Source organism: Trabulsiella odontotermitis (assembly GCF_001188485.1).
Classification (GTDB): Bacteria; Pseudomonadota; Gammaproteobacteria; order Enterobacterales; family Enterobacteriaceae; genus Trabulsiella; species Trabulsiella odontotermitis_A.
The window spans coordinates 1-57671 of record NZ_JNGH01000062.1; the positions used below are offsets into that span (position 1 = coordinate 1).

Consider the following 57671-nt stretch of genomic DNA (forward strand, 5'->3'; position numbering starts at 1 on the left):
CGGGTTGCCGTTCTAAATTTTGCTGGCAAAAACGGGTGCGCAGCGACAGCGCGCCGACGGCAACCGGATCCAGCGTCCAGGGTTTTCCTGCGTTGATGGCGCTGCTGATCGCCGCCTGCATCGCAACGGCGCGATCCGCCGTTAAGGTGCCGACGTTAATCAGCAACGCATCGGCGATAGCGGCAAATTCTGCCGCTTCTTCAGGGTCGATCACCATCGCCGGTGAGGCGCCGAGCGCCAGCAGGACGTTGGCGGTGAAGGTCTGCACGACGTCGTTGGTCATGCAATGCACGAGCGGGGAACGGGTGCGAAACTGGTGTAAGGCGTGCGCGATGTGCGCCGGACTAAGCAGGTCAGATGGCATGGTATGCTCCTGCCAGGTCGTGAAGAAGCGATGACCTGGCAGGTCTCTGACTTCCCTACGCTGGCATTATCCAGATCAGGTGGTACGGGTCTTTCTCAGCCTTCACTGTGTGAAGGGCACCCCGAGTCATAAAAATCCCTTTCAGGATAATGCCCGCAGACGGCCTTGTAAACGGCATAAGCGGGATTGCAGAAATGAGAAAAGGCCACCGTGGTGGCCTTTCCCTCGTTCAGTTCACTGACATTATTGCGGAAGCTTATACGCCTGACGCGCTAACAGCTTCCACGCACCGGCGCTGTCTTTCTTCATGACCAGCATCACCCCGATTTTCACTTCACCCGGCTTACCGCTGTCGTTGGTTTTGGCTTGCAGAATATGACGAACAATCGCGACGTCGCCATCAACCTGAACGGTCTGATCGTTCAGATTCAACGTCTTAAACTGTGATTTGCCGGTGACGATAGCGTCAACGAATTCAGCATTGTTTTGAATGACACCACTGGAATGACCATAGCTCAGAGAGGGCAAACCGACTTTTTCGAGACTGGATTTTTGCCCGCTGAGCATGGCAAGACGCATATTTTCCACAGCATCATTCACCGCTTTCACATCCGCGCTTTGTGCAAAACAGGTGCTGCTTACTAACAGTAATGCCGTACAGATTAATTTTTTCATCGTTATCTCCTGTGATTTTCTCGGGTACTTATTTTTCGTATGAATAGTCTTACTTGGCGGTATTTTTATGGAATATGTTTTTACTAAAAACGAAACGATGTTTTATTGATACGCATCACAAGCTGGAAACATAACTGATCGTTGGTATGATGAAACGAACGATTTGACAGGCGTGGAGAAATGTTCAGAGAAATCCGGTTATTGATGGCGCTTATGTGCAATCTGGTTACAATTTTTCCTGAACATATTATTCTCTGATTCACTTAAGATAATCTTTCCCCCCGCTCACACCAGACGTGCGGCGGGGCTGGTAGCAGACTGATTTTGTGGAGAAAAAATGGGTAAGTGTAGATTGCTGTTTCTCAGCGCACTGCTGACCGTGGCGGGCGCGACCTGGGCCGCACCGGCAACGGTGTCGACGTCAGGCATTCAAAAATATGAACTCGAGGGTTTCATCGCCGATTTCACCCATTTCAAAATCGGTGACACGGTGCCGGAACTGTATCGGACGGATGAATACAAGATTAAGCAGTGGCAGTTGCGTAATCTGCCAGCGCCGGATGCGGGAACGTACTGGACCTACATGGGTGAGAACTACGTGCAGGTTTCTGAAGCCGACGGCAAAATCCTTAAAGCCTACGACGGCGATATTTTCTACCACCGTTAATGGTCAGGTGCTACGCCGCTCGCGTAGCACCTTCTGACCTTACACCGCGCGGAACGAAATTTCGCTCGGGATCACTTCGCCCATCCAGTACAGCTGAGAGGCCACGCGGCCCGCGAGCTGACGATAGGAGGCGGTAAATTCACTCTCCGGACGGCTGATGACGGTCGGCGTACCGCGATCGAGATCTTCACGCAGGCTGATGTGCAGCGGCATCTGACCGAGCAACTGAGTGTGGTACTGCTCTGCCAGCTTTTCTGCCCCACCGGTGCCGAAAATCGGCTCATGGTGTCCGCAGTTACTGCAGATATGCATGCTCATGTTTTCAACGATACCCAGTACCGGCAGCTCGACTTTCTCGAACATCACGATGCCTTTTTTGGCGTCGATCAGCGCCACGTCCTGCGGCGTTGTAACCACTACCGCGCCGGTGACCGGGATATTCTGCGCCAGCGTCAGCTGAATGTCGCCGGTGCCTGGCGGCATATCGAGCACCAGATAATCGAGATCCGGCCACAGAGTTTCCTGCAACATTTGCAGCAGCGCTTTGCTGGCCATCGGGCCACGCCACACCATCGCGTTATCGTCGGTTACCAGATAACCGATAGAGTTGGTCGCCAGACCGTATTTCATGATCGGCGCCATGTGGGTGCCGTCCGGCGACGTCGGGCGCTGATCTTCCGCGCCTAACATCATCGGCACCGACGGGCCGTAAATATCAGCATCGAGAATACCGACCTTCGCCCCTTCTGCCGCCAGCGCCAGCGCCAGGTTCACCGCCGTGGAAGATTTGCCTACGCCGCCTTTACCGGAACTGACCGCGATGATGTTCTTCACCCCGTTCACGCCGGGCTGATTCTTGACGCGTTTCATGGTGGCGATGCTGTGCGACAGCTTCCAGTCGATGGCCTTCGCCCCGGTGATGCGCAGCAGCTCAGCGCTGCACTCCTCTTTCAGCGCTTCAAACGCGCTCTGCCAGACAAACGGCATCTGGATTTCGATGTGCACGACGTCGTCCAGTAACGCGACATGGTGCAACGCCTTCAGCGTCGTCAGGTTATGTTTCAGTGTTGGGTGCTGAAAATTGGCCAGCGTCCCGGCGACCATCGCGCGCAGGCGCTCCGGGGATGTGGCCTGGGATTGTGAACTCATCCCGACTCCTTTGTTCTTGTGAATAAACGCGTTGTTCAACAAGTTTACCTGAAAGGGTCAGGTTTGTGCTTACTTAATAATTACCCTTTTGGTAATATCGAAAGCCCTTTTCACAATCAAAGAAGTAAAATCCACTATGACTCATGTCGCGAAAAAAATTCTGGTAACGTGCGCGCTGCCGTACGCCAACGGCTCAATCCACCTCGGCCACATGCTGGAGCATATCCAGGCTGATGTCTGGGTCCGTTACCAGCGAATGCGCGGCCACGAGGTAAATTTCATCTGTGCGGACGACGCCCACGGTACGCCGATCATGCTGAAAGCGCAGCAGTTGGGGATCACCCCGGAGCAGATGATTACCGAAATGAGTCAGGAACATCAGACCGATTTTGCTGGCTTTGACATCAGCTACAACAACTATCACTCCACGCACAGCGACGAAAACCGCGAGTTGTCGGAGCTGATTTATACACGCCTGAAAGAGAACGGTTTTATTAAAAACCGCACCATCTCTCAGCTCTACGATCCGGAAAAAGGCATGTTCCTGCCGGACCGTTTTGTAAAAGGCACCTGTCCTAAATGTAAATCCCCGGACCAGTACGGCGATAACTGCGAAGTGTGTGGCGCGACCTACAGCCCGACCGAGCTTATCGATCCGAAATCCGTGGTGTCCGGTGCCACGCCAGTGATGCGCGAATCAGAGCACTTCTTTTTTGACCTGCCGTCGTTCAGCGAAATGTTGCAGGCGTGGACCCGCAGCGGTGCGCTGCAGGAGCAGGTGGCGAACAAAATGCAGGAGTGGTTTGAATCCGGCCTGCAGCAGTGGGATATCTCCCGCGATGCGCCGTACTTCGGTTTCGAAATTCCGAACGCGCCGGGCAAATATTTCTACGTCTGGCTGGACGCGCCGATCGGCTACATGGGCTCCTTCAAGAATCTGTGCGACAAACGTGGCGACACCACCAGCTTTGACGCCTACTGGAAGAAAGATTCTGACGCCGAGCTGTATCACTTCATCGGTAAAGACATTGTTTACTTCCACAGCCTGTTCTGGCCAGCGATGCTGGAAGGCAGCGGTTTCCGCAAGCCGACCAATTTGTTCGTTCACGGCTACGTGACGGTCAACGGCGCGAAGATGTCCAAATCGCGCGGCACCTTCATCAAAGCCAGCACCTGGCTGAACCATTTTGACGCGGACAGCCTGCGCTATTACTACACCGCGAAGCTCTCTTCCCGCATCGACGACATCGACCTCAACCTGGAAGATTTCGTGCAGCGCGTGAATGCCGACATCGTCAACAAAGTGGTCAACCTGGCGTCGCGTAACGCAGGCTTTATCGCCAAACGCTTCGATGGCGTGCTGGCCGCTGAACTGGCCGATCCGGCGCTGTACCAGACCTTCGTTGACGCGGCGGAAACCATCGGTGAAGCGTGGGAAAGCCGTGAATTCGGTAAAGCGATTCGTGAGATCATGGCGCTGGCCGACGTGGCTAACCGCTACGTTGACGAGCAGGCCCCGTGGGTGGTGGCGAAACAGGAAGGCCGCGACGCCGATCTGCAGGCCATCTGCACTATGGGTCTGAACATGTTCCGCGTGCTGATGACCTGGCTGAAACCGGTGCTGCCGTCACTGACCGAACGCACCGAAGCGTTCCTCAATACTGAACTGAACTGGGACGCCATCCGGCAGCCGCTGCTGTCGCACAAGGTGAACACCTTTAAGGCGCTGTATAACCGCATTGAAATGAAACAGGTGGACGCCCTCGTGGAAGCCTCGAAAGAAGAAGTGAAAGCGGCTGCCGCACCGGGCACCGGNTTTCGCCAAAGTCGATATGCGCATTGCGCTGATTGAAAACGCCGAATTCGTTGACGGCTCCGACAAGCTGCTGCGCCTGACACTGGATCTCGGCGGCGAGAAGCGCAACGTCTTCTCCGGCATTCGCTCCGCCTACCCGGAACCGCAGGCGCTGATTGGTCGTCTGACGGTGATGGTCGCCAACCTGGCGCCGCGTAAAATGCGCTTTGGCATCTCTGAAGGGATGGTGATGGCCGCCGGTCCTGGCGGGAAAGATATCTTCCTGTTAAGCCCGGACAGCGGTGCGCAGCCAGGCCAGCAGGTGAAATAACACGCCTCACTCACCGGGCAACGCGCTGTTGCCCGGTTTACTTCTCTTCCGCTCTCACCAACAGCGTCAACACTTCATAATGGGCGGTATGTGGAAACATATCGAACAGCTGCACACGCTCAACGCGATACCCCGAAAGATGGCGAAAATCAGCGGCCATCGTCTGCGCATTACAGCTCGAATAGATGATAAATCGCGGTGCCATGTCACTCAGGTAGTCGCACAGCGCGTTACCGATGCCGCGGCGCGGTGGGTTGACCAGCACCAGATCGGGAATATCGCCCTGCCCGGTGGCAAAACGGGTAGAATCGAGCGCCTGAAAATGCAGATGTTGCAATCCCAGTTCCGCCGCCGACTGTTTCGCGCAGGCAATGGCTTCCGCAGAAATTTCAATGCCGGTTAAGGTCATTTCCGGCGTTGCGCAGTGCAGACCAAAACCGCCGACGCCGCAGAACAGATCCCACATGTGCTGAACCGGAAGCTGGCGCACCCAGTCGCGGGCAGTGGCATACAGCTGGTTCGCCACCATCGGGTTGGTCTGGAAAAAACTTTGCGGACGGATCCACAGCGGCACGCCGTTAAACATCTCTGCCAGCGCCTGCTGTTCCGTGAAAAAGATTTCCTGCTCCCCTTCCATGATCGCCATATGCACCGGCTGAATATTCGCGGTGATCACCTTAAGCTGCGGCAGTTGTGCCTGCAGCCACGGCAGCGCCGCGCGTAATTGTTCCCGTTTGCTTTCTGAACGCAGCACAAAACGCAACATCATGCCGCCGTCGCGCTGGCTTTCGGTTAACAGCAGATATTTCAGTTCGCCGCGTTTACGGGCGACGTTATAGGGCGTCAGCCCCGCACGGGCGATAAAGGGTTTCAGCGCGGCAAAAACCGGGTAAAACGAAGCAGGATAGAGCGGACAGGCGGTGAGATCTTCCGGCGTGCCGTCGCGATGCAGCATGCCGAGCAGTGGTTTTTCCACGCTGCCGCTGACCACCATTTTGGCTTTATTGCGAAACCCCTGTTCCGGGCCACTGACGGGCGCGCACCACTCGGTCACCGGCCTGGACGCCAGCAACTGGCGAAGATCGTCCATTTTTGCCTGGAGCTGGTCGGCGATCGGCTGCGCTATCCACTGACAGGAGCGACAACGACCGGCATCATAGAGTGCGCACTGCATACAAAGGCCTTAACAAATTCAGGGGCGGGGATTGTATCACCGTTATTGTAAGCGGAAAAACCGACGACTCGCCGAGGGAATAAAAAGCAGAAACAGCACCAGCATATCGGGAAGCTTCTGCATCATCAGCGAGCGGAAAATTTCCCGTTTTGAGCCACCGGCGATGCTGAAAAGTTCCGGATAACCGTAACCGAGAGACGACGCCCAGAGATAGCCCGTCGCGACGATTTGCGTCAGCAGATACACCCATCGTGCCCAGTTGCGCCCTTTCACCAGCGAAAAGGCACAGAAAATTTCAATAAACACCAGCACCAGGCTACTGAGGAAAACCAGCGTCAGGCTCCACGTCTGTACGCTACGGTGAATAAATTCGCCGATACCACGGATACCGAGCAGGTTAAAAATCATCAGAAAATCCAGCGCCCGGATCATAATAATGGCGAGCGCCGCCACCTGCACAATGGCAGGGACGTTTATGCGAGCATGCGACTGACGTGTTTTGGTAAAAAATCCCACAGCTTACTTCCCTGAAAACCGTGCCGCGACGGGCGCGGCACTTTCGCGGAGGAAATAGTAAATCCTTCAGCCACGTNCCGAGGATAATCGACGCCAGGGCGTTGATTTCCGGGTTGACCCCCATCCGCACGCTGGAGAACACCAGCATCGGCAAGGTGGTCGCACCCGGGCCGGACACAAAGCTGGCGATCACCAGGTCGTCGAGTGACAGCGTGAACGCCAGCAGCCAGCCGGAAATCACCGCGGGCATAATCATCGGCAGCGTAATGATGAAAAAGACCTTCAGCGGCGTGGCGCCGAGATCCATCGCCGCCTCTTCGATGGAGCGGTCCAGCTCACGCAGCCGTGAAGAGATCACCACCGCCACATAGGCGGTACAGAACGTGACGTGCGCCAGCCAGATGGTCAGCATGCCGCGCTCCGATGGCCAGCCGATGGCATGACCGAGGGCGACAAACAGCAGCAGCAGCGACAGACCGGTGATCACGTCCGGCANGCCGCCATCGTCGCGGCCAGCGCGGCAATGGTCAGACTCAGGCCCACGGCGCTCATCATCGCATCGTCATGGAACAGCTCGCTGTACCAGCGCGTTGACCAGCCCGCCCACACCGTCACCAGTTTGGAACTGTTAAAGGAGTAGATGACCAGCATCAACATTGGCGCGTACAGGAAAGTAAACCCGACCACCAGAATAAAAATACGCCACGGGGAGCGCACTACCGGCAGATTGTTCATCCGTGTTCTCCCATCTGTTTTTGCTGGTGTTTGTGGAACCACATGATCGGCACAATCAACAGCAGCAGCATGATAATCGCCACCGCGGACGCCACTGGCCAGTCGCGGTTATTGAAGAATTCCTGCCACAGCACGCGGCCAATCATGATGCTGTCCGGCCCGCCGAGCAGTTCCGGGATCACGAATTCACCCACCGCCGGAATGAATACCAGCATCGAACCGGCAATAATGCCCCCCTTCGTGAGCGGCACAATCACGCTAAAGAAGGTTTTCAGCGGACGCGCGCCTAAATCAAGCGACGCTTCCACCAGGGAATAATCGATGCGGGTCAGCGCGGTGTAAATCGGCAGCACCATAAACGGCAGATAGGCGTAAACAATCCCGATGTATACCGCCAGGTTGGTGTGCAGAATCGTCAGCGGCTGGTCGATGATGCCCGCCCACATCAGGAAATTATTCAGCACGCCGTTGTTTTTCAGGATCCCCATCCAGGCATACACGCGAATCAAAAACGACGTCCACGACGGCAAAATCACCAACAACAGCAGAATATTGCGCGTGGAGGGTTTGCTGTGCGCCACCGCCCAGGCCAGCGGGTAGCCGAGAAACAGGCAGCAGAAGGTGGAGATCGCCGCCACCTGCAACGACTGCAGGTACGCTTCAAAATAGAGCGGATCGTCGGTCAGTTGCAGGAAATTGCCAATGTTCAGCGTCAACGAGAGCTGATCGTCCGCCCATTCGAGCAAATCGGTATACGGCGGAATGGCCCGCGCCATCTCGGCGAGGCTGATTTTGAACACAATCAGGAACGGCAGCAAAAACAGCAGGATCAGCCAGACATACGGCAGCGCGATCACCAGTTTGCGACCGTGCTGCATCTGCATGCGCGCCAGCCACGGCGCAAAGCCAGTCGCTTTAATGGCGCGGACCGGTGGTTCTAATGCACTCATCGCCCCTCCTTACACCGTCAGGACCACACAGCTGTCGGCATCCCAGCACAGGCGCACCTCATCGCCCCAGGTCGGCAGACCTTTGCGGTAACGATGGGCATTCTGTAGCTGGGCGCTGAGCATCTGGCCGCTCTTCAGGCGCACGTGGTAAATGGAGAGATCGCCAAGATAGGCGATATGCACCACTTCGCCGACGGCAAAGTTATAGCCATCCGCCGGGGGCTCTTCACAGAGCATGATTTTTTCCGGGCGCAGCGCGACATACACCGGCACGTTGTCGACCACCGAAGCATCCGGGTCGACCTTCAGCGGATGCACCAGTCCCGGAGCGTCAATCACCAGACCGTCGTCCTGACGCTCTTTCAGCAGCCCTTCAAACACATTCACCGAGCCGATGAATTCCGCGCTGTAGCGAGTGGTCGGGTGCTCGTAAATCTCTTCCGGCTCGCCAATCTGCACAAACTTACCGCGGTTCATAATGGCGATACGCCCGGCCATGGTCATCGCCTCTTCCTGATCGTGCGTCACCATGACGCAGGTCACACCGACGCGCTCAAGAATATCCACCACTTCAAGCTGCATGCGGTCGCGCAGTTTTTTATCCAGCGCGCCCATCGGTTCGTCAAGCAGCAGCAGTTTTGGCCGCTTCGCCAGGCTACGCGCCAGCGCCACACGCTGACGTTGCCCGCCTGACAGCTGGTGCGGTTTGCGTTTGGCAAACTCCTGCATATGCACCAGCGTGAGCATCTCCTGCACCCGACGGGTGATTTCCGCTTTCGGCAGCTTGTCCTGCTTCAGGCCAAAGGCGATGTTTTGCTCCACCGTCATGTGCGGAAACAGCGCGTAAGACTGAAACATCATGTTGATCGGTCGCTGATACGGCGGCACGTTGGAAAGATCTACGCCGTCGAGCACGATCTGCCCGGCCGTGGGTTGCTCAAACCCGGCCAGCATACGCAGCAGCGTGGATTTCCCGCAGCCGGATGCGCCAAGAAGGGCAAAAATTTCGCCTTTGTAGATAGTCAGGCTGACATCATCAACGGCATGTTGCCCGTCGAAGGATTTCGTCAGGTTGCGGATTTCCAGCAGCGGGGTCAGCGCTTTGCGGGTTTTCGCCTGTGGGCGGGGGTTCGCGTCATTCAATCGGGTGCTCTCCGGCAAAAAACAAATCAGTATGGACCGGTGCCATACAAAGTCTTTGTGGTGCAGGCGCACCGCAATGGTGCGCCTGCTGCCGGGCGCTGAAGCGACCCGGCGGGTAAAACAGTCGAATAGCGCGACTNTCCCGCTTTTGACTTTCGTCCATGCACGGGTACGTACGCGGTCAATCTTCGGATCCTGCACTTTCAGGGTGAACAGTTTGGCCTGTACATCCGCTGGCGGATAAATGCCCGGGTTAGTACGCACCTCTTCGCTCACCAGCGCCGTCGCCTCTTTATTGACGTTGGCATAGTAAACGTGGTCAGAAATATGGGCGATCACGTCCGGACGCAGCAGGTAGTTGAGGAACTGATACGCTTCGTCTTTGTTTTTCGCATCCGCCGGCATCGCAAACACGTCAAAGAAGGCCAGCGCCCCTTCTTTCGGGATGGAATAAGAAATATTCACCCCGTTTTTCGCTTCTTTCGCACGGTTTGCCGCCTGCCATACGTCACCCGCCCAGCCGACCGCGACGCAGATATCGCCGTTCGCCAGATCGTTGATGTACTGCGAAGAGTGGAAGTAACGAATGCTCGGACGCAGCTTCAGCAGCAGTTCCGTCGCCGGACCGGTGTAGTCATCCGCTTTGGTGCTGTTCGGATCTTTGCCAAGGTAGTTCAGCACGGTGGCAAATACCTCTTCCGGCGCGTCGAGGAAAGAGACGCCGCAGCTTTTCAGTTTTGCCAGATTTTCCGGCTTCAGGATCAGATCCCAGCTGTTTATCGGCGCATCGGTGCCCAGCGCCGCTTTGACTTTATCGACGTTGTAGCCAATACCGGTGGTTGCCCACATGTACGGCATCGCGTATTTGTTGTCCGGATCGTGACGGGCGATAAGCTTCAGCAATTCCGGATCGAGGTTTTTCCAGTTCGGCAGTTTGCTCTTGTCGAGCGGCTGGAACACGCCTGCCGCCAACTGGCGTTCCAGGAAGCTGGCCGACGGCACCACCAGGTCAAACCCCGTGCTGCCTGCCATCAGTTTACCTTCCAGGACTTCATTGGAATCAAACACGTCGTAAACGACTTTGATGCCGGTTTCTTTTTCGAAATTCGCCACCGTGTCCGGCGCGATATAATCAGACCAGTTATATACATGCAGGGTTTTCTGTTCAGCCGCGAGCGAACCAGCAGACACGGCCATCAGCGCACCCGTCACCAGACCGGTTAACCATTTCTTACTTAAAGCGGTCATATCTCTTTCCTTCTCAACGATTGTTAATAAACGAACCAAAATATTTGAGCCTGGAAGCATGCAAAAACCATGCATATTTTGTCATTCTGTGTAGAAAAGGAGAGACGGCGCTCCCCCGCGGCTATTGTTCGCTTTTGCGGCGTATTTCCACCGTTAGTAGTGGGATATCGCCGGGCATCGCAAGAATAACTGTAGCCCGGGTTGCAGGCTATAGCTCAGATTAAAAAACGCCTTTTATCAATTTTTTATGCAAGATCACTCTATTCGATAGAGCTTACAGGTCGGAATGGTGGTGAATAATTCTTTAAAGAAAGGTTAATTGCAGAATATTAAAACGGAACGGGCAGCCGCTCTGGCAGCGACTGCGCTTATCGGAGAGGGGATCAGTGAAGAAAATGGTACTGAATGTCTTCTTTTGGCAGCTCTTCTTCTTCCGGTTTATAGAGCAACTGGTGCGCCGAAGCCTCAAGGATCACCATGGAAATCTGTTCTTCGCTCTGACGAACAAACCAGGCGAATTGCTCAAGCGACACCCCGGCACCGGCGGATAAAGACTGGCAAACCACCAGTTTTGGCAGATTATCATCCTGAATATCGAGAAACGCTTTAATGGTCAGCGAGCTGGCGTTGATGGCGGAAAGATCGGCGGAGAGCGCCAGCAGTGCGGAAGGCTTCACTTCAGCCAGCGCAGAGAAGAGGATCACGTTATCCAGGAGATCGATTTTGGCATCGAAAATTCCGTCAAAATTTTGCATATGCGGCAGGTGCAACGCCTGACAGGTATCGCATTCGAAAAAGTTTATGCCGAGTTCATCGAGCCACTGACGTAACGTATCAAGACCCGGAACGACGAGTGAATCCATATGCCTGAAACCTTTTGCTGAGAAATAACGGGGCACATATTACGCAGAAAAACTGACATATACTATGAAAGCCGTCGAAAATGGCATTATCCGCCAGTTTTCAGACAGAATCCCGGCTGCGCGTGGCGCTCAATCCACTGGATCATGCGTCCGGCGATATCCATCCCCGTGGTTTTCTCAATCCCTTCAAGCCCCGGCGACGCATTCACTTCCATCACCAGCGGCCCGCGCGAGGCGCGCAGAATATCGACACCCGCAACATCCAGCCCGAGCGTTTGCGCGGCTTTGATGGCAATGTCCCGTTCACGCGGCGTAATGTTGGCAATGGTTGCCACACCGCCCCGGTGCAGGTTCGAGCGAAAATCTCCGTCTTTCGCGCGGCGTTCAATAGCGGCAACGACTTCATTACCTACCACCAGACAGCGAATATCGCGCCCTTTCGCCTCCTCAATATACTCCTGCACCAGGATATGGGCGTTCAGGCCGCGAAACGCGTCGATCACGCTTTCTGCCGCCTGACGCGTCTCCGCCAGCACCACGCCAATCCCCTGCGTTCCTTCCACCAGCTTCACCACCAGCGGCGCGCCGCCGACCATGTCAATGAGATCGCTGGTGTCGTCCGGCGAATGGGCGATACCGGTGACCGGCAGGTCGATCCCCTGTCGCGCCAGCAACTGCAACGAACGCAGTTTGTCGCGGGCGCGCATGATCGCCACCGATTCATTCAGCGGATAGCTGCCGAGCATTTCAAACTGGCGCAGCGCTGCCGTACCGTAATAGGTAATGGCAGAACCAATACGCGGGATCACCGCATCAAAATGGGGAAGCTGGCGACCTTTGTAATGAATGGACGAGGCCGCCGGATTGATGTTCATATAGCAGGAGAGCGGATCGAGGATCTCCACCAGGTGGCCGCGCTTCATGGCGGCCTCCCGCAGGCGTTTACAGGACCAGAGCGTTCCGTCCCGGGACAATATGGCAATCTTCATCCTGCACCTCTTCTGACGTCTGAAAAAGACCTGGGGAAAGTGGGCGTATCATACACTCACTCAGGCGCAGGCTGAATGGGATTTTAGCGAGTCGCCCACCCCTGTTTATGTAAGTAATCAAGGATAAAGGGACGATTTTCTTTAATGACGGTGCGGCGAATATGATCGCTCCAGGTATCCCGGCGCGTGTTGCTGCCGCGCGTCAGGTAATAATTGGCCATGTCGTCGTCGTATTGCGCCAGAACCTGCTCGTCAACGGGCTGATACTGGTTTTCGTGTACCAGCATAGCGGCAGGGATCCCNNGGCTTCAATGCTGTTGCGAATGCCGCCGATGTAAACACCGCCAAGCCCTAACGATTCCGCGGCTATCATCGCGTTCTGACCCATCATCGCGGTATCGACCGTGCCGAGCAGCAGTTGTTCCGCCATTCCCAGTTGCGCGTCGGGGCAGATTTGCAAAAGGCGATTAAAATCGGCGCAGAATACCCAAAACTCCGCCGCCTGCGCCACGTGTTTCTGGCCGCCGGTCAGCGTCACGAACTGCGCGCGCAGATCCGGGTCGGTCACGCGAATAATCGAACTACACTGCAGAAAGCTGGAGCTGGAAGCCGACTGCGCGCTGGCAATAATGGCGTTCCGCTGCGCCTCGCTGATCGGCTTATCGGTAAAATGGCGGATGGATCGGTGGCTGCGCAGCAGATCAATGGTCGGCGTCATCACGTTTTGTCCTGTCTGAATGTGAAGAAGAAGTTTTGTCGCCCTGCATCAGTTGTGGCGCAATCCCCTGCGCCAGTTTCCAGAACAGAGCAAAAGCCGCCGGAAGCATCAGAAAAATACCCGCAAAAATCATTACCACCGCGGCCATCTGGCTGGCAAACGGTGCTGGCAGGCTGATGTACTGATTCAGGGACAGCCACGCCAGGGCGAGCAATATCATTCCCACCGCTTCGAGGATCAGGACGCTTTTTGGTAACGCGCCGAGCGATTTCATGGATGTTCTCCGGCAGACTCTTATACAGATGAGGATAACAAGAGTAATTCTCAATACAAACCCTAAGCAATCGAAACGACAGGTAAAACCTTCTTTAACTATGACGTCGCTGGCGTCATGATAAGCGCCATTCGCCGTCAGGCTTTAGGTTAAGGAGAGAGAGAATGTTTGCAGTTATTTTTGGTCGTCCGGGTTGTCCTTACTGTGTTCGCGCAAAAGAACTGGCTGAAAAACTGAGCACCGAGCGTGACGACTTTAACTACCGTTATGTTGATATTCATGCGGAAGGGATCACCAAGGCCGATCTGGAAAAAACCGTCGGTAAACCGGTCGAAACCGTACCGCAGATTTTTGTTGATCAGACGCACATCGGTGGTTGCACGGATTTTGAAGCGTGGGCAAAAGAGAATCTCGGCCTGTTCGCGTAACGTTTTATTGACGCCCCACTCCGGGGCGTCAACGATCGCTGCGTTTGTGACCCAGCAGACTGCAGATAAACAACCCGCACAGCGCACCCAGCGCGCACCAGAACACCGCACTGAATAACCAGGCCAGTTCCTGCCAGAAAGAACGTTGTGTCGCCAGAAAGAATCGCATCAGCAACAGACACAGCGGCATCGCCAGAATCGCACCCAGAACCGGACGCATGACCCTTCCCCTGACGGAGATAATGCTCGCCAGCGCCCCCGGGATCAGGAAAAAGAGTAAACCGAGTTCAGAATTTCCTGACGCAGGAAAAACGCCTTTCATATGTAAAGAAACTGAAAAGCAGACGACGATAAAAAGTAAGAAACAGCAGGCCACGCCTACCCAGCCATGTTCAGACTTCAAAGAATCCTCCTGACAGCATCTCTATCAAACTCACGATTTGCCCCGAAAGGCCCCCAGTCAGATAAAGCATTCAGGCATTCCATGCCAATAAGCGCTTACACGCATTAAAACGATTGTGACTAGCCGTAGCATCGCGGAACGATTAAACTAACCGGCTTAATTTGATGGTTATTACAGTTTCAGGAAAAGCGCATTTTCCCTTTCAGATTTCAGGGAAACCTTAGCCCAAATAACCATTTCTTTCAACAACTTACTAGTAAACAAGAAGTTAGCTTCCGTGAATATAAACGTCGCAGATTTGTTAAATGGGAATTACATCCTGTTATTATTTGTGGTACTGGCGCTCGGTCTTTGTCTTGGGAAATTGCGTCTGGGTCCGGTCCAACTCGGTAATTCCATTGGCGTTTTAGTGGTCTCCCTCTTATTAGGTCAACAGCATTTCAGCATTAACACTGACGCATTAAATCTGGGCTTTATGCTGTTTATTTTTTGTGTCGGCGTGGAAGCCGGACCTAACTTTTTCTCTATTTTTTTTCGCGACGGTAAGAATTATCTGATGCTGGCGCTGGTGATGGTCGGTAGCGCGCTGATTATTGCGTTGGGTCTCGGAAAACTGTTTGGCTGGGATATTGGCCTGACGGCGGGGATGCTCGCCGGTTCGATGACCTCCACGCCGGTACTGGTCGGCGCGGGTGATACGCTGCGCCATTCTGGCATGACCGGGACGCAACTCTCTACGGCGCTCGACCACCTGAGCCTCGGCTATGCCCTGACCTATCTGATTGGTCTGGTAAGCCTGATTGTCGGCGCACGTTATCTGCCAAAACTGCAGCATCAGGATCTACAGACCAGCGCCCAGCAAATCGCCCGCGAGCGCGGTCTTGATACCGACACTAACCGAAAAGTTTACCTGCCGGTGATCCGCGCCTATCGCGTTGGCCCTGAACTGGTGGCCTGGGCTGACGGTAAAAACCTGCGCGAGCTGGGCATCTATCGCCAGACGGGCTGCTACATTGAGCGCATTCGTCGTAACGGCATTCTCGCCACGCCGGATGGCGATGCGGTGCTGCAACTGGGTGATGAAATCGCGCTGGTCGGGTACCCGGACGCCCACGCTCGCCTCGACCCCAGTTTCCGTAACGGTAAAGAGGTGTTTGACCGCGACCTGCTGGATATGCGTATTGTGACGGAAGAGATCGTGGTGAAAAACCACAACGCTGTCGGTCGCCGCCTCGCCCAGTTAAAACTCACCGACCACGGCTGCTTCCTGAACCGCGTGATCCGCAGCCAGATTGAAATGCCGATCGACGACAACGTGGTGCTTAACAAAGGCGATGTGTTGCAGGTCAGCGGCGATACGCGCCGGGTGAAGACCATTGCTGACCGCATCGGATTTATCTCTATACACAGCCAGGTCACCGACCTGCTCGCCTTCTGCGCCTTCTTCATTATTGGCCTGATGATCGGCATGATCTCTTTCCAGTTCAGCACCTTTAGCTTTGGCATCGGCAATGCCGCCGGTCTGCTGTTCGCCGGGATCATGCTGGGCTTCCTGCGAGCCAACCACCCGACCTTCGGCTACATTCCGCAGGGCGCGCTGAACATGGTAAAAGAGTTCGGCCTGATGGTGTTTATGGCGGGCGTCGGCCTGAGCGCGGGCAGCGGCCTGACACACAGCCTTGGCGCGGTCGGCGGACAAATGCTGATTGCCGGACTGATCGTCAGCCTGGTGCCGGTGGTGATTTGCTTCCTGTTTGGGGCATACGTTTTACGCATGAACCGCGCGCTGCTGTTCGGCGCGATAATGGGTGCCCGCACCTGTGCCCCGGCGATGGAAATCATCAGCGATACTGCACGCAGTAACATCCCGGCGCTGGGCTACGCAGGCACCTACGCGATAGCCAACGTCCTGTTAACCCTGGCGGGTACACTCATCATCATCATCTGGCCGGGATTAGGATAAAACTGAAGTTTGCAAGCAGAAGAAAAAATTTATGTGAACTACAGAACTTTTTTGTCGGACATCAGTCATAAGTAATGCCACTGCTTTTCTTTGATGTCCCCATTTTGTGGAGCCCATCAACCCCGCCGTTTCGGTTCAAGGTTGATGGGTTTTTTCTTTTCTGCTCCCCTCCGAACCACGACAGCCCTGCCCGCTTTCTGCTACTGTGTCGGGTATCACTTTTATCAGGCGTTATGGGATGACGACAGAACACTCTCGCAAAGCCCTGCGGTTACGCATGTGGGCACTGTTTACTTTGTTTTTCCTTCCTGGCTTATTGATGGCCTCCTGGGCAACCCGCACTCCGGCGATTCGCGACGTGTTATCCGTTTCCACGGCGGAAATGGGCGTGGTGCTGTTTGGCCTGTCGGTAGGGTCAATGAGCGGCATCCTCTGTTCCGCATGGCTGGTCAAGCGCTACGGCACCCGCAGCGTCATTCGCGCCACCATGTCCTGCGCGGTGCTGGGCATCGTTATTCTGAGCTTCGCCTTGTGGCTCGCCTCGCCGGTAGTGTTTGCCCTCGGCCTGTGCGTGTTCGGCGGCAGCTTTGGCGCGGCGGAAGTGGCAATTAACGTGGAAGGCGCCGCCGTTGAGCGCGAAATGAACAAGACCGTGCTGCCGATGATGCATGGGTTTTACAGTTTCGGCACCCTGGTGGGTGCGGGAATTGGCATGATGGTCACCGGGCTTGGCGTTCCGGCCAGTATCCATATTTTACTGGCGGGGGCGGNCGGTTTTACCCTCGGCATGACCGTCGGGCGCTTCACCGGCGGCTGGTTTATTGACCGCTACAGCCGCGTGGCGGTTGTCCGCGCCAGTGCCATGATGGGCGCACTGGGGATCGCGTTGATTATTTTTGTCGACAGCGCCTGGGTCGCCGGGGTTTCCGTGGTGCTCTGGGGACTTGGTGCCTCATTGGGCTTCCCGCTCACTATTTCTGCTGCCAGCGACACCGGGCCGGATGCGCCGACCCGCGTCAGCGTAGTGGCGACCACCGGTTATCTGGCGTTTCTGGTTGGCCCGCCGCTGCTCGGCTNNTCGCCGCGCTGGTGGCGCGTGCGGTGGCGAAACCTGATGCTGAACCTGTCATGGAGAAAAATTGATGAGCGTAAAACTGATTGCGGTCGATATGGACGGCACGTTTCTGAACGACGCAAAAACCTATAACCGGGCGCGTTTTCAGCAGCAGTATCAGCGCATGAAGCAACAGGGCATTCGCTTTGTGGTCGCCAGCGGCAACCAGTATTACCAGTTGAAATCCTTCTTTCCTGAAATTGCCTCAGAGATTGCTTTTGTTGCCGAAAACGGCGGCTGGGGAGGGGATGAGGTGGTGCGTTATCTGCAGACGCGGTCAGAGATTGAAATCATCGCCTGCGGCAAAAACAGCGCCTACACCTTGCGCGAGTATGATGACGCTTTTGTCACCATGGCGGCGCGCTATTACCATCGTCTCGAACGGGTGGACGATTTCAGTAACATTGACGACACCTTCCTCAAGTTTGGCCTGAATATCGATGACAGTCTGGTGCCGGAGATGCAGGCGCTGCTGCACGAGGAACTGGGCGATATCATGACCGCGGTGACCACCGGCCACGGCAGTATTGACCTGATCGTCCCTGGCATTCATAAAGCCAACGGTCTGCGGCTGTTGCAGGCGCAGTGGGGCATTGAGGATAAAGACGTGCTGGCGTTTGGCGACAGCGGTAACGATCTCGAAATGCTGCGTCAGGCGGGTTACGGCTTTGCGATGGCGAATGCTTCGCCTGCGGTGAAAGCGGTCGCCCGTTTCGAGGCGCCGCACAATAACGACGAAGGGGTGCTGGCGATAATCGAAAAGGCGCTCAATCAGGACACGCCTTTTCGTTGATTTTTACCCTTCGCGGGAGGCGCCGACGGTTTTATCCTTCAGGAAATAGATCGTCAGCGCCAGCCACAGCACCCCGTTCAGCAGGTTGAAAACGCTGAACAGGCCGTTGCCACCCCACAGATACGCATATTTGCTGACCTCAATGCCGACGGTAAAAATCAGCATCTGCAGCATGCCCATCGCCGCGGAAACCGTCCCTTTACTGATATCGCTGGCAAACAGCGTCAGGCGCACCAGACCGGCGTTCGCGATGCCGATGCCAAAGGCGTAAAGGCTGAGCCCGGCGGTCATCCACAGATATGCATGGCTGGACACCACCGTCGCGGCAGGGGNGTACGACGCGACGTCAGCCGCGCCAGCACCAGGTTACCGACAATCAACGCGCCGAAAATCGGCACCTGAAGCAGGCCATATTCATAAGAGCTGGCCTGCTCGCCGCTGATGATAATAACCGGCGACTGGGCAATCCACGCCAGCAACGGCAGGCTGACAAACCCTATCGCCAGCGACCCGGCGACAAAACGCCGGTTTTTCAGTACCGCACCGTAATCCTGGCCCAGATCCTTCAGCGAAAGCTTCTCACCGAGCCGCGTGGCGGTTTCCGGCATCGCGCGCTGCAACCCGACGAACGAGATGGCCGCCAGCAGCGCAAAGAGCACAAACATGGTTTCCCACGGCGCGATATGCACCCACGCCGCCCCCACCAGCGGCCCTAAAAGAGGCGCTATCAACGCCACGTTGGCCATCAGGGCGGTAATTTTGATGCACACCGCCTCTTCAAACGACTCCTGGATCGCGGCGTACCCCACCGCGCCAATAAAGCACAGGCTGATCCCCTGCAAAAAGCGCAGGAAGGTGAACTGTTCAATATTTTGCGCCAGCAGCGTGGCGAGGCAGGTGATGACAAACCACACCACGCCGGTCAGCATTACCGGACGGCGACCGATACGGTCAGACAGCGGCCCCAACAGCCATTGTAAAAACATGCCTCCTGCCAGATAAGCCGTCATCGACGTCGGCACCCATTCAATGCCCGCCTGATACTGCTCCACCACCGCCAGCATGCCCGGTTGGATCATGTCATTGCCGATATAGGTGGAGAATTCATAGAGCACGAGACAGAGAGGAAACAGTAACGCCTGGCGACCCAGACGTTTACCGGAAAGCGAATGATTTTGCATACTTACTCTTATTCATAAAAAATCGCGCAAAGTGTAATGAAATCCCGGACAGGGGGATACAACATTGTGATCGACAGACGCGAGTTTCACATTTTTTCACTCGTTTAAGGTTCGCTTAAGTAACGACTCATATACTTGCGGCTAATGATGCAGGACCGGTAACCCTTCCTCGGATTGTTCGTAAACTGCGGACAACTAAGACAAAGTGAATTTACCGCTGTGGTCATCGCTTTTAAGGTGAAGGCGAATAACACCCGTCTGGCGCGGCATTTTTTGCCCCAATGTAATGAGTCTGGAAAGTATGCTGGAAAATATCAACTACACCTTGTTTTCACTGATTAATGCCACGCCTGCGTCGCCGTCATGGTTAATCTCACTGGCGGTTTTTATCGCCAACGATCTGATCAGCATTGTGCCGCTGATGGCGGTCGCGCTGTGGTTATGGGGACCGCGTGAACAGGTCAGCGATCAGCGCAAACTGGTGATCAAAATGGCGCTGGCGATGGTCGTCAGCATGTCGCTTTCGTGGGTTGTCGGCCACCTCTACCCGCACGAAAGACCGTTTGTCGAGGGCGTCGGCTATACGTTCCTGCACCATGCGCCGGATGACTCGTTCCCGAGCGATCACGGTACCGCAATCTTTACCTTTGCGCTGGCGTTCCTGTTCTGGCATCGCCTGTGGTCAGGCGCCATTTTGATAGTAACCGCCATCGCAATCGCCTGGTCGCGCATTTTCCTCGGCGTTCACTGGCCGATGGACATGCTGGGCGGTTTCCTGACCGGCATGAGCGGTTGTCTGGNNTAAAGCGTAGCGATAAGCTTCACCTTAAAGAAGCGGCTGCATTGCTGGGCGTGTCAGAAATGACCATTCGTCGCGATCTCAACAGCCACAGCGGGCCGGTTGTGCTGCTGGGCGGCTATATTGTGCTGGAGCCCCGCAGCGCCAGCCACTATCTGCTGAGCGATCAAAAATCCCGCCTGGTCGATGAAAAACGCCGCGCCGCACGCCATGCCGCGGCGCTGCTGGAAGCCCATCAGATGGCGTTTTTCGACTGCGGCACCACCACGCCGTGGGTGATTGAAGCCATTGACAACGAACTCCCCTTCACCGGCGTCTGCTACTCGCTGAATACCTTTCTGGCGTTACAGGAAAAACCGCACTGCCGGGTGATCCTCTGTGGCGGCGAGTTTCACGCCAGCAACGCGATTTTCAAACCGCTTGATTTTCACGACACCCTGAATCATCTCTGCCCGGATATCGCCTTTTACTCGGCGGCTGGCGTGCATGCGGTGCAGGGCGCGACCTGTTTTAATCTCGAAGAATTGCCGGTGAAACACTGGGCGATGCGCCAGTCGCACCGTCACGTGCTGGTGGTCGATCACAGTAAATTTGGCAAAGTACGCCCGGCGAGAATGGGCGATGTGAAGGAATTCGATACGATTGCCAGCGACACCCGCCCTGATGACGACATCGTGGCGCTGGCAAAAACGCATAACATTACACTGCTGTATTGACCGTGCCCGGCGGAACGGTCGGGACTATCAGAACCAGCCGCCAAACCATTCGTGGAATTTCATCAGCACGAAATCCACGATACGGCTGAAGAATCCGCCCTCTTTCACCTCTTCCATCACAATCAGCGGACGCTGCTCAATGGTTTTGTCGTTGAGTTTAAAGTCGATGGTGCCGACCACCTGCCCTTTGCTCAGCGGCGCGGTCAGTTGCGGCTGATTCAGCGTGTAGCTGGCCTTGAGGTTTTTCAACTGGCCTTTCGGAATCGTAATGGAACCCGCGTCACCCGCGCCAAGTTTGGCCTCGCGGGTGTCGCCATACCAGACACGCTGCTCGACAAAGGTGGCGTCCGGTTTTATCGGGGTCACGGTTTCATAGAAGCGGAATCCCCACGTCAGCAATTTTTCGGATTCATTAAAACGAATTCGATCGGTTTTGGTGCCCAGCACCACGGCAATCAGTCGCATCTCCCCTTGCGACGCGGACGACACCAGATTATACCCCGCGCCAGCAGTGGTCCCGGTCTTCACGCCGTCGGCGTTCAGGCTGGTATTCCACAGCAGTCGGTTACGGTTCGGCTGGCGAATTTTATTGAAGGTGAACTCTTTTTCTTTGTGAATAGCGTACTCGTCCGGCACGTCATGGATCATCGCTTTGGTCAGCAACGCCATGTCACGGGCGGTACTGAACTGCCCCGGCGCATCCAGACCGTGCACCGTTTTGAAGGTGGTTTTGGTCAGCCCCAGCTTCTGCGCATAGCCGTTCATCAGACCGACGAAGGAATCCTGGCTACCGGCGACGTAATCAGCAATCGCGATGCTGGCATCATTCCCCGACTGAATAATCACCCCTTTGTTCAGATCCTCCACCGAGACCTGATCGCCCGGCTTGAGGAACATGACCGATGAGCCACGCAGCGCCGGGTTGCCGGTCGCCCAGGCATCTTTACCAATGGTGACGCTGTCCGTCAGCTTGATTTTGCCTGCCTTCAGCGCCTGGCCCACCACGTAGCTGGTCATGATTTTCGTCAGGCTGGCAGGGTCGAGTTGTTCATCGGCGTTACCTTCCGTCAGCACCTTGCCGCTGGCGTAATCCATCAGGATCCACGCTCGCGCATCAACAGCCGGAGCCGGGGGCGCGGCAGGGGTTTGTTCCGCGGCATAAAGGGAAGGAACAACGAGAAGTAATAGTGCGGAGCCTGCTGCCAGGCTGCGAAGAGAGAATGCATCACGCGTCATAAGAGCCACCCAAGTATCCATTCCAAAAAAGCGCTAATACGCACCAAATGGTGAGTAATAACGTAGAAATGACCGCAAAGAAACAGTGAGTTGGTAAAGTTTTTAAAGTTTACGCAATAACTCGCCACCGTGCCGAAAACTCAGTGTTTTTTTTGATCACGATTGCTTACCGCCTGACTTTCGCTCAACATAACTGACCGTCGCAACCAAGACGCAACATCACGAAAGCAGGAGTTTTTTATGATAACGCTGTGGGGCAGAAACAACTCAACAAACGTCAAAAAAGTTCGCTGGACGCTGGAAGAGCTCGGGTTACCTTACGATCAAATTCTGGCCGGGCTGGAATTCGGTATTAACCATGATGCGAACTACCTGGCGATGAACCCGAACGGCCTGGTGCCGCTGCTGCGTGATGACGAGACCGATCTGGTGCTGTGGGAATCCAATACCATCGTGCGTTACCTGCTGGCGCAATATGGTCAGGGGCGTTTATGGGTAGACTCACCGGCGCAGCGCGCGCAGGGTGAAAAATGGATGGACTGGGCTAACGGCACGCTCTCCCCGGCGCATCGCGTGATCCTGATGGGGCTGGTGAGAACGCCGGTGGAACAGCGCGATATGGCGGCTATTACCGCAGGCATCGCCGCCTGCGAACCGCTGTTCGCGATTCTGGATAACGAACTGGCAACGCACCGTTGGCTCTCAGGTGAGGAATTCGGTGCAGGCGACATCGCCATCGCGCCGTTTGTCTATAACCTGCTGCAGACAGTAGATACCTGGCAACCGCGCCCTCACCTGCAGCGCTGGTATAAACAGCTGGCTGAGCGCCCGGCGTTCCAGAACGTTATCGCCATTCCGGTTACCTGATTACTTCTGCGGGCTGACTTTCAGCAACTCGCCGTCGGACTCATCGGTTAAGACATACAGATAACCATCGGGTCCGACGCGCACGTCACGAATGCGCTGTTTGCGATCCCCAAGAATTCGCCCGTCTTCGGTCACCTTCTTGCCGTTAACGCTCAACACAATCACATCTTCATCTTTCAGGGCACCGATAAACAGCTTCTGCTGCCACTGCGGGAACGTCTTCGCGTTGTAGAACGCCATTCCGCTTACCGCCGGGGATTTCTCCCACCAGAACAGCGGCGGCTCGGTGCCTGCCACCTGTTTACCTTTCGCTTCCGGGATGGGCAATCCACTGTAGTTGATGCCGTGCGTCGCCAGCGGCCAGCCGTAGTTTTTGCCCTTTTCGGGAATATTAATTTCATCACCGCCGCGCGGCCCGTGCTCATTAAGCCACACTGTGTTGCTCCAGGGGTTCAGCGCCATGCCCTGCGGATTGCGGATGCCGTACGACCAGATTTCCGGCCGCGCGCCCGCTCTATCAACAAACGGGTTATCGTTTGGCACCTTGCCCTGATCCGTCAGCCGCACGACTTTGCCCTGCAGCTTGTCCAGATCCTGCGCCGTCGGTCGCTGATTATTTTCGCCGAGTCCGATAAACAGATAACCTTTACCGTCAAACACCAGCCGCCCGCCGAAATGGTTGCCGGTGGAAAGTTTCGGCATCTGACGGAACACCACCTGAAAAGCCTCCAGCCGTTTGAGGTCGTCACTGAGGCGGCCATACCCCACGGCAGTTCCCGCTTTTCCATCATCACCCACCTCGGCGTAACTCAGCCAGATCCGGCGCGATGCTTCAAAGTCCGGCGCCAGTACCACATCAAACAGCCCGCCCTGCCCGTTATTCCAGACCCGCGGCACACCGGTGATGGGATCAGACAGCCCCTTATCCGGCTGCCAGTGGCGTAACTGCCCGCCACGCAGTGTGATGAGCATGCCGTTGTTGTCCGGCAAAAACGCCAGCGACCAGGGATGATCGAGTTTGCGCTGCAATACCTCGACGTTCACCTCTGCGGCATGCGCAGAAGCCATCAGCATCGCAGACAGCAGTAGTGTGGGAACAGTAAGGCGCATGGCTGGCTCCTTTTTATCGACTCTGGAATAAGGGTAGCCAGCACGAATCGTCATGAGGGGATTTTTACAAAAACTTAAGCTGGTTGTGCGATCGGACACTCATAGACACGAATAAAAAACCCTCGCCTTTATTAATATGGTGGGGATCACATTTTAATTTATCGCAAATTTATACGGTATTTCCTAAACAAAGAGCCATTATTTTAATTAAAAAACCACCAATAATCACAGGAGTGAAATCATTCTATGTCTGTCTATGATTTGCGTCGTGAATATCTTAATCCAAAAGAATTTGAAAATATTACCTCTCCGAATGTAACTCATGAAATCATTGATAGAGATTATCAAATCATTGAAGAGCACGGCCCAACAAACCATATTGACAATTTTCATTTTGCGTTTAAAAACCCCTTATACAGTCCTCCTCCTCATTCGCTATTCCACCAACATAGAATGGATGGTATCTACAAACTTGTGAAGTATGGTGATATTGTAATGACAACAAGAGAGAAAAGAACTCGCATTACGCATCCTTTTTTTATAGCAGAAAGCTCAGAATTATTTTGCGTTGATGATTTCCTGTATGACCGGTTATATATAAATAAAATCCTTCACTATTTTAGGATATCCGTCTTAAGATCGGGAAAACCCAAACCAACAAGGAGTTCTTATATCCCTGTAACGAAGGAATATGGTCCAGGTTACTGGAAAACCATAGATAATGACTACCATTTCTTTCTAAACCTTGGAGTTATGGCAATAAACAGAGCGACAAGTATGGGTGATGAAGGTAGACTTTTCATGTCTGAGGGTAAAGACTTCGCTAATACTCTCAGGAGTCAAATTCAGGTATGGTCACCTTTTCCTCAGCATTTAACTGACGATAATATGAAGATCGTCTCAGAGAGATCGGTGATTCGACGCTATGGCGATGAACGAAGCACTATGCAACGATACCTGGAAAGTGATGATGCATGGACCGTATCAGGTTCTTCATGGCAATGGATTCCTGGAGTAAAAGATGAAGATTATGAATTCAAAAAATAACATTTTTCTGTTCTGGGGCATTATGGATGTTATTGCCTTTCTGTCATACTGCCTCTTCTCACTGGCAAGACACAGAATGCCATTTATTTCGGACATACATGCTGTCATTGCCATCGTTGAAAACGTCACCGAAGGCAACAGCTCCAGCATCTTGTTATTCGGGTATTTTATTTGCAACCTTCTGATGCTAATTTCACTTCCTGTCTCCGCTTTTTTATTCTTACGTAAAAAAGCAGCAGCAATTCCTTTTGCTTGTGCTCAGGAAATTCTGCGATTCATCACCATAAAATGCTCCATCGCAATTTTCCCGATTGTTTTAACCCTGACAGGGTTTTCGATGCTCGCTGTTAACGTGGGGCTGTTTTTGCTATCCGAGGCGATAAAAATGAGTTCGTTGATTTATTGCAGGAAAAAACAGTCTGCAGAACACACGGCGCCATAAGACAGGGGGAGCCTCGCTCCCCCTGATTTCAGACATGCGCGTGTGAAGAAACGGCATCCAGTGTCTGGATGCTTGATGTCAGTGTTTCAAGACAGCGTTCAAGCGTCTCTACGTTTACAGTGATAAATAATGGGCAATCACGGTGCCCGGTCATCAGGCAAATCGCGGCGGACGCGACTGCCTCCCCCGCCTGACGCAGCGCATCTCGCTCTTCTCGCGTCAGGGCCTTCCTGAGTGGTACGACTTCTTTGATCATTTCCTTGCACAGTTCAAACAGATTTTCACGTAGATGATCATTTTCGCTGACTGACATGTATCCCTTCGCCTTTCTCAACTGCAGATAGGCATTGAGGTCGATACGCGCATTGATGAGTTTTTTCATCATGTTGCGTTTCAGTCTGCCAACGCTCATGCTCTTTCCTCCTCTGTTGGCCTCTGGCATTTTTATAATATGGTCACTTTTTGTACAAAATGATGAGCAAGGTCAATGTTTGCCGCTGCATTTAACATTCTTTACAAAAATACAACACCCGGAGCATGTCCCCGGGCGATGCGGCGTGTTTACGATTTCAGGGCGTGATGGATGGAGTCCAGGATCGGCTGGTAGCCCGTACAGCGGCAGATATTTCCTTCCAGCACATCCTTGAGCTGCTCATCCGTCGGCTGTGGGGTTTTCTCCAGTAACGCCGTAGCGCTGACCAGCACGCCGGGCGTGCAAAACCCGCACTGAACACCCCCTTTTTCGACAAACGCGGTCTGCAGCTTTTGCGTGATCGGGTTATCGTTCAGCCCTTCCAGGGTGGTAATTTCCGCCTGATCGCACTGGGCGGCCAGCACCAGACAGGAACATACCGCGTTGCCATTCATGATCACGGTACAGGCACCGCACTCCCCAATGGAGCATCCCTCTTTGGTCGCCGTCAGCCGGAAGGTATCACGGACCAGATCTAACAGCCGCATATTCCCTTCCACGTTAGCTTCTACCAGTTTGCCGTTGATCTTCACTTTAATTGTGCTCATCGCTGCGTCCTGTTCGTGTCATTTCCAAAAGAGGTTTGTACGTCCGCCATCATGTCGCGGAACATGTTGATAAAGACCGGCTGTTTGTATGCCGCCGACCAGCGCTTGCCGNGCGGTTTGCTAAACAACGCGCCGTCCACCAGGCGACAGTAACTCACTACCCCGTTGTCGTCGTATTGCATCAGCGCAGTCAGGCTCTGGCGCGTAATGTTCAGGGCGTTGCGTCGTCCGAGTTGATGATAAAACCCGCGCGCATCCGGTCTGGCGGGTGGCGGCAGGATCACCTTCGTCAGCAGTTCGTCAGGCTGGCGCTGAGTTTTGTATCCCGACAATAAAAATTCCCCCAGGGACATATTGCGTACGGCATAGCGGGAACGCAGTTCGATTCGCGCATCGTAGAGAATGGCAGGGGGGATAGAGGCGCCNNTGATGTGAGCCTACCGTATGGCATGCCTCGACCAGCAGCGGATAACGCACGCGCAGTAGCGGATGGTCCGTGATGCGGTTGAAGGTCGCCGCCGCGCCGATGGTGACTTCATGCGTGTGCGGATCTTCAGTAATGGCCGTCAGTTCCTCGAGGTGAGAAATATCCACCAGCTTCATCGGTCGGGTTTGCAGCCGCCCCTGCACAATCACATCCGTTCCGCCCGCAATGGCGCTGACGCCGTCGTCAGCCAGCAGCGTTAATGCCGCTTCCAGGCTTTGCGGACGGCTGACCGTCACATCGGTCAGGCGCAGCACCTGTTTTTTATTATCGTGCTCAATCATCAGCTCGCTCTGCCGCGCCGGTTTCTTGAGGTTGTAGCCGAGAATGACCTGCTCAAGCGTCAGTGGCAGGTTGTTGTCGACGCCAATCACGGTGATCCGCGGGATATCTTTGATAGTGGGCAGCAGATAGCTGTCGAAGTTTTCTGATTTGACCTGACCGTGCTCGATATTGAAATCTTCCAGCAGCGCATAACCAAACCCCTGCGCCACCCCGCCGCAGACCTGGCCTTCAAAGCCGACCGGGTTGAGCACATGCCCGACGTCATGGGCAGCGGTGACATGCAGGAGATCGGTTTTTCCGGTGCTGGTGTTCACGCGGACTTCCGCCACCTGACAGCCATATACCCAGGTGAAATAGGGGCTGCCGCACCCTTTTTCTTCGTCCCAGTGAATCGGCGGCGGCACGTACCTTGGTTTGATTAACCGCGGATTTGAATTCCAGACGGCGGCTCTGGTCATGCTTGTTGATGATGAAACCGTCCTGCCAGAGGGTGTCAGTCAGCACTTTGGTGCCGATGCTCTCCCCCGTCACGTTCAGGATGCGCTGTTTGATTTTTTCTGCGGCATCGAGGATCGCTCCGCCACCGACCATGGTGCCGCGTGTGGCTGCCGTCGAACCGCCGTCGCCGATCACCGAAGTCGGGGGTTCGCTGAAATGAATTTCCGCCAGGTCGATGCCAAACGCGTCTGCCGCAATCAACGACATGGTGGTTTGCAGTCCCTGACCATTTTCCGACACGGAAGTGGCAATGTTCACGCTGCCATCCTCGTTAACCTGGATCAGCGCCGTAGAGGTGTCCACTCCTTCCGCACCGATGGAGCAACCGCGATAGCTCAGCGCGAGGCCAATACCGTAGCGGTATACGCCGCCCTGCTGGTTAAGTTCGCGGTAATGCTGGCGTTTCGCCATGAATTCTGAGGAGGCGGTGGCTTTTTCCAGCACTTCCACCGCCGACACGGTGTGCTTGTCGAACACCTGTCCGGTTACGGACGCGTCTCCCTGGCGCAGGGCATTAATTTCCCGCAGCGCCACCGGCGACATGTTCAGCTGTTCAGCGATCTCATCCATGAAGGATTCATGGGCGTAGACCACCTGCGGTGAGCCAAACCCGCGCATCGCTGAGGTGTAACTGTTATTGGTGTAAACCGCCGTTACGTCGATGTGGACGTTAGGAATATTGTACGGCCCGGCGGCCTGCACGGAGGAGCGCCAGGTAACGAACGGCGATGACGCCGCGTAGCCGCCGCTGTCCGCCAGAATATCGATCTTCATCGCCACAATGCGCCCGGTCTCGTCCAGCCCGGCTTTGTACTTCATCTTGTAGGGATGGCGCTTGCAGCTTTCGATGATCGATTGCTCACGGTTATAGGCAAATTTCACCGGGCGACCGGTTAAGCGGGTCAGCAACGCAGAGCGGCAGGCAAGATGATCGATAACGTCGTCTTTGCCGCCGAATGACCCGCCCATCACCGCGCGTTTGACGTTGATCTGACTTTGCGGGCAGCCCATGAATTTGGCGACGAAACCGCGCACGCGGTGCGGGTTCTGAATCGAGCCGGAGATAATCAGGCTGCTGTCAGTCGGATCGAGCCAGGTGAGCACCACTTCCGGTTCAATATAGGCATGCTCCTGAAACCCGACTTCATAATCACGCTCCAGCACGTGCACGGCCTGAGCAAAACCGGCGTCGATGTCGCCTTTAATGGTGTGATGATGCGCGGCAATGTTATCGCTGCGATCGGGATGAATGAGGCGCGCCTCTGGTGCCAGTGCCGCTTCTACGTCAGTTAACGGCGTATACGGCGTGTAGCGCACGCGAATTTTATCTGCCGCTTCGCAGGCGGCGGCATAACTGGTGGCGGCGACGACGGCGATCACATCACCGTGAAATACCACCTCATCTTTCACGATGGGCAGATAATCTTTCACGATAACGCCCACCACCGGCGTACCGGGGATGTCCTGCCAGGTGGCGATTTTCACCACGCCGTCCACCGCCAGTGCGTCATTCAAATCAAGCTGTTCGATTTTTCCGGCCGGGATATCCGCATAGCGGCACACGCCATATAACATGCCCGGCAGGGTGATATCGTCACCGTAAATCGCCGTCCCTTTTACTTTCGCGAGTCCATCCACGCGTCCTTGCGACGCTGAACGTAAGGCACACATAGTCTTCCCCTTTTCACTGTCGGTTGTTGATAGTCGGGTTAAATAGCGTTCGTTTACTGACCTTCATCTTTCTTCACTTTTCGCAGCAGCAGCCACATCCGCACCGTTCTGACCGCCACCCGCCGCGCGGCGGTGCTGGAAGGCAATGGGTCGGGTTCGTTAGTCTCATGTGAATGGGCAAGGAACATCGGCAGGTTTTTCCCGTTCAGCGTCAGATTGGCCAGAATGGCGATCACCGTGCCGATGGTAATGCCGCTGTGAAGAAACATTTTCAGCATCGGCGGGAACTGATCGAACAGGTGCGGCACCAGCACCGGCATCAGCCCGAGGCCGATGGTCAGGGCGACCACCATGCCGTTGTTGTTGTTGCGGTAATTGACGCTCCCCAGCGTGCGAATGCCCGCCACCACCACCATACCGAACATCACCACGCCCGCGCCGCCTAACACCGGTTTGGGGATCACCACCACCAGCGCCGCCATTTTCGAAAACATGCCCATCAGCATTAAGATCAGACCAGAGATAGCCACGACGAAGCGGCTGCGCACCCCGGTCAGGCCAATCAAACCGACGTTCTGAGCAAACGCTGCATATGGGAACAGGTTAAAAAAACCAGCGATGGCGGTGGTCAGGCCGCAGGCGGTTAAGCCGTTACGCAGCGTTTCTGAACTGGCTTTTTTACCGACGATGTCGCCGGTCGCCATAATCGAGGACATGGTTTCCAGCATCACCACCACCATGGTCATCGACAGCAGGGCGACGGGGATAAGATGGAATTCGGGTTTTGCCATCCGCATGACATGCGGGAAACTGAGCCATGCCGTGGAATCAACAAGGTGGAAATCGATCGATTTGAACATCCACCAGATAAAGCTGCCGGAGATTAAGCCAATCAGCACCGCAATATTTTTTATCATTCCTGAGCCGAAGGTATAGACGTTCAGAATGATGAACAGCGTCACCGCGGCAATCGCCAGCGAGGTTAAATCGCCAAAGGCCGCCTGCCCGCTGCCGCCTTCGCCAATCCAGTTCCCGGCGACCGGCATGATCGACAGGCCAATTAATGTCACGATGGAGCCCATCACCACTTTGGGGAAAAAGCGAACCAGGCGGCTAATCCAAGGCGCGCAAATCAGCGTGAAGACTCCGGCGCAAATCACGGCCCCGGAAACACCACCGATGCCGTACTCCTTGCCAATTAAGATCATCGGCACCAGCGCGGCAAAGGTGCAACCCTGAACCAGCGGCAACCGGCACCCCAGCCAGCGGCCGACGCCCAGCGCCTGGATGATGGTCGCGGCACCGCAGATAAACAGGTCCGCACTGATTAATAAGATTATCTGTTCCACCGGCAACCCCACGGCGTTGCCGACCACCAGGGGAACGGCGACCGCACCGGCGTACATCACTAAGACATGTTGCAGGCCATAGAGGAACATTTGCCCAATGGGAAGGATTTCATCGACGGGTGAGAAAGAGGAAGCTGAAAGTCCACTGCGTAACGCTGATTCATTCATAAGAGACATCTTTCCTTTTACGGCCAGGATTGTTCATTCCAGGAGACAATCGGAGAGCCAGAATCTGGCTAAAACTCTCAATAAAGATGCAAACCGGAACAGCTATGCGTGATGTGTGCCAACATTGGCAGAATGGAAGAACTCGATGGATAAACGTGACGAGCATCGTAAAAAAAGCGAAAGATAATCCGAGATTAGGCAGGATATCTGTCTGATATTTGAGCAAAGACAAGCATTGATAATGATAAATTATCACTTTGAGAGATCATTACGTTGCCGCGTGGCGAAACCGTTCGAAATTGCGTTTTCAGGAGAGATTGTCTGAAAATATTCAGAATGAAATTATGTTGGCAATATTGTGTTCTCATTACGCCCATACTCCACAGGGAAAAGCGTGTATTTGTTCATGATGTAACATTAATGTATTGATCGATATTTGCTCCCAACACCAGCACTCAACGATGAATAAAATGAAGAAAAAATTATGCGTAATTGGTCTGGCAGAAGTTGTCTGCGATGCAATAGGCGCCAGCCTCCGAACCCTGATTGGTGAATATGCTGACATCCTCTGTTGGTGCCTCGAAAAGAGCATGGATGAGCAAATTCCTACCGACTACGATCTCTACCTCGCGACCTATCCCGGCAGCTATGCGTATGCAAAGAAGATGCTGCCGAATGACTGTCAGATACTCCTGGCTGGTCGCTTTGTGAATCCATCAAATTTCGAGCGTCTGCTTGAACTCCCCAAAAATACCAGCGTGCTGGCCGTCGATAACTCCCTTGAAAGGGCCAATTATCTGATCTGGGAAATTGCGCGCTTTGGCGTTAATCACCTCAATATCTCGCCCTATTATCCGGATTGCCCGGAGCCAGAGAAAATGGCGCAGTCGTTCGCTGTCGGGGCTGGCCGTAAAAGAAATGTTCCTGACTGGATGGAATTTATCAACCTTGGGGTGAAAGAACTCACTATCACCACCTATGCCAGGATACTTCAGATACTCGATATTCCAGAGGAAGTCCTCGATTCCATTGTTCATACCTACATGGATTCGGTTTTCCAGATGGCGCGTCGGAACAATAACACCAGGACTTACCTTCATTCTATTATCAATAATATTGACGAGATCATCTTCGGCATTGATGAGAATGGCGGGCTCTTCTTTAAAAATAATGCGGCTGAAAGCCTTATCGCCAGTCTGGGAAAAACCGATGGCGCGAGTTTGCGTTTTGGCGATATTTTCTCCGAATTAGATCGACCTTTCGCCTGGTACTGCGAAAACTGTGACGAGGAAATTATAACGAAGATTAACGGGTTGCATTACGTTCTGCAGATCAAACCGGTTTCCGAGCCGGTAGGCGGAAATATTGGCACACTCATCATTGTCAAACCCGTTACCCGGGTTCAGGAACTGGAAAATAAAGTCCGTCGAAAACTCAAAGGCACTGGACTGACAGCGAAATATACGTTTGCCAATATCCTGGGGGAGTCACCCGCGATCCGCCAGGCGGTAGACACGGCGCGCCGGTTTGCCGGTACTCCGCTGACGGTGCTCCTTGAGAGCGAGAGTGGTACGGGCAAGGAGCTGTTTGCCCAGTCGATTCACCAGGCATCAGCCTGCGCCAGCGGCCCGTTTGTGGCATTCAACTTCTCTGCTTTGCCGGAAACGCTGGCTGAGAGCGAACTCTTCGGCTACGAAGAAGGTGCGTTTACAGGTGCCCGTCGCGGCGGCAGGAATAAGCAATTTCGCAAAGATCTCTTTTACCGGCTTTGCATGTGCCCGTTATACATTCCCCCTTTGCGTGAACGCACTGGTGATGTGCTATTTCTGATCAGGTATTTTGCAGAAACGCTGCATTCCCGCCATTTGAAATTCGACAGTGCGCTGGAGGATTTTTGCAATACCTATGACTGGCCCGGCAATGTGAGGGAGTTGCAGAATATGGTGACTTACCTGTGCGCCGTGGTTCCGCCGAATAGGGTTTGTACGACGGCCGATTTACCCCGTTATTTCCATTCGGCAAGCCATGCATCACCCGCCGTTGAGGTAAAAGCGCCCCCATTTACCGCGATTTACGAGGAAATGGTTAACAACCATACGCTGGATATTTGCAGGACCCTCCTCGCTATTTTTAATGAAAAGACCAAAGGCCATTCGTTAGGGCGAGAGCATATATTCGATATGCTAAAAGACCATTATCCCGCAATAACTCACCCTGCGCTGCGCAGACACCTCGATACGCTTAAATATCATGGCATGTTGCATTCAGGTTCAACCAAACAGGGAACGGATATCACGCCCGTGGGCCGGGAATTCCTCGCCTGGATTGTGCAATTAAGGAAATAGGCGCGGTTTGTTTGCGACTCAAACAGGTCGATTAGGCTGACCCAATATCCTAATAACCGGCATTTTATTTCGCGATTATTTTCAATTTGTCTTTATATTTCATATGATTAAAAAGATGGCACACTCCTTGCCTGTTTATTATTGCGGAGAATAACTGCACAGACACGGAGATCTTTAAATTATGTCATCTATACAAACAAACCCTTTTGCTACCACTCCGTCAAATACCACCATGACAGAGGATGCAGCAAAATTTATCGAGACCGTTGCTTTTGAGGATATGCCGCCGAATGTGCTGCAGATCGGCACCCGATGCCTTCTTGATGGGCTTGGGCTTTATGTGGCGGGTTCGGATGATGAATGTGTCAACATTCTCGCCAGACTTGCAGAAGAGACCGGCGGGAAAGAGGAAGCCCTTCTGCCAGGCCGTGACGGTGTAAAAGTCCCTGCGCCGGTTGCCGCCCGCGTTATGGGCACCGCAGGCCATGCGCATGACTGGGATGACAGCCAGGTCAGTCACGACCCGGACCATGTGTATGGCCTTCTGACTCACCCAACGATACCGGCACTCACTGGCGCACTGGTCGCCGCACAGCTCCATGGCGGCGTCTCCGGTAAGGAATTCATGCTGGCATTCATGACCGGTTTTGAGGTCGAAACCAAAATCTCGGAATGGATCCTCCCTCAGCTCTACAAGCGTGGATTCCACTCCAGCGGGACGGTTGGAACGTTTGGCGCCTATGCCGCCGCCGCCAAAATATTTCATTTACAAGGCGATGCGTTACGCCGGGGATTTGGTATCGCCGCCAGTCTGGCGGCCGGCATCCGGGTGAATTTCGGCACCATGACCAAACCACTGCATGTTGGTCGGGCATGCGAAAACGGACTCACCGCCGCCATTCTCGCCAGAGCGGGTTATACGGCAGATCCGGCCGCCCTGGATGGCATCTGGGGGTTTTGCGCGGTCTTTGGTGGCGGGGTTGCGCCAGAAAAACTCTCTCAGGGTTTTGGCAAGACCTGGAGCATCGATTACCCGGGCGTCAGTATTAAGCCTTATCCCTGTGGTGTATTAACCCATCCGTCTGCCGATCTGATGGTGAAATTAGTTAAAGAAAACAATATCGACAGCAAAGATATTGCACGCATTACGTTATTTGCGGGTTCGAATATTTTAAATCCGATCCGTTATCCGATTGCCAAAAACGCCCTGCAGGCCAAATTTTCATTACCGGCAATCCTGGCGATGATCGTGATTAATGGCAAAGCAGGTAAAAAAGAATTTACCGACGAATTTGTCAGTAGTGAAGCAATGCAATCCATGCAGCAACGTATTTCCACGCAATTCTCCCCGGAAATAGAAGCTCAGGGATTTGACAAAATGCGTTCGTCGATAGAAATCGAACTTAATGATGGTCGCCTTTATCGGGGCGATGCGGATGAACGTTACCGTGGTGGGCCTGATAACCCGCTCACTGATGGCGAATTAGAAGATAAGGTCGCCAGTTGCGCTGAGGGCGTACTCAGCGTTGCTGAAACCACGCGTTTAATTGAATCCGCATGGAAAATACTGGATTTGCAGGACGCCACATATTTGATGGCTCTTCTACAAAAAAATAATTCCTCACGCTAAGGGGATAGTTATGAAAAGCACACAAAGCAATACCACCGGGGAAGCTTCTGAAAAGAGCTTTTTTGCAAAGTACTGGCCCCATCTTGCCTGGGTGGGTTCCTTCATCATTCTCTGGTTTATTCCCTGCCCGGATGGTGTCGATCCAAAAGCCTGGCAATTATTCGCGATTTTCGTCGCGACCATTGTTGGCTTCATGGCGAAACCTTATCCCATGGCGGTGATTGCACTGTCGGCAATTGCTGCAACCGGGCTGACGAAAACGCTGTCGGTGAATCAGACATTAAGTGGTTTCAGCGATTCCACCATCTGGCTGATTTGTAGCGCGTTCTTCATCTCACGGGCGTTTCTGAAGACGGGGCTCGGAAACCGCATTGCTTATCTCTTTATGAGCATGGCGGGCAAAACACCGCTGGGGCTGGCTTACGCGACAACGCTCACTAACGTGGTGCTCGCGCCGGTCATTCCGTCCAATACCGCGCGCCTCGGCGGGGTGTTATATCCCTTACAACTGGCGATTTCCCTCGCCTACGATAGCGACCCGGCGAAAGGCACCGGTCGCCGTATTGGCTCGTTCCTGATGTCTAACGCATTCCAGGGGAACCTGGTCATTTCAGCCATGTTCCTGACCGCCATGGCGTCCAACCCGCTGATGGTCGGCTTCGCCGGAAGCGCAGGCATTGAGATTAACTGGGGCACCTGGTTCCTGGCGGGCTCACTGCCTGGCGCCCTGTGCCTGATTGTGCTGCCCCTGATCCTGATGGTGGTCTGGCCACCGGAAATTAAAAAGAGCCCGGAAGCGGTGACGATCGCCAAAGAAAAACTGGCGGAAATGGGCAAGCTGTCAAAGCAAGAGTACATCATGCTCGGCGTTTTCATCGGTCTGATTGGCCTCTGGACCATTGGCGATATGTTCTTCAAAGTAAATGCCACGATTGCTGCGCTGGTAGGTCTCGCCGTTCTGCTGGTGACGCGCGTGCTGACCTGGGCCGATCTGGCAGCTGAGAAAGGTGCATGGAATACGCTGATTTGGTTCTCCGCACTGGTGATGATGGCCAACTTCCTCAATAAACTGGGCCTGATCCCCTGGCTGAGTAAGGTGCTGGCGGGTTATGTCGGCGGGATGGACTGGACTGTCGCCTTGATCGTGCTGTGCCTGATTTATGTGTTTGCCCATTACTTCTTCGCCAGTGCCACGGCGCATGTGGCCTCCATGTACCCCGCCTTTTTAGGCGTGATTCTGGCTGTTGGAACGCCGCCGATGCTGGGTGCGCTGGCACTGTGCTTTTGCAGTAATCTGATGGGTGGGATAACCCACTACGGGCTGGGTTCTGGTCCTATCTTCTACGACTCAGGCTATATCCCGCTGCGTCCTTTCTGGCTGCTTGGTCTGTTGTTCTGCATCGTCTTCCTTGCCATCTACCTGGGCATTGGCCCGTTCTGGTGGAGCTTGTTAGGTCTGTATTAACCGTAAGGCCTGGAACGCCTCGCGGAAAACAGACCGCGAGGCAACAGAATCCAGGATGTTTTCAAACACATAAGGAATTCAACAAAATGAATGAATTTCAATCTCCGGATCTCAGTGTCAGTGAACAGTTAGCCAGCAGCCTCACCCGCATTCGCTATGACGATATTCCGGCTAAAACGCGTGAGATTGTCCTCAATGATCTGATCGATTGCTTTGGTCTGATGATCTCCGGACGCCATGCGACCTATGTCCGCCAGTTGATCGACAGTTGCGATCACTACGGTGAATGTACCGTGCCGGGCCAGTCCCGCGCCCTTGATGTTGCCGGTGCCGCGATGGTAAACGGCGCCGCCATTCACGGTGAAGATTTTGATGATACGCTGGAGGGGTCACCTCTTCATGTCGGCTGCTTTACCGTTCCCGCCGTGCTTGCTACGGNACGTTTTGCGCTGAGCGGAAAAGATCTCTTACTGGGGCTGGCGATCGGCATGGAAACCGCCTCCCGAATGAACGCCGTCGCCCCCGGCAAGATCCACGCGCAGGGATTTCACCCGACCGCAGCCATCGGCCCGTTCGGCGCAGCTGCGGGGGTTTCTGCCGCTCTGGGCCTGAGTCCGGCGACAATGGCTGGCGCCTTCGGTATCGCAGGCAGTCTTTCCAGCGGCATCATCGAGTATCTGTCTGAAGGTGCCTGGACCAAGCGTTTGCACCCGGGTTGGGCGGCGCAGGCAGGCTATAAAGCGGTTCGCATGGCGCAGCAGGGGTTTATTGCACCACGTCGCGTATTCGATGGTAAACACAGTTTCTATCATGCGTTTGCGCCCACGGCACAACCCGATTATTCCCATCTCACTGAAGGTATCGGCGAAAGCTGGCGAATCGATAAGTTGACCTTTAAGCCCTTTGCCAGCGGCACCATGACTCACCCTTACATGGATTGCATGATCCAACTGGCTAAAGAGCAGCACGATCCGGACGACATCGTCGATATTCTCTGCGAGACTAGCGATGGCTATGTGCATCGCTTATGGGAACCGCTGGCGAAAAAGCATCAGCCTGCGAACAGCTATGCCGCGAAATTCAGCGTGCCGTGGTGCATGGCGATGGCCTTTTTCGAAGGCGATGCGGGAATGGCGCAGTTCTCGGAAGCGCTGGTTCACGATCCCAAAATCGTCCAGCTGGCGCAGAAAATTCGCTATGTCATCGACCCGAACAATGAATACCCGGAAAACTACACCGGCCACATTAAAGTCACGTTCCGCAACGGGCAGACGCGGGAAATTCGTCAGGGGTTCATGCGCGGTAGCTCACGCGCCCCGCTCTCCCATGATGATTTGATACGTAAATTCCGTGGCAACATCGTTTACGGTGGCTGGTCCCCTGCCATGGGCGAAAGATTACTGGATTTCTTACTCGACATGCCTGCGCATCATGACCTGAGCGGATTACGTGCGTTCCGGCTGTAATGCCCTCTTTTTTAACCCCTACTGTACCACCTGTCCCTCAGACAGGTGGTACATAACACGCGCTACCCGTTGACATGTGCGCCGAGTGGAGTGACCACGCTCCGGTGTCCTCACGGTGAGGCCTGCTCGAAGGCCTCCGGACTGACGCCACCGAGATGGCTGTGGCGTCGGATCCGGTTGTAGCTGTCCACCAGCCGCATCTGTATAATCCCCGCATCCTGAGCAATGTACTGTATAAAAAATGTCAAAGATTGGTTTTATTTCTCTCGGCTGCCCGAAGAACCTGGTGGATTCCGAGCGCATCCTTACCGAGCTGCGTACCGAAGGGTATGAAGTGGTGCCACGCTATGACGATGCCGATATGGTTATCGTCAACACCTGCGGTTTTATCGACAGCGCGGTCCAGGAATCGCTGGAAGCGATCGGCGAAGCGCTGAATGAAAACGGCAAGGTCATCGTTACCGGCTGCCTCGGCGCAAAGGTCGATCAGATCCGTGAAGTGCACCCAAAAGTGCTGGAAATTACCGGTCCGCACAGCTACGAGCAGGTGCTGGAACATGTGCACCATTACGTGCCGAAGCCGCAGCATAACCCGTTCACCAGCCTGGTGCCGGAACAGGGCGTGAAGCTGACGCCGCGTCATTATGCGTATTTAAAAATTTCCGAAGGCTGCAACCATCGCTGCACCTTCTGCATTATTCCGTCGATGCGTGGCGATCTCGACAGCCGCCCGATTGGCGACGTGCTGGCCGAAGCCAAACGCCTCGTTGATGCCGGGGTGAAAGAGCTGCTGGTGATCTCCCAGGATACCTCCGCGTACGGCGTTGACGTAAAACACCGCACCGGTTTCTACAACGGCGAGCCGGTGAAAACCAGTATGGTCAGCCTGTGCGAACAGCTGGCGAAGCTGGGCGTGTGGGTGCGTCTGCATTATGTCTACCCGTATCCGCACGTTGACGACGTGATCCCGCTGATGGCAGAAGGCAAAATCCTGCCGTATCTGGACATCCCGATGCAGCACGCCAGCCCGCGCATCCTCAAGCTGATGAAGCGCCCGGGGGCTGTCGATCGCCAGCTGGCGCGCATCAAGCAGTGGCGTGAAATCTGCCCTGAACTGACGCTGCGTTCAACCTTTATCGTCGGTTTCCCGGGTGAAACCGAAGAGGATTTCCAGATGCTGCTCGACTTCCTGAAAGAGGCACGTCTGGATCGCGTGGGCTGCTTCAAATACAGCCCGGTCGAAGGTGCCACCGCCAACGACCTGCCGGATCAGGTGCCTGAAGAGATCAAAGAAGAGCGCTGGAACCGCTTTATGCAGCTGCAGCAGCAGATTTCTGCCGAACGCCTGCAGGAAAAAGTGGGCCGCGAAATTCTGGTTATTATCGATGAAGTGGATGAAGAAGGCGCGATTGGCCGCAGCATGGCCGACGCCCCGGAAATCGACGGCGCGGTTTATCTGAACGGTGAAACGAAAGTGAAACCGGGCGATGTGGTCCGCGTGAAAATTGAAAACGCCGATGAGTATGACCTGTGGGGTAGCCGGGTTTAATCTTCTGCGAAAGAAAAAGGGGGACACGATGTCCCCCTTTTTTATTTGTGCATTAATACTCGAACTGACGATAGTAGCGACGAATATTTAAATCATGGCCGGTGTAATGCTCGAAATGCGCCGCGAGGCGGTCCACCAGCAGCGTGGAAATAATGCACGGCGCGAGGATCCAGCGGAATTCATCATTAATCCCTTCAAGCGGATAATCACGCGGATCCAGCACCACAAGATGATCAGTGATCTTTTCCGCAAAACGTGCAACGCGTTCGTCCAGCGCCCGGCACTTCCCTTCCCCTTTCACCAGGAACAGCGGCACCTCTTTTTCCAGTAATTCCAGCGTACCGTGGAAAAATTCGGCAGACGACACGGATTTAGTGCGCTTCCACTGCATCTCTTCCAGAATGCACATCGAGAAAAGATACACCTCGCCCCACATTTCCGCGCCGCCAATCCACATCATGTAATCGCTGTTGTGATATTGACGGGCGATGCTGTCCGCCTGCGGATCAAACTGCCTTTTTGCGTTAAGCAAATTTTCCGGCAGCAGTTCCAGCTGACTGGCAAACTGGGCGTACTGCGGAAATTCACCCTGACGATATACCAGGCGGAAGAATAACCAGTACAACAGCATGTACTCATATTCCACGCCATTTTTATGGCGCATCGGAATATGCCAGGTCGCGGCGCTGGCCAGCGGAGAATCGCTATTTTTAGTTATTGCCACCACGCGTATTCCCTGCGCTTTACACCACTGCGCAATTTCCACGGATTCTTTGGTATCGCCTGATTTCGATAACGTAACGACGACCGAATCCTTAGTGAGTTTTTTATGCCCGGTGTGAATTAACTCTGCCGCCTGCTCCAGGTAAACGGGAATGTCGGTTAATTCTTTGGCGAAGGCGTTTATTGCCATCATGGGCGCTAACGAACCCCCAACAGAGGCAAAAAATAAGGCGTTGACGCCCTGCTCAGCAATAGCATCTGCGACCGCTTCCGCCTGTTTACGCGCAGCAACGATCTCACGAGCACTCGTCAGGTACTCGTCCTGATTAAAACCCAACATATTTTTCTCCTGAAGTATTAGATCTTACTTTTTAAGACACGATCGAAATCATCAAAGATGCGAACGGCAAGGTTAATGTCTTTAGCGCAGGCCGTTCGCCAGGCCAGAATTTGCATCGGCACAATCAACAGCAATGGTGAAAAAGAGTGCGTGACCGGGCACTCCAGCGCCAGCGTCTGCGCGTTTTGTGTCGTGCCGGGCGAGACCCTGAACGTCTGATTTACCGCAGGCGTCATATACTCCTGCAGCGCCCGCAACCGCGCGTTGGGTGCGTCCTCGATAAAGACCATCACATGCTGCGCGTTGGCTTCCAGATACGGACCATGCATATAGGCTTCGAGCTCAAAGCCGCTCGACGGCACGCGCACGGTTTCGGTGAACTTGGTCTCAAACTCCTTCGCCACGCCGGTTAACGCGCCATAGCCAATAGCGACAAATCGCGTTCCGTCTCTGAAGGTTTTTTCATGATGGTCAAAAAAAGCCTGCGTACGGGCAATGGCGGTCGGAATGGCGTCGGCAATCTGCTGCAATTCGGCCAGTGAATTCTGCACATCATCGTCGGTGATCTGCTGCTGTGCGCGGGCGATTATCAGCGCGATCAGCAACAGATTAAGCACCGTGGCGCTGAATCCACGGGTGACAAACCCCACTTTTTCGATACCGGTGTTAATGTCGAGCACCGCATCGCAGGCCTCACCAATCGGGCTGTGCGGATCCGAGGTCAGGGCAAACACAGGCAGATTCGCCGCCTGCACTTTTTGCATGGCAATCAGCGTCGAGGCGCTTTTCCCGCTCTGCGAAATCGCCAGCACCAGGTTGGTGCCAGGATCGATTGTCTCGTAATGCACAAAGTTATAAGGCTCTTTGATATCCACCCGTATCCCGAAACGGTGTTCAAAAAAGTGCTGTGCGCACATCGCGGCGTTCAGCGACGAGCCTGTTGCCAGGATCAACAGACGGCGAACCGGGCGCTGGCGTACATAATCAGCCAGCGGCGCCAGGTGCTGTTGATACTCCCGCAGGATTTTCGCAAGCGCTGCGGGCTCTTCTTCGATATAGGTCATCATTGTGGGTAACATCGTCATCTCCTGTTAAAACAACCCAATCCACGAGCCCAGAATGCCCACCAGCGCCATACCGCCGATAATGCTGAGTGGTTTTACTTTGCGCCCGAGCAGCCAGTAAACAATGCCGAAACTCACCAGCGGCAGCAGGCACGGCATAATGTCGTTGAGGATGTCCTGCACGTTGGTTTTCGCCTCGCCGGTGCCGAAGGCTATCGGGATGGTGATATCAATCATCGATGCCGCCATCGCCCCAACTACCATCAGGCCGATGATCGATGCGCCATAGGTGACGTTCTCCATCATGCCGCTGCGCTGAATACGCTGCAGCACCCCCGTCCCGAGGACATAACCCCAGCGGGTGAAGAACCAGCGCACCAGCAGATGCGGCACGTTGAATACCAGCAGGAACAGGATGGGGCCAAGAATGTTGCCCTTCAGCGCCAGGCTGGTGCCGATACCGGTGGCAATCAGGCGCAGCGTCCCCCAGAAAAAGGAGTCGCCCAGCCCCGCCAGCGGTCCCATCAGCGACGCTTTGACGTTCTCTATCGCGCCGTCGTCCATCGCTTTTTGCTGGCTGTTTTTCTCTTCCATCGCCGTGGTGATCCCCAGCAACAGGGTCACAATGTGCGGTGTGGTGTTGAAAAAGACCAGGTGGCGTTTCAACGCGTTTTTCAGATCCTCTTTCTGCGGATAAAGCTTTTTGAGCACCGGGATCAGTGCATAGACAAACGCCAGGTTCATTTGCCGTTCATAGTTCCAGGAAAACTCCATCTGGAACGAGCGCCAGAAAACACGGCGCAAATCACGGGCGTTAATCTGCTGCTCACTCTGTTCCTGCGGCAGGCATTCTTCAGAAATCTTCGTCGTCATCGCTGACTCCTTGACTGGTTTGGGCCCGGGGAGAGGCAAATGTGGAGACGTTGACCATCACAACGGCGACGATGGCGCCGAGAATGGCAATGCCGGTCACCGGGATTTTCAGATACGCCATCAGCACGAAGCCGAGGAAGAAATACGGCGCCACTTTTTTGTTGATCAGCAAACGAGCGAGCATGGCAAAGCCCAGCGCCGGAATAATGCCCGTCGCCACGCTTAACCCGTGCTTAATAAATTCCGGGATCGCGTCCAGCAGCGCTTTTACGGCGTTGCTGCCAATCAGAAACGAGATGGTGACCACCGCCGCCAGCATCAGCGACAGGCCAAACCCGGCAATAAGATGCATGCGCTCAATACCACGCGTGTCGGCCTGTTCGGCGTAACCATCCGCCTTCTGGCTCAGCATCGGAATGAACATGCCCAGATAGACGTTTTTCAGCACCAGCGTCAGCGTGGCGATAGGCAACCCGAGCAGCAGCGCGGTTTCGGTTCCCGCCCCTGACGTGATAGCAAACGCCACCCCTAACACCCCGCCGGTGACGACATCGGGGGGAATAGACGCGCCAACGGAAAATGAACCGATGAAAGCCAGTTCCAGCGTCGCGCCCATAATGATGCCGGTTTCGACATCGCCCAGAACCAGCCCGGTGAGTAATCCGGTGACGATAGGCCGGGAAATAAGCGAGGTGCCGAGGGCATATTCTGACTGGGCGATAAACGCCACCAGCCCAAGTAAAAGTGCCTCTACCATAGTGAGTCCTCAGGAATTACACGCATTCCGTGAATAACTGTTTGCGATCGTTGGGTACCTGGCGAATTTCAACTTCCACGCCCTTCCCAACCAGCTGGGTTAATTTTTCTATTTCATCCGGCAGGAGATTAATGGCTTTGGAAATATTAACGCTGCCCTCCTTCATCTTAATTCCGCCAAGATTGATGCTTTTTATTTCGTCCACCGCGCTGGCTAAACGCCAGGCGTCCTCAACCGATTCCACAACGATAAAAAGGTGATATTTATCGGTCACGCCGCTTTTAATCGCTTCGATGGAATCGTCGATATTTTTAATCACCAGTTTTACCGATGGCGGTTTCGCCAGCTTGATGGTCGTTTTGCGCAGTTCATCATTCGGCACGCTGTCGTTCGCAATAAGAATGCAATCTGCGTCGACATACTGCGTCCAGGAAAAGGCAACCTGGCCATGGAGCAATCGGTGGTCAACCCGCATTAAGGCAATCATCATTTTTCCTCATTATCAGAAATCTTTATCCGCCTGTAAGGCAGTGGCGAGGGTTTGATTACAGTACTGAATACTCTCTTTGGAACTGATCAGCGCATCGTGAATTAATTTTCCGGTATTCTGTTCTTCTGCAGAAATCAGCAAATCAATTACCAGCGGCAAATTCAGACCGGAAAGTAAATGAAACTGTGGCCGTTGCAAAAAGCGCACAAACTCGTTATTCACGCTACCGGCGAAAATATCGGTAATCGCAATGACAACATCCTCTTCAGGCAATGAGGCCATTAATTCCTCCACCTGAACGGTCAAATCGGTATTTTCATTCACATAGGCGCATAGCGTGTAAATATCCGGCTGCCTGCCGAGAATCAGCTCAACCGAATTGAGTACCCCTTGGGCGAAAGTGCCATGGCTGGCAAAAATATAGTGTCGTTTCATCCTGTCCTCGAAAAACTCAATCCACCACACGGAATTTTGCAAGCCGCGTGCCAGAGTAAAGTGGCGATCGTTTCGCCAGGGCAGGATGAAACGTATGAAGGGTTAAAACTCTTGATCTTGCTGAATAAATTCCGTCTCCAGCGTTAAGACATCGTGAATGTAATACAGCTCCACCACCGGGATTTTGACACTATAGCTACTCTCAATGACACTAAAGGCCTGCCGCAGCAGCGTCAGCTCACTCTCCGGACACTGCTGACCGCTGTAGGTGCCCGGCGACGCATTGCGAATCAGCCGCTCAATCAGACAGCTGATGTGAACGTACAGCGCCACCTTACGATCGTTCGGCACCTGACACCCGGCCAGATGCTCATAACGGAACACAAACTGCTCCACCTGATTAATCACTTTGCCGGTATCGAGAATAGTGACCGATTCAATCACCCGCCGCAGGGAGAAGTTTTTCAGCAGCAGATTGTTGATTTCATTGACCTGATCCGTGGAGGCGATAGTGCCGAAAATGCGCATCAGCTGCCCACTACCGCCACCGGCAATCAACGAATCGAGCGATATCCACGGTACGGCGGGCACTCGCGGGTCGAGCGTGCCGACCACGGCCAGCACCTCGTAACGGTTGAAAATCAGCTGTCGCTCCTGGCTGTCGCTGAGCATGTGATAATCACAAGCAATAATATCGACGCCGAGGGTTTCCGGGATGCTGGCTTTCAGCAGCGTGCAGAGGTTGGTCGCCGCGCCCATGCCCGTCACGCAGGTGGTGAGGATCACCCGTGGTTTATTGGCCTGCGGCCAGAACAGCTGATGTTCGACAGGCAGATCGGTGCTGACGTCGCGGGCGATATCTTCAATCAGATGGCCCTGTAAAATCCGTTCGCCAACGTACAGCGCCATGCTGGTCGAAACGTTATTGATGATGGCGACTGGCGTGGCGACACGGCGCTGGAAATAGCTGTGGATGGCGTTCAGCGAGCCCATATCCACGAGGATCATCAGCCCCGAGGAGAGCGCATTGCTCTCGATATAGTTCACCACCTGCTGCGCAATCGCCTCCGGCGTGACGTCCAGCGGCATATCAAACGACTCAAATACCGGGTTCTTCAGCAGCCGGTTGGCCACGTTAGCGATGCTGCTGGCGGTGGCAAACCCATGCGCCAGGATCACCGCCCGGCTGACGTGCGTCTGGCTGACCGCGCCGGATTTATGCAGCCATAGCACCAGCAGCAGCGCGTCGATACGCTGCGGTTCGATGTCGAGTTTTTGCGTCAGCGCGGCGATCACCGCCTGGCAAAAGCGGTACAGTAGCGGCGTTTTCTGCGCCAGATAATCATCCAGCAGACGAATACGTTCATGGCTTAACGCCGAATGCGAGCCATGAGAACGGTGCACCAGATAGTGGCTGAGCGCATAGATGCAGTTACCGTTAAACTGAATGTTGAACTGCTTTTCCAGCCGATAAAACGCTTCCCGCACCTGCTGGGTAGTCAGCAACAGCATCGGAGAATCCGTCGTGTCGCGTTTTTCAAAAATGAGCCGGTCGAAAAGCGTTTCGATCTCTTCGCCCATCAATTTCAGGACGTCCTCCCAGCGCAATTCCCCGGCATTGAACTGCTCAAACAGCGCCAGCACCTGACACTGAGTATCGTGAATGATCCCCTGAACCGGGTTGCGCGAGCGCAGCAGCCAGACGAGGCTGGTGTTCGGATCCACCGTCAGCCGCTCCTCGTTGGGCAGCGGCTCTGCGGAAACTGGCAGCGCCACGGCGACTTTCTCGGGCAGATCCTGAATGCCGACGGTCAGATTTCCACTGCCACGCTGTTTCGCCCACGCCGCGGCGACGGCATATTTCACCACGTTTTTTAGCTCGCCAACGTTGCCACGGTAATGGTAGTGATTCAGCACCTGCAACAGACGCGGCGTCAGCGACAACTGCACCGCCAGTGTTTTCGCCTCCAGCCAGAAGAAGAGCAAAATCAGCGCCTCTTTTTCCTGCCGTGAGCGACTCTGGAGATCCGGCAGCGTTACCAGAATGGGAATACGGCGCAGAAACGTCGTCAGAAACGTACTGTGCAGCTCTTCGGTGGTGGCGAAAATCAGTCGCGTGGACACCGGGTGCCCCTGCGAGGTTTCACCCACGCGATAAATCTCTTTGCGATCCAGCCAGGTAAACAGCTTTTCCTGCCCTTCGGCATTCAGGCGGTGGACTTCATCGAGGAATAACATGCCGCCATCGGCGGCTTCGAAGGCGCCCTGCTTATCCGTCTGCGCGCCGGTAAACGCCCCTTTCACGTAACCGAACAGGTTAGCGGCCAGCAGTTCCGGGTTGCTGGCATACTGGGCGCAGTTAAAGCTGATGAACGGCGCATCGTCCGCCAGCAGTCCCTGCGAGATGGCGAATTGATGCATTAGATCGGCGACGTAACTTTTGCCGGTGCCGCTGTCGCCGGTGATCAACAACGGCAGCCCGCCGTCGGGGTAGAACAGTGCGCTTTTAAGCTGCTCAATCGGTTTTTTCAGGCTGCCGTCGTGACCGATCAACAGGGAAAAATGGTCAGGCGCTTCGGTCTGCAGCCCGTCGTCCGCCAGCAGTTGCGCCACGCTGTCATATTCGTTACGCGACAGATCGAAAAACTGCTGACAAAAGCTCTCTTTATGCAGGAAATAAACGGGACGGGTAGTAATTTTCACCAGTACGCCCTGCGCGACCAGCTGGTTGAGGTAGTGGCTGGCGGTATTGCGTTTTAAGGCGAAGCGCTGCGCCAGATAGCGGGCGGTGAAAACGTCGCTCAGATTTTGAGGATCAAAAAAATCCGTCTGGTTTGCCAGAAAAGTCAGTAATTCGTTACGCATCGCTTCCCCCGGAGCTGGACAACGTAAGAATATGATGCCCGTAAACCGGCCGCGTGAGGGAACCCAACGGTACTTTTGTGGAGGGGCGCACAGAACGTTCAGGCGCGGCAGCACCGCGCCTGATATCAGCCTTTTATCTTCGGATCCAGCGCATCGCGCAGTCCGTCGCCCAGCAGGTTAAAGGCCAGCACGGTGAGGAAAATGGCTATCGCCGGGAAAATTGCCACGTGCGGGGCAATCACCATGTCCGCGCGCGCTTCGTTGAGCATAGCGCCCCACTCCGGCGTCGGCGGCTGTGCGCCCAGGCCGAGGAACGAGAGACTGGCGGCAGAGATGATCGACACGCCGATACGCATGGTAAAAAACACCACAATCGACGACACGGTGCCCGGCAGAATATGGCGGAACAGAATGGTGCGGTCGCTGGCGCCAATGCTGCGCGCAGACTCAATAAACGTCTGCTGTTTGAGCACCAGTGTGTTGCCGCGCACCAGACGGGCAAACGCCGGGATCGAGAAGATAGCCACAGCGATAATCACGTTCGCCATTCCGCTGCCCATCACCGCCACCACCGCAATCGCCAGCAGAATGCCCGGGAAAGCAAACAGCACGTCGCAGATGCGCATGATGATGCGGTCCCACCAGCCTTCGTAATACCCGGCCAGTAGCCCCAGCACAATGCCCAGCACCGCGCCAATCAGCACCGCAAACACCCCGGCGGCCAGCGAGATCCGCGCGCCAAGCAGCACCCGGCTGAAGATATCACGGCCAAGGGAATCGACGCCAAACCAGTGGATCATTGACGGCCCTTCGTTCAGCCGGTCGTAATCAAAGTAATTTTCGGCATCGAACGGCGCTATCCACGGTGCCGCCACCGCCACCACGATCAACAACACCACAAACAGCCCGGCCGCCAGCGCGATGGGCTGATGACGAAATCGTCGCCAGAACTCGAGCCACGGCGTGCGTACCTGCCCGGGTTTGACCGTCGGCATGGCGTCTGATACGGCCTGTCGTCGCCAGTTTAACAATCTCACCTTATTTGTACCTGATCGCCGGGTTAATGGCTGCGTAGAGCACATCCACCACTAAGTTGATAAGAATAAATTCCAGGGAAAACAGCAGCACCTCAGCCTGAATGACCGGATAGTCGCGCATTTCGACGGAATCCACCAGCAAACGCCCCAGCCCCGGCCAGTTAAAGACTTTCTCCACCACGATAGAGCCGCCAAGCAGAAAGCCAAACTGCAGGCCCATCATGGTCACCACCGGGATCATGGCGTTACGCAGGCCGTGTTTGAGCACCACCAGCGTTTCGCTCACCCCTTTCGCCCGCGCGGTGCGCATGTAGTCTTCGTTGAGCACATCGACGAACGAGGCGCGGGTAAAGCGCGCCATCACCGAGGCCACCGCCGCACCCAGCGTAATGGAGGGCAGAATATAGTGCCGCCAGCTGTCCGCGCCAACGGTGGGCAGCCAGCCCAGTTCAACGGAGAAAATCTGCATCAGCAGCATGCCCAGCGCAAACGCCGGGAAGGAAATACCGGTCACCGCCAGCGCCATGCCGAGCCGATCCGGCCAGCGATTGCGCCATACCGCCGCCGCGATACCCATCGCCATGCCGAAGATCACCGCCCAGATCATACTGGCGATGGTCAGCCACAGCGTGGGCAAAAAGCGGCTGGCAATCTCTTCCGATACCGGACGACGGGAAACCATCGAGGTGCCGAAATCGCCCTGCAGCACGTTGCCGATGTAATCCAGAAACTGAATATGCAGCGGCTGATCGAGCCCCAGTTGTTGCCGCACCAGCGCGATCACCTCCGCATCCGCCTCGGGGCCGGCGATTAACCGCGCCGGGTCGCCGGGCAGCAGGTGAACGAACAGGAACACCAGCANNCATTACTTCAGATCGGCCTCGTCAAAGCTGAATCCGGTATCCGGCATGATGTAAAACCCGGTCAGATTTTTGCTGTGCGCCGAGACCAGCTTTTCAACCACCAGCGGCACCCACGGCGATTCTTTCCAGACGATATCCTGGGCGTCTTTGTACAGACGGGCTTTCTCTTTCGTATCGTTGGTTTTCAGTGCATCCGTCAGATCGCTGTCCACCTGTTTGTTGCTGTAAAACGCGGTGTTGAACAGGGTTGGCGGCCAGTTCTGAGAGGCGAACAACGGCGACAGCGCCCAGTCGGCTTCACCGGTTGAGGCCGACCAGCCGGTGTAGAACATTCTCACCCCGCTCTCTTTCTGCCCTTTGCCTTCCACTTCCGCCGCGCGTTGCCCGGCATCCATCGCCGTCACCTGCGCTTTAATGCCCACCTGCGCCAGTTGCTGCTGCGTAAACTGCAGCACTTTCTGCGCCGTGCTGTGGTTGTGCGACGACCACAACGTGGTGCTGAAACCATCGGGATAGCCCGCTTCCTTCAGCAGCGCTTTCGCTTTCGCCGGATCGTACGGCCACGGCTGATACTGCTGCGCATAGGCAATAGATGGCGGCACCACGCCGGTCGCCGGGGTGGCATAACCGGCAAACGCCACTTTCACCAGCGCCTGACGGTTAATGGCGTAGTTGATCGCTTCGCGTACTTTCGGGTTGTCGAACGGCTTTTGCGTGACGTTCATGCTGATGTAGCGCTGCATGATCGACGGGCTGGCAACCAGCTCCAGCTTGCTGTTTTTGCCGAGGATCGCGGCCTGCTCGTAAGGGATCGGGAACGCGAACTGCGCTTCACCGGTTTGCAGCATCGCCGCGCGGGTATTATTGTCGACCACCGGACGCCAGGTGATGGTGTCGAGTTTCGGCAACCCCTGCTGCCAGTAACCGGCGAATTTCTTCACCTTCACAAAATCGGTCTGGTTCCAGGTATCCAGCTGATACGGGCCGGTGCCCACCGGGTGGAAACCTATCTCTTTGCCGTATTTTTTCAGCGCCGCCGGGGAGATCATCGCCGTTGCCGGGTGTGCCAGGATGTTGATAAACGCTGAGAACGGCGACTTGAGGGTGATTTTCACCGTCGTGGGATCCACCGCTTCGGTCTTGTCGATATTTTTGTACAGGTTATAGCGCTTCAGATGGTTGGCCGGATCGCTGGCGCGGTCGAGGTTGGCCTTCACTGCCTCAGCGTTGAATTCGGTGCCGTCCTGGAATTTCACCCCCTGACGCAGCTTAAGGGTATAGACCAGGCCGTCATCAGACACGGTATAGCTCTCTGCCAGTACGTTCTGCAGCTTCATGTCTTTATCAAGGCCAAACAGCCCCTGATAGAAGGATTTCGCCACCGCCTGTGACAGGGTGTCGTTAGCGTCATAGGGATCTAAGGTGGTGAAGTTGGATCCCACCGCCACCACGACATCTTTCTGTGCGAATGCGGGGGCGGCGCTCAGGGCAGATGCAACACCCAGCGCCAGCAGCCACTTACCTGAAATTCGTTGTGTCATCTCACTCTCCTGATAATCCCTGCTTAATTAACGCGCCAGCACGTTTGCCGCCGGATCGCGGGCAACAAAATGGCCCGGCGCAACCTGTTGCAGCGGTACGCTGACGCTCTGTTCTCCCCGCTTGTAAATATTCCCCGGTATCTCATCCGACAGCAGCACGCGCTGCACAGGACGATGCGCCGGATCGGCTACCGGAACGGCGGCCATCAGTTTGCGGGTATAGGGGTGTTGCGGGTTTTCAAAGACGGCACGCCGGAGACCCATCTCAACGATTCGCCCCCGGTACATCACCGCCACGCGATGGCTGATACGCTCGACCACCGCCATATCATGGGTAATAAACAAAAACGCGATGCCCATTTCACGCTGCAGATCGAGCAGCAAATTGATGATCTGCGCGCGGATAGAGACGTCCAGCGCGGAGACCGACTCATCGGCCACCACCACTTTCGGGTTCAGCGCCAGCGCCCGGGCGATGCAGATACGCTGCCGCTGACCACCGGAAAACTCGTGCGGGTAGCGCCAGGCGTGTTCCGCCTTGAGCCCCACGCGTTCGAGCAGCCATGCGACGCGTCGGCGGGCGGGGCNGCGCGGGTCGAGGGAGGCGTACGGATCCTGAAAAATAAACTGAATATCGCGACGCAGCGCCTGCAACTTGCCGGACGAGAGCTTATCGACACGCTGCCCCTGGAAGGTAATGGTGCCGCTCTGCGCCTCAACCAGCCGCAGCAGTGCGCGCCCGGTGGTGGATTTGCCGCAGCCGGATTCCCCCACCAGCGACAGCGTCTCCCCCGGCCATAAATCGAAACTGACGTTTTCCACCGCATGCACTTCACGGGTTACGCGATTAAGAATGCCGCCACGCAGCGGGAAGCGGGCGACCAGATCGCGCACCTGCAAAATGGGCTCGCCCGCGACCACCGTGTTCTGCTCCTGTTCAACGCGGGTAAACGGTGTAGCTTCCGACACCAGCGGGAAACGCCGCGGTAAATCGCTGCCGCGCATTTCGCCAAGCCGCGGCACCGCCGCCAGCAGCGATTGGGTATACGGATGCTGTGGCGCGCTGAAAATCTGCGTCACACTACCGGTTTCCACCGCTTCGCCTTCGTGCATCACCAGCACCCGATCGGCGATATCGGCCACCACGCCCATATCGTGGGTGATAAAAATCACCCCCATCGCCATCTCTTTTTGCAGGACAGCGATCAGTTGCAGGATTTGCGCCTGAATGGTGACGTCAAGGGCGGTGGTCGGTTCATCGGCAATCAGCACCGCCGGACGACAGGAGAGCGCCATGGCGATCATTACCCGCTGGCGCATGCCGCCGGACAACTGATGCGGATAGCGCGACAGCATCGACTGTGCTTCGGGGATGCGCACCTGGTCGAGCATTTTTCTCGCTTCCACCAACGCCTTATCGTGGCTGAGTCCCTGATGCAATCGGATGGACTCGGCAATCTGCTCGCCGATGGTGAACACCGGGTTGAGAGAGGTCATCGGCTCCTGGAAAATCATCGCGATGTCGGCACCGCGCACACGACGCATCTGCGTGGCGCTCTGTTCGCCCAGCTCGATCACCCGTTGGTTACGGCGGCGCAGCAGCAGGTGATCACTGCGCATCTCGCCACCCGCCTGTTCNGTGACCGACTTGCCCGAACCGGATTCGCCGACGATCGCCAGCGTTTCGCCACGCTTAAGCTTAAACGACAGATTACGGACAGCAGGCACCGACTGCTGTTCATGCGTAAACGCGACGTTGAGGTTTTTAACCACCAGCACATCGTTGGGATCTATTGCGTGACTGTGAGGCAAACTGGCTCCTTACACACTGTAAATGCCGACATTCGGGGCATCACCGGCGAACGCAAACGCGCGGTACATTCCCTCGCTGTTGAAGGGCAGCGCGACGTTGCCTTCACGATCGATAGCGATAAGCCCGCCGCTGCCGCCGAGCGCCGGTAATTTTTCGAGGATCACCCGTTCGCAGGCGTCCTGCAGACTCAGCCCGGCGTACTCCATCAGCGCGGAAATATCGTAGGCCGCCAGCGTGCGCATAAACACTTCACCGGTACCGGTGCAGGAGACGGCGACGCTGGCGTTATTGGCGTAGCATCCGGCGCCGACAATCGGCGTATCGCCCACCCGGCCCGGCAGTTTATTGGTCATGCCGCCGGTCGACGTCGCGGCCGCCAGATTGCCCATCGTATCCNTCACCCGCCTCGCGCGCCTGCAAAAGCTGTTCGTGGCGTTCCGGGGTCGAAAACAGGCTGTTTTCTACCTGCGCCATCCCCTGCGAAACGGCAAACTGCTCGGCGCCATCACCAATCAGCAGCACATGCGCGCTGCGTTCAAGCACCAGCCGCGCCGCCAGCACGGGGTTACGCAAGTGCCTGACTCCCGCCACCGCGCCCGCCTGCAGCAAATTGCCGTCCATAATGCAGGCGTCCATTTCATGGCGTTCATCGGCAGTAAACACCGAACCGATGCCAGCATTAAATAACGGGCACTCTTCCAGCAGTCGCACGGCTTCGGTCACCACATCCAGCGCGCTGGCGTCCGCTTCAAGCATCTGCTGCCCTTTTTCGACAATCGCCGACAGCGCCGCCACGTACTGCTGTTCGCGCTCAGGAGAGAGTTGCCCACGAGAAATCGCGCCTGCGCCACCGTGAATGGCGATCACCGCCTTACTCATTTCTTCGCCTTGTGATGAATGGAACTGCTTTTTCTATACATATCATTAGACTGCCGTGTTGCTTATCTCTTTTTTGAATATAGAAAGTGCTGTCGGTGCTGTAAAGGCTACGCCTCTGGTGGCATACAGCATGCCGCACTTTTCTGCCATAATGGGCGCAATTGAATTGTCAGCAGGAGTTACCCATGGATTTTACCGCCGGACTGATGCCGCTTGATGTTGCCCTGTCACAAATGCTTTCGCAAATTACGCCGCTGAGCGCATCGGAAACCGTTCCGCTGGTGCAGGCGTTTGGCCGGGTCATGGCACAGGATGTGGTGTCGCCGCTGGACGTGCCGGGCTTTGATAACGCGGCAATGGATGGTTATGCGGTCAGACTGGCGGATGTGCAGCGTGGCGCGGCGTTGCCGGTTGCAGGGAAAGCGTTTGCCGGACAGCCGTTGCAGGGCGAATGGCCCACCGGCACCTGCATCCGCATTATGACCGGCGCGCCGGTTCCCGTGGGCTGTGACGCTGTCGTCATGCAGGAAGAGACAGAGCAGACTGACGCGGGCGTGCGATTCACCGCGCCAGTGAAGGCCGGGCAGAACATTCGTTATCGTGGGGAAGACATCGCGATGGGCGCGACGGTATTCCCGGCGGGCACGAAGCTCAGCGTGGCAGAACTGCCGGTGCTGGCGTCGCTGGGGATCCCGGAAGTCAGCGTGGTACGCAAAATCCGTGTGGCGCTGTTTTCAACGGGTGATGAACTGCAACTACCGGGCCAGCCGCTGGGCGACGGGCAAATCTACGATACCAACCGGCTGGCGGGGCATCTGNACGTACCGCCACCCGGCTGAAGAAAACGCCGGGCCGCCTTGATTTTCAGCGCGGTATCCTCAGCGTTAACGCCCATGGCGAGCCGGAAGTCACCACCACCGGGCATCAGGGCTCGCATATTTTCAGCTCTTTCAGTCAGGGCAACTGCTTTATTGTGCTCGAACGCGATCGCGGTAACGTAGAAGCGGGCGAATGGGTTGACGTTGAGCCCTTTAACCATCTGCTGGGAGGGCTGTAATGGCCGAAGCACTGAGCGATGCCGAGATGCTGCGCTACAATCGCCAGATTGTGCTGCGCGGTTTTGATTTTGACGGTCAGGAAGCGCTGAAAGCCGCGCGGGTGCTGATCGTCGGGCTTGGCGGGCTCGNCGCCGCCGCGCAGTATCTGGCGGCGAGCGGCGTCGGCCACATGACGCTGCTTGATTTCGACACCGTGTCGCTCTCCAACCTCCAGCGCCAGACGCTGCACAGCGATGCGACCATCGGGCAACCGAAAGTGGAATCCGCCCGCGACACGCTGGCGCGCATCAACCCGCACGTTCAGTTCAGTCTCATCAACGCCCTGCTGGACGACGACGCCCTGCAGGCGCAGATTGCGCAGCACGATCTGGTGCTCGACTGCACCGATAACGTCGCGATTCGCAATCAGCTCAACGCCGGGTGTTTTTTGCATAAAACGCCGCTGGTTTCCGGTGCGGCGATTCGTATGGAAGGCCAGATCAGCGTCTTTACCTATCAGCCCGGCGAGCCCTGCTACCGCTGCCTGAGCCGCCTGTTTGGCGAAAACGCCCTAACCTGTGTGGAAGCGGGGGTGATGTCGCCGCTGGTGGGGGTGATTGGCGCGATGCAGGCGATGGAAGCGATCAAGCTGCTGACCCGCTACGGCACGCCTGCGGTGGGGAAAATCGTGATGTATGACGCGATGACCTGCCAGTTCCGGGAAATGAAGCTGATGCGAAATCCGGGGTGCGAGGTGTGCGGTAAACAATAATGCGCATAGCGCTATTGTAGGCCGGGCAAGCGCCAGCGCCGCCCGGCTTCAGTGCTAAAGCGACGTCTGCCCGAACGCCGTCTGCCAGTCCTGTTCGAACTTCGCGACGGCGGCATCTACCGCGGGTGAGCTGATAAACTGCTGCGCGANAGCACTTTCGCACCCGGCGCATGCAGCGTCAGCAGCTGCTGTAATTCTGCCACGGTCTGAATACCGTCCCCGCCCTGCGCATCCACGCGATTCACATACGGCGCGACGTATTCCGCGCCCGCCAGCGCCGCTAATAACCCCTGCGCTGCGCCGTACACGGCGGTGCCGAGCGTCGGAATGCCCTCCGCTTTCAGCAGCTTAATCGCCGCCAGCCCTTCTGCCGTCACTGGCACTTTTACCACCAGATCCGGCACGATGCTCCGCAACTTACGCGCATCTTCGACCATCCCTTCAGCGGTAGTCGCCATCACCTGTGCAAACAGTCTGCCCTGCCCGCCCAGCGCGCTGTGCAGTTCAGGCAGCAGGCGGTCAATCGTTGTTTTGCCGCTCGCCACAATGCTGGGGTTGGTGGTAACGCCCGCGAGCGGGAAAATGCGCGCCAGGCGCTTCACCGCCGCCACGTCCGAGGTATCCAGATAGAGTTCCATAATTCGCCTCAATGATTCTTCACTTCACATGGTTACAAAGTATACGCAGGCAACCTGTCACCTTTTTGATTTGCGTCAATCTAACTTTCATTCGAAAGTATTTTAATTTTCATATGCAAATTTCGAGGTGATTTATGATCTTCAACATTCAGCGCTACTCCACCCATGACGGCCCCGGTATTCGTACCGTGGTGTTTCTCAAAGGGTGCTCGCTTGGATGCCGCTGGTGTCAGAATCCGGAGAGCCGCGCACGCTCCCGCGATCTGCTCTTTGATGCCCGCCTGTGCCTCGACGGCTGTCAGCTTTGCCAGCAGGCGGCGCCGGAGATTATCGAACGCGCGCTGAACGGCCTGTTGATCCACCGCGAAAAACTCACAGAAGACCATCTTACCGCGCTCGACCATTGTTGTCCGACGCAGGCGCTGACGGTGTGTGGTGAAACGAAAAACGTCGACGAGATTATGGCCACCGTGCTGCGCGATAAACCGTTTTACGACCGCAGTGGCGGCGGCATTACCCTTTCCGGCGGCGAACCGTTTATGAACCCGGAGATGGCGCTGGCGCTGCTGAAGCAAAGCCATCAGCAGGGCATTCATACCGCCGTCGAAACCTGTCTGCACGTGCCGTGGCGCTACATTGAACCGGCGCTGCCGTATGTGGATCTGTTCCTGGCGGATCTCAAGCACGTCGACGGCGCGGTGTTTAACACCTGGACCGACGGTTCGGCGAAACGGGTGCTGGATAACCTCAAACGCCTCGCCGCCGCCNACGCTGGGCATGAATAAATACATCCTGCTCGGCCAACCTTACTCTGCCCCTGACAAGCCGCTGGACGACCCGGAATTACTGGCCTTTGCGCAAGACATTGCCCGCCGGAAAGGGTTAACCGCGACCCTACGAGGATAAACCGATGACCACTCTGACTCTCAACACGCTCTCCGCCCGCATTCAGGCCCACAAAAAAGCGCTGGTACACATCGTGAAGCCGCCGGTCTGCACCGAACGCGCCCGTCATTACACCGAGGTCTATCAACAGAACATGGATAAGCCGATCCCGGTACGCCGCGCGCTGGCGCTGGCTCACCATCTGGCGGAGCGGACTATTTGGATCAAGCATGATGAACTGATTATTGGCAACCAGGCGAGCGAAGTGCGTGCCGCGCCGATTTTCCCGGAATACACCGTCAGCTGGATTGAAAAAGAGATCGACGATCTCGCCGACCGCCCGGGCGCCGGGTTTGCGGTCAGCGAAGAGAACAAACGCGTACTGCATGACATTTGCCCGTGGTGGCGCGGCCAGACGGTGCAGGACCGCTGCTACGGCATGTTCACCGATGAGCAAAAAGCGCTGCTGGAAACCGGCATCATCAAAGCCGAAGGCAACATGACCTCCGGCGACGCGCATCTGGCGGTGAATTTCCCGCTGCTGCTGGAAAAAGGGCTCGATGGCCTGCGTGAGAAAGTGGCGGAGCGCCGCGCGCGCCTCAATCTTACTGTGCTGGACGATCTTCACGGTGAGCAGTTTCTGAAAGCGATTGATATCGTGCTGGCCGCCGTCAGCGATCATATCGAACGCTATGCCGCGCTGGCGCGTGATATGGCACGCGACGAAATTCGCGCCAGCCGCCGCGATGAGCTGCTGGCGATAGCGGAAAACTGCGACCGCATCGCCCATCAGCCGCCAGAAACCTTCTGGCAGGCGCTGCAACTGTGCTGGTTTATTCAACTGATGCTGCAGATTGAATCCAACGGCCACTCTGTCTCGTTTGGCCGTATGGATCAATATCTCTACCCGTATTACCGCCGCGACGTAGAGCTGGACCAGACGCTGACCCGCGAACAGGCGATTGAGCTGTTGCACAGCTGCTGGCTGAAACTGCTGGAAGTGAACAAGATCCGCTCTGGCTCGCACTCGAAAGCCTCT

At 55.4% G+C, this 57671-nt stretch carries 41 protein-coding genes, 13 pseudogenes and 1 riboswitch (1 of these 55 running past the window's edge); of the genes and pseudogenes, 20 read left to right on the top strand and 34 right to left on the bottom strand.

Features of this window, described 5'->3' with window-relative positions; genetic code table 11:
• Both GM30_RS05000 and GM30_RS05005 read right to left on the bottom strand, forming a co-directional pair.
• Nucleotides 1–364, bottom strand: a 364-nt coding sequence (locus GM30_RS05000) for a hydroxyethylthiazole kinase (RefSeq protein WP_193391771.1), incomplete at its 3' end; no start/stop codon positions are given.
• A gap of 35 nt (nucleotides 365–399) precedes the next feature.
• Nucleotides 400–498: riboswitch (TPP riboswitch) on the bottom strand.
• A 109-nt stretch (nucleotides 499–607) separates the two neighbouring features.
• A complete protein-coding gene (locus GM30_RS05005) occupies nucleotides 608–1039 on the bottom strand; it encodes a nuclear transport factor 2 family protein (protein WP_049847734.1) in 432 nt (143 codons plus the stop codon).
• A gap of 337 nt (nucleotides 1040–1376) precedes the next feature.
• Here GM30_RS05005 and GM30_RS05010 point away from each other — a divergent pair, with 337 nt between their 5' ends.
• On the top strand, nucleotides 1377–1706 hold the full coding sequence (locus tag GM30_RS05010; protein ID WP_049847735.1) for an RcnB family protein: 330 nt from the start codon (nucleotides 1377–1379) through the stop codon (nucleotides 1704–1706).
• A gap of 39 nt (nucleotides 1707–1745) precedes the next feature.
• On the opposite strand, the gene apbC is transcribed toward GM30_RS05010, so the two are convergent.
• On the bottom strand, nucleotides 1746–2855 hold the full coding sequence (gene apbC / locus GM30_RS05015) for an iron-sulfur cluster carrier protein ApbC (protein ID WP_049847736.1): 1110 nt from the start codon (nucleotides 2853–2855) through the stop codon (nucleotides 1746–1748).
• A 136-nt stretch (nucleotides 2856–2991) separates the two neighbouring features.
• Between apbC and metG the strand changes: the two are divergent.
• Nucleotides 2992–4981, top strand: a pseudogene (gene metG / locus GM30_RS05020) (methionine--tRNA ligase).
• 37 nt (nucleotides 4982–5018) lie between these two features.
• Here the strand turns inward: metG and rlmC are convergent.
• The 10 genes and pseudogenes from rlmC to GM30_RS05070 form a co-directional block, all read right to left on the bottom strand.
• Nucleotides 5019–6155 (bottom strand): 23S rRNA (uracil(747)-C(5))-methyltransferase RlmC, encoded by a 1137-nt coding sequence (gene rlmC / locus GM30_RS05025; RefSeq protein WP_049847737.1) that lies wholly within the window; start codon nucleotides 6153–6155, stop codon nucleotides 5019–5021.
• A gap of 42 nt (nucleotides 6156–6197) precedes the next feature.
• Nucleotides 6198–6671 carry a YbjO family protein gene (locus tag GM30_RS05030; RefSeq protein ID WP_049847738.1) on the bottom strand — a complete coding sequence of 158 codons (474 nt, stop codon included), beginning with the start codon at nucleotides 6669–6671 and terminating at the stop codon, nucleotides 6198–6200.
• Between the two features lie 79 nt (nucleotides 6672–6750).
• Nucleotides 6751–7406: pseudogene (locus tag GM30_RS05035) on the bottom strand (ABC transporter permease subunit); the annotation flags it as partial.
• Nucleotides 7403–8356: a putrescine ABC transporter permease PotH gene (gene potH / locus GM30_RS05040; RefSeq protein WP_049847739.1), complete on the bottom strand. Its 954-nt coding sequence runs from the start codon at nucleotides 8354–8356 to the stop codon at nucleotides 7403–7405. The gene potH and the pseudogene GM30_RS05035, both read right to left, overlap by 4 nt.
• 9 nt (nucleotides 8357–8365) lie before the next feature.
• On the bottom strand, nucleotides 8366–9499 hold the full coding sequence (gene potG / locus GM30_RS05045; RefSeq protein ID WP_155483927.1) for a putrescine ABC transporter ATP-binding subunit PotG: 1134 nt from the start codon (nucleotides 9497–9499) through the stop codon (nucleotides 8366–8368).
• A gap of 141 nt (nucleotides 9500–9640) precedes the next feature.
• Nucleotides 9641–10747: pseudogene (potF, locus tag GM30_RS05050) on the bottom strand (spermidine/putrescine ABC transporter substrate-binding protein PotF); the annotation flags it as partial.
• Nucleotides 10748–11130: 383 nt separating this feature from the next.
• Nucleotides 11131–11610 carry a type III secretion system chaperone family protein gene (locus GM30_RS05055; protein ID WP_049847740.1) on the bottom strand — a complete coding sequence of 160 codons (480 nt, stop codon included), beginning with the start codon at nucleotides 11608–11610 and terminating at the stop codon, nucleotides 11131–11133.
• Between the two features lie 86 nt (nucleotides 11611–11696).
• Nucleotides 11697–12599: a 30S ribosomal protein S6--L-glutamate ligase gene (gene rimK / locus GM30_RS05060; protein ID WP_049847741.1), complete on the bottom strand. Its 903-nt coding sequence runs from the start codon at nucleotides 12597–12599 to the stop codon at nucleotides 11697–11699.
• An 83-nt stretch (nucleotides 12600–12682) separates the two neighbouring features.
• Nucleotides 12683–13317 (bottom strand): annotated as a pseudogene (gene nfsA, locus GM30_RS05065) (oxygen-insensitive NADPH nitroreductase).
• Complete coding sequence (locus tag GM30_RS05070; protein ID WP_049847742.1) at nucleotides 13301–13591, bottom strand: YbjC family protein; 291 nt, start codon at nucleotides 13589–13591, stop codon at nucleotides 13301–13303. The pseudogene nfsA and the gene GM30_RS05070 overlap by 17 nt, the downstream one beginning before the upstream one ends.
• 164 nt (nucleotides 13592–13755) lie before the next feature.
• Between GM30_RS05070 and GM30_RS05075 the strand changes: the two genes are divergently transcribed.
• On the top strand, nucleotides 13756–14019 hold the full coding sequence (locus tag GM30_RS05075; RefSeq protein WP_049847743.1) for a GrxA family glutaredoxin: 264 nt from the start codon (nucleotides 13756–13758) through the stop codon (nucleotides 14017–14019).
• Nucleotides 14020–14047: 28 nt separating this feature from the next.
• On the opposite strand, the gene GM30_RS05080 is transcribed toward GM30_RS05075, so the two are convergent.
• Entirely contained in the window at nucleotides 14048–14422 is a 375-nt protein-coding gene (locus tag GM30_RS05080) for an inner membrane protein YbjM (RefSeq protein ID WP_049847744.1), read from the bottom strand.
• 277 nt (nucleotides 14423–14699) lie between these two features.
• Here GM30_RS05080 and GM30_RS05085 point away from each other — a divergent pair, with 277 nt between their 5' ends.
• The 3 genes and pseudogenes from GM30_RS05085 to GM30_RS05095 all read left to right on the top strand — a co-directional run bounded on the left by GM30_RS05085 (nucleotide 14700) and on the right by GM30_RS05095 (nucleotide 18292).
• Nucleotides 14700–16385: an aspartate:alanine antiporter gene (locus GM30_RS05085; RefSeq protein ID WP_049847745.1), complete on the top strand. Its 1686-nt coding sequence runs from the start codon at nucleotides 14700–14702 to the stop codon at nucleotides 16383–16385.
• Between the two features lie 238 nt (nucleotides 16386–16623).
• Nucleotides 16624–17528, top strand: a pseudogene (locus tag GM30_RS05090) (MFS transporter).
• Entirely contained in the window at nucleotides 17528–18292 is a 765-nt protein-coding gene (locus GM30_RS05095; RefSeq protein ID WP_049847747.1) for a Cof-type HAD-IIB family hydrolase, read from the top strand. Before GM30_RS05090 ends, GM30_RS05095 begins: the two are co-directional and overlap by 1 nt.
• A gap of 3 nt (nucleotides 18293–18295) precedes the next feature.
• Here the strand turns inward: GM30_RS05095 and GM30_RS05100 are convergent.
• Nucleotides 18296–19473, bottom strand: a pseudogene (locus tag GM30_RS05100) (MdfA family multidrug efflux MFS transporter).
• Between the two features lie 301 nt (nucleotides 19474–19774).
• On the opposite strand from GM30_RS05100, the pseudogene ybjG reads away from it, so the two are divergent.
• Both ybjG and deoR read left to right on the top strand, forming a co-directional pair.
• Nucleotides 19775–20272 (top strand): annotated as a pseudogene (gene ybjG, locus GM30_RS05105) (undecaprenyl-diphosphate phosphatase); the annotation flags it as partial.
• Nucleotides 20221–20988 (top strand): DNA-binding transcriptional repressor DeoR, encoded by a 768-nt coding sequence (gene deoR / locus GM30_RS05110; protein WP_049847778.1) that lies wholly within the window; start codon nucleotides 20221–20223, stop codon nucleotides 20986–20988. The pseudogene ybjG and the gene deoR, both read left to right, overlap by 52 nt.
• A 27-nt stretch (nucleotides 20989–21015) precedes the next feature.
• Here the strand turns inward: deoR and dacC are convergent, their stop codons facing one another.
• The gene (gene dacC, locus GM30_RS05115; RefSeq protein WP_049847748.1) at nucleotides 21016–22224 is read right to left on the bottom strand and encodes a serine-type D-Ala-D-Ala carboxypeptidase; all 1209 of its coding nucleotides are present in this window, start codon (nucleotides 22222–22224) and stop codon (nucleotides 21016–21018) included.
• Between the two features lie 240 nt (nucleotides 22225–22464).
• Between dacC and GM30_RS05120 the strand changes: the two genes are divergently transcribed.
• The gene (locus tag GM30_RS05120; RefSeq protein ID WP_049847749.1) at nucleotides 22465–23091 is read left to right on the top strand and encodes a glutathione S-transferase family protein; all 627 of its coding nucleotides are present in this window, start codon (nucleotides 22465–22467) and stop codon (nucleotides 23089–23091) included.
• Here the strand turns inward: GM30_RS05120 and GM30_RS05125 are convergent, their stop codons facing one another.
• Complete coding sequence (locus GM30_RS05125; RefSeq protein ID WP_049847750.1) at nucleotides 23092–24201, bottom strand: PQQ-dependent sugar dehydrogenase; 1110 nt, start codon at nucleotides 24199–24201, stop codon at nucleotides 23092–23094.
• A gap of 246 nt (nucleotides 24202–24447) precedes the next feature.
• On the opposite strand from GM30_RS05125, the gene GM30_RS23795 reads away from it, so the two are divergent.
• Together GM30_RS23795 and GM30_RS05130 are read left to right on the top strand one after the other, a co-directional pair.
• Nucleotides 24448–25248, top strand: coding sequence for a DUF8093 domain-containing protein (locus GM30_RS23795; protein WP_072094036.1), 801 nt, complete (start codon nucleotides 24448–24450; stop codon nucleotides 25246–25248).
• A complete protein-coding gene (locus GM30_RS05130; protein ID WP_049847751.1) occupies nucleotides 25223–25690 on the top strand; it encodes a hypothetical protein in 468 nt (155 codons plus the stop codon). The genes GM30_RS23795 and GM30_RS05130 overlap by 26 nt, the downstream gene beginning before the upstream one ends.
• A 28-nt stretch (nucleotides 25691–25718) precedes the next feature.
• Here the strand turns inward: GM30_RS05130 and GM30_RS05135 are convergent, their stop codons facing one another.
• From GM30_RS05135 to GM30_RS05150, 4 genes and pseudogenes are all read right to left on the bottom strand, one after another.
• A complete protein-coding gene (locus GM30_RS05135) occupies nucleotides 25719–26102 on the bottom strand; it encodes a biofilm formation regulator BssR (RefSeq protein WP_049847752.1) in 384 nt (127 codons plus the stop codon).
• Nucleotides 26103–26251: 149 nt separating this feature from the next.
• On the bottom strand, nucleotides 26252–26710 hold the full coding sequence (locus GM30_RS05140) for a (2Fe-2S)-binding protein (protein WP_049847753.1): 459 nt from the start codon (nucleotides 26708–26710) through the stop codon (nucleotides 26252–26254).
• Nucleotides 26707–29648, bottom strand: a pseudogene (locus GM30_RS05145) (molybdopterin cofactor-binding domain-containing protein). Before GM30_RS05145 ends, GM30_RS05140 begins: the two are co-directional and overlap by 4 nt.
• 53 nt (nucleotides 29649–29701) lie before the next feature.
• Nucleotides 29702–31165: a nucleobase:cation symporter-2 family protein gene (locus GM30_RS05150; protein ID WP_049847754.1), complete on the bottom strand. Its 1464-nt coding sequence runs from the start codon at nucleotides 31163–31165 to the stop codon at nucleotides 29702–29704.
• 461 nt (nucleotides 31166–31626) lie between these two features.
• On the opposite strand from GM30_RS05150, the gene GM30_RS05155 reads away from it, so the two are divergent.
• The 5 genes from GM30_RS05155 (at nucleotide 31627) to rimO (ending at nucleotide 39620) form a co-directional block, all read left to right on the top strand.
• On the top strand, nucleotides 31627–33510 hold the full coding sequence (locus GM30_RS05155; protein WP_049847755.1) for a sigma 54-interacting transcriptional regulator: 1884 nt from the start codon (nucleotides 31627–31629) through the stop codon (nucleotides 33508–33510).
• A 181-nt stretch (nucleotides 33511–33691) separates the two neighbouring features.
• Nucleotides 33692–35140, top strand: coding sequence for an MmgE/PrpD family protein (locus GM30_RS05160; protein ID WP_049847756.1), 1449 nt, complete (start codon nucleotides 33692–33694; stop codon nucleotides 35138–35140).
• Between the two features lie 10 nt (nucleotides 35141–35150).
• Nucleotides 35151–36605 (top strand): anion permease, encoded by a 1455-nt coding sequence (locus GM30_RS05165; RefSeq protein ID WP_049847757.1) that lies wholly within the window; start codon nucleotides 35151–35153, stop codon nucleotides 36603–36605.
• Nucleotides 36606–36691: 86 nt separating this feature from the next.
• A complete protein-coding gene (locus tag GM30_RS05170; RefSeq protein WP_049847758.1) occupies nucleotides 36692–38071 on the top strand; it encodes an MmgE/PrpD family protein in 1380 nt (459 codons plus the stop codon).
• A gap of 241 nt (nucleotides 38072–38312) precedes the next feature.
• Entirely contained in the window at nucleotides 38313–39620 is a 1308-nt protein-coding gene (rimO, locus tag GM30_RS05175; RefSeq protein WP_049847759.1) for a 30S ribosomal protein S12 methylthiotransferase RimO, read from the top strand.
• A gap of 52 nt (nucleotides 39621–39672) precedes the next feature.
• On the opposite strand, the gene GM30_RS05180 is transcribed toward rimO, so the two are convergent.
• The 12 genes and pseudogenes from GM30_RS05180 to GM30_RS05235 all read right to left on the bottom strand — a co-directional run bounded on the left by GM30_RS05180 (nucleotide 39673) and on the right by GM30_RS05235 (nucleotide 53300).
• Entirely contained in the window at nucleotides 39673–40683 is a 1011-nt protein-coding gene (locus GM30_RS05180) for an SIS domain-containing protein (protein ID WP_049847760.1), read from the bottom strand.
• Between the two features lie 17 nt (nucleotides 40684–40700).
• Nucleotides 40701–41762 carry an SIS domain-containing protein gene (locus tag GM30_RS05185; RefSeq protein WP_049847761.1) on the bottom strand — a complete coding sequence of 354 codons (1062 nt, stop codon included), beginning with the start codon at nucleotides 41760–41762 and terminating at the stop codon, nucleotides 40701–40703.
• A gap of 12 nt (nucleotides 41763–41774) precedes the next feature.
• Nucleotides 41775–42620, bottom strand: coding sequence for a PTS system mannose/fructose/sorbose family transporter subunit IID (locus tag GM30_RS05190; RefSeq protein WP_049847762.1), 846 nt, complete (start codon nucleotides 42618–42620; stop codon nucleotides 41775–41777).
• Complete coding sequence (locus GM30_RS05195) at nucleotides 42601–43377, bottom strand: PTS mannose/fructose/sorbose/N-acetylgalactosamine transporter subunit IIC (RefSeq protein WP_049847763.1); 777 nt, start codon at nucleotides 43375–43377, stop codon at nucleotides 42601–42603. The genes GM30_RS05190 and GM30_RS05195 overlap by 20 nt, the downstream gene beginning before the upstream one ends.
• Before the next feature lie 16 nt (nucleotides 43378–43393).
• A complete protein-coding gene (locus tag GM30_RS05200) occupies nucleotides 43394–43864 on the bottom strand; it encodes a PTS sugar transporter subunit IIB (RefSeq protein ID WP_049847764.1) in 471 nt (156 codons plus the stop codon).
• Nucleotides 43865–43879: 15 nt separating this feature from the next.
• Complete coding sequence (locus GM30_RS05205) at nucleotides 43880–44302, bottom strand: PTS sugar transporter subunit IIA (protein ID WP_049847779.1); 423 nt, start codon at nucleotides 44300–44302, stop codon at nucleotides 43880–43882.
• Between the two features lie 102 nt (nucleotides 44303–44404).
• On the bottom strand, nucleotides 44405–47167 hold the full coding sequence (locus GM30_RS05210; protein ID WP_049847765.1) for a sigma-54-dependent transcriptional regulator: 2763 nt from the start codon (nucleotides 47165–47167) through the stop codon (nucleotides 44405–44407).
• 125 nt (nucleotides 47168–47292) lie between these two features.
• The gene (gene gsiD, locus GM30_RS05215) at nucleotides 47293–48204 is read right to left on the bottom strand and encodes a glutathione ABC transporter permease GsiD (RefSeq protein WP_049847766.1); all 912 of its coding nucleotides are present in this window, start codon (nucleotides 48202–48204) and stop codon (nucleotides 47293–47295) included.
• A gap of 1 nt (nucleotide 48205) precedes the next feature.
• Nucleotides 48206–49063, bottom strand: a pseudogene (gsiC, locus tag GM30_RS25990) (glutathione ABC transporter permease GsiC); the annotation flags it as partial.
• 6 nt (nucleotides 49064–49069) lie between these two features.
• The gene (gene gsiB, locus GM30_RS25995) at nucleotides 49070–50608 is read right to left on the bottom strand and encodes a glutathione ABC transporter substrate-binding protein GsiB (RefSeq protein WP_049847767.1); all 1539 of its coding nucleotides are present in this window, start codon (nucleotides 50606–50608) and stop codon (nucleotides 49070–49072) included.
• 27 nt (nucleotides 50609–50635) lie between these two features.
• Nucleotides 50636–52420 (bottom strand): glutathione ABC transporter ATP-binding protein GsiA, encoded by a 1785-nt coding sequence (gene gsiA / locus GM30_RS05230; protein ID WP_049847768.1) that lies wholly within the window; start codon nucleotides 52418–52420, stop codon nucleotides 50636–50638.
• Nucleotides 52421–52429: 9 nt separating this feature from the next.
• Nucleotides 52430–53300, bottom strand: a pseudogene (locus GM30_RS05235) (isoaspartyl peptidase/L-asparaginase).
• Between the two features lie 185 nt (nucleotides 53301–53485).
• Between GM30_RS05235 and GM30_RS05240 the strand changes: the two are divergent.
• Both GM30_RS05240 and moeB read left to right on the top strand, forming a co-directional pair.
• A pseudogene (locus GM30_RS05240) lies at nucleotides 53486–54357 on the top strand (hypothetical protein).
• Nucleotides 54357–55109, top strand: a complete 753-nt coding sequence (gene moeB / locus GM30_RS05245) for a molybdopterin-synthase adenylyltransferase MoeB (protein WP_049847769.1) — start codon at nucleotides 54357–54359, stop codon at nucleotides 55107–55109. Before GM30_RS05240 ends, moeB begins: the two are co-directional and overlap by 1 nt.
• Nucleotides 55110–55163: 54 nt before the next feature.
• On the opposite strand, the pseudogene GM30_RS05250 reads toward moeB, so the two are convergent.
• Nucleotides 55164–55747, bottom strand: a pseudogene (locus tag GM30_RS05250) (transaldolase family protein).
• Nucleotides 55748–55881: 134 nt separating this feature from the next.
• Between GM30_RS05250 and GM30_RS05255 the strand changes: the two are divergent.
• Together GM30_RS05255 and GM30_RS05260 are read left to right on the top strand one after the other, a co-directional pair.
• Nucleotides 55882–56653: pseudogene (locus tag GM30_RS05255) on the top strand (glycyl-radical enzyme activating protein).
• 4 nt (nucleotides 56654–56657) lie between these two features.
• Nucleotides 56658–57671: the beginning of a formate C-acetyltransferase/glycerol dehydratase family glycyl radical enzyme gene (locus GM30_RS05260; protein ID WP_049847770.1), read on the top strand. The gene runs 1419 nt beyond the window's last position; 1014 of the gene's 2433 nt are visible here — the first part of the coding sequence; it begins with the start codon at nucleotides 56658–56660; its stop codon lies beyond the right edge, outside the window.

Excerpts from the sequence above, each read along its gene's own strand:
- potH (WP_049847739.1), bottom strand. The coding sequence starts at position 8,356 with ATGAGTGCATTAGAACCACCGGTCCGCGCCATTAAAGCGACTGGCTTT.
- GM30_RS23795 (WP_072094036.1), top strand. The coding sequence starts at position 24,448 with ATGTCTGTCTATGATTTGCGTCGTGAATATCTTAATCCAAAAGAATTT.
- GM30_RS05135 (WP_049847752.1), bottom strand. The coding sequence starts at position 26,102 with ATGAGCGTTGGCAGACTGAAACGCAACATGATGAAAAAACTCATCAAT.
- GM30_RS05075 (WP_049847743.1), top strand. The coding sequence starts at position 13,756 with ATGTTTGCAGTTATTTTTGGTCGTCCGGGTTGTCCTTACTGTGTTCGC.
- GM30_RS05120 (WP_049847749.1), top strand. The coding sequence starts at position 22,465 with ATGATAACGCTGTGGGGCAGAAACAACTCAACAAACGTCAAAAAAGTT.
- GM30_RS05205 (WP_049847779.1), bottom strand. The coding sequence starts at position 44,302 with ATGAAACGACACTATATTTTTGCCAGCCATGGCACTTTCGCCCAAGGG.
- GM30_RS05055 (WP_049847740.1), bottom strand. The coding sequence starts at position 11,610 with ATGGATTCACTCGTCGTTCCGGGTCTTGATACGTTACGTCAGTGGCTC.
- GM30_RS05160 (WP_049847756.1), top strand. The coding sequence starts at position 33,692 with ATGTCATCTATACAAACAAACCCTTTTGCTACCACTCCGTCAAATACC.
- GM30_RS05210 (WP_049847765.1), bottom strand. The coding sequence starts at position 47,167 with ATGCGTAACGAATTACTGACTTTTCTGGCAAACCAGACGGATTTTTTT.
- GM30_RS05185 (WP_049847761.1), bottom strand. The coding sequence starts at position 41,762 with ATGTTACCCACAATGATGACCTATATCGAAGAAGAGCCCGCAGCGCTT.
- GM30_RS05180 (WP_049847760.1), bottom strand. The coding sequence starts at position 40,683 with ATGTTGGGTTTTAATCAGGACGAGTACCTGACGAGTGCTCGTGAGATC.
- GM30_RS05190 (WP_049847762.1), bottom strand. The coding sequence starts at position 42,620 with ATGACGACGAAGATTTCTGAAGAATGCCTGCCGCAGGAACAGAGTGAG.
- GM30_RS05095 (WP_049847747.1), top strand. The coding sequence starts at position 17,528 with ATGAGCGTAAAACTGATTGCGGTCGATATGGACGGCACGTTTCTGAAC.
- GM30_RS05125 (WP_049847750.1), bottom strand. The coding sequence starts at position 24,201 with ATGCGCCTTACTGTTCCCACACTACTGCTGTCTGCGATGCTGATGGCT.
- GM30_RS05140 (WP_049847753.1), bottom strand. The coding sequence starts at position 26,710 with ATGAGCACAATTAAAGTGAAGATCAACGGCAAACTGGTAGAAGCTAAC.
- GM30_RS05155 (WP_049847755.1), top strand. The coding sequence starts at position 31,627 with ATGAATAAAATGAAGAAAAAATTATGCGTAATTGGTCTGGCAGAAGTT.
- GM30_RS05130 (WP_049847751.1), top strand. The coding sequence starts at position 25,223 with ATGAAGATTATGAATTCAAAAAATAACATTTTTCTGTTCTGGGGCATT.
- GM30_RS05165 (WP_049847757.1), top strand. The coding sequence starts at position 35,151 with ATGAAAAGCACACAAAGCAATACCACCGGGGAAGCTTCTGAAAAGAGC.
- dacC (WP_049847748.1), bottom strand. The coding sequence starts at position 22,224 with ATGACGCGTGATGCATTCTCTCTTCGCAGCCTGGCAGCAGGCTCCGCA.
- gsiB (WP_049847767.1), bottom strand. The coding sequence starts at position 50,608 with ATGACACAACGAATTTCAGGTAAGTGGCTGCTGGCGCTGGGTGTTGCA.
- GM30_RS05195 (WP_049847763.1), bottom strand. The coding sequence starts at position 43,377 with ATGGTAGAGGCACTTTTACTTGGGCTGGTGGCGTTTATCGCCCAGTCA.
- rlmC (WP_049847737.1), bottom strand. The coding sequence starts at position 6,155 with ATGCAGTGCGCACTCTATGATGCCGGTCGTTGTCGCTCCTGTCAGTGG.
- rimO (WP_049847759.1), top strand. The coding sequence starts at position 38,313 with ATGTCAAAGATTGGTTTTATTTCTCTCGGCTGCCCGAAGAACCTGGTG.
- GM30_RS05010 (WP_049847735.1), top strand. The coding sequence starts at position 1,377 with ATGGGTAAGTGTAGATTGCTGTTTCTCAGCGCACTGCTGACCGTGGCG.
- apbC (WP_049847736.1), bottom strand. The coding sequence starts at position 2,855 with ATGAGTTCACAATCCCAGGCCACATCCCCGGAGCGCCTGCGCGCGATG.
- GM30_RS05150 (WP_049847754.1), bottom strand. The coding sequence starts at position 31,165 with ATGAATGAATCAGCGTTACGCAGTGGACTTTCAGCTTCCTCTTTCTCA.
- GM30_RS05070 (WP_049847742.1), bottom strand. The coding sequence starts at position 13,591 with ATGAAATCGCTCGGCGCGTTACCAAAAAGCGTCCTGATCCTCGAAGCG.
- rimK (WP_049847741.1), bottom strand. The coding sequence starts at position 12,599 with ATGAAGATTGCCATATTGTCCCGGGACGGAACGCTCTGGTCCTGTAAA.
- GM30_RS05005 (WP_049847734.1), bottom strand. The coding sequence starts at position 1,039 with ATGAAAAAATTAATCTGTACGGCATTACTGTTAGTAAGCAGCACCTGT.
- GM30_RS05200 (WP_049847764.1), bottom strand. The coding sequence starts at position 43,864 with ATGATTGCCTTAATGCGGGTTGACCACCGATTGCTCCATGGCCAGGTT.